This window comes from Arthrobacter sp. AB6, assembly GCF_031844545.1.
Taxonomy (GTDB): domain Bacteria; phylum Actinomycetota; class Actinomycetes; order Actinomycetales; family Micrococcaceae; genus Arthrobacter.
Genome location: NZ_JAUZVL010000003.1, coordinates 115,344 through 170,655 on the forward strand (window position 1 = coordinate 115,344; position 55,312 = coordinate 170,655).

General features: G+C 66.0%; 55 protein-coding genes and 4 pseudogenes (2 of these 59 only partly in view). 32 read left to right on the top strand and 27 right to left on the bottom strand.

Features of this window, described 5'->3' with window-relative positions:
* Positions 1–1,126, bottom strand: the 5' portion of a protein-coding gene (locus tag Q9R30_RS03225) for a sugar ABC transporter substrate-binding protein (protein ID WP_311216768.1). 155 nt of this gene lie to the left of the window's left edge; 1,126 of the gene's 1,281 nt are visible here — the first part of the coding sequence; it begins with the start codon at positions 1,124–1,126; its stop codon lies beyond the left edge, outside the window.
* Positions 1,127–1,528: 402 nt separating this feature from the next.
* On the opposite strand from Q9R30_RS03225, the gene Q9R30_RS03230 reads away from it, so the two are divergent.
* Positions 1,529–1,852: an antibiotic biosynthesis monooxygenase gene (locus tag Q9R30_RS03230; RefSeq protein WP_311216769.1), complete on the top strand. Its 324-nt coding sequence runs from the start codon at positions 1,529–1,531 to the stop codon at positions 1,850–1,852.
* 164 nt (positions 1,853–2,016) lie between these two features.
* On the top strand, positions 2,017–4,311 hold the full coding sequence (gene katG / locus Q9R30_RS03235; protein ID WP_311216770.1) for a catalase/peroxidase HPI: 2,295 nt from the start codon (positions 2,017–2,019) through the stop codon (positions 4,309–4,311).
* A gap of 72 nt (positions 4,312–4,383) precedes the next feature.
* On the opposite strand, the gene Q9R30_RS03240 is transcribed toward katG, so the two are convergent.
* The 3 genes from Q9R30_RS03240 to hisD are packed head-to-tail and all read right to left on the bottom strand — an operon-like array spanning position 4,384 to position 7,497.
* Positions 4,384–5,349, bottom strand: coding sequence for a 3-hydroxyacyl-CoA dehydrogenase family protein (locus Q9R30_RS03240; protein ID WP_311216771.1), 966 nt, complete (start codon positions 5,347–5,349; stop codon positions 4,384–4,386).
* A gap of 45 nt (positions 5,350–5,394) precedes the next feature.
* Positions 5,395–6,141 carry a glucose 1-dehydrogenase gene (locus tag Q9R30_RS03245; RefSeq protein ID WP_311216772.1) on the bottom strand — a complete coding sequence of 249 codons (747 nt, stop codon included), beginning with the start codon at positions 6,139–6,141 and terminating at the stop codon, positions 5,395–5,397.
* A 9-nt stretch (positions 6,142–6,150) separates the two neighbouring features.
* Positions 6,151–7,497 (bottom strand): histidinol dehydrogenase, encoded by a 1,347-nt coding sequence (gene hisD, locus Q9R30_RS03250; RefSeq protein ID WP_234005451.1) that lies wholly within the window; start codon positions 7,495–7,497, stop codon positions 6,151–6,153.
* A gap of 205 nt (positions 7,498–7,702) precedes the next feature.
* Between hisD and Q9R30_RS03255 the strand changes: the two genes are divergently transcribed.
* From Q9R30_RS03255 to Q9R30_RS03265, 3 genes are all read left to right on the top strand, one after another.
* Positions 7,703–9,055, top strand: a complete 1,353-nt coding sequence (locus tag Q9R30_RS03255) for an MFS transporter (protein WP_199775280.1) — start codon at positions 7,703–7,705, stop codon at positions 9,053–9,055.
* Between the two features lie 145 nt (positions 9,056–9,200).
* Positions 9,201–10,190 (top strand): LacI family DNA-binding transcriptional regulator, encoded by a 990-nt coding sequence (locus Q9R30_RS03260; RefSeq protein WP_104999193.1) that lies wholly within the window; start codon positions 9,201–9,203, stop codon positions 10,188–10,190.
* 154 nt (positions 10,191–10,344) lie between these two features.
* Positions 10,345–11,520: a serine hydrolase domain-containing protein gene (locus Q9R30_RS03265; RefSeq protein WP_311216773.1), complete on the top strand. Its 1,176-nt coding sequence runs from the start codon at positions 10,345–10,347 to the stop codon at positions 11,518–11,520.
* 88 nt (positions 11,521–11,608) lie between these two features.
* On the opposite strand, the gene Q9R30_RS03270 is transcribed toward Q9R30_RS03265, so the two are convergent.
* Positions 11,609–12,268, bottom strand: coding sequence for a helix-turn-helix domain-containing protein (locus Q9R30_RS03270; protein ID WP_311216774.1), 660 nt, complete (start codon positions 12,266–12,268; stop codon positions 11,609–11,611).
* An 88-nt stretch (positions 12,269–12,356) separates the two neighbouring features.
* On the opposite strand from Q9R30_RS03270, the gene Q9R30_RS03275 reads away from it, so the two are divergent.
* Both Q9R30_RS03275 and Q9R30_RS03280 read left to right on the top strand, forming a co-directional pair.
* Positions 12,357–12,773: a hypothetical protein gene (locus Q9R30_RS03275; RefSeq protein WP_311216775.1), complete on the top strand. Its 417-nt coding sequence runs from the start codon at positions 12,357–12,359 to the stop codon at positions 12,771–12,773.
* A gap of 80 nt (positions 12,774–12,853) precedes the next feature.
* Positions 12,854–13,078 (top strand): annotated as a pseudogene (locus Q9R30_RS03280) (GNAT family N-acetyltransferase); the annotation flags it as partial.
* A gap of 51 nt (positions 13,079–13,129) precedes the next feature.
* Here Q9R30_RS03280 and Q9R30_RS03285 read toward each other — a convergent pair.
* Entirely contained in the window at positions 13,130–13,894 is a 765-nt protein-coding gene (locus Q9R30_RS03285) for a hypothetical protein (RefSeq protein WP_104999197.1), read from the bottom strand.
* A 191-nt stretch (positions 13,895–14,085) separates the two neighbouring features.
* Between Q9R30_RS03285 and Q9R30_RS03290 the strand changes: the two genes are divergently transcribed.
* Positions 14,086–14,742, top strand: a complete 657-nt coding sequence (locus Q9R30_RS03290; protein ID WP_396136689.1) for a DNA alkylation repair protein — start codon at positions 14,086–14,088, stop codon at positions 14,740–14,742.
* A gap of 2 nt (positions 14,743–14,744) precedes the next feature.
* On the opposite strand, the gene Q9R30_RS03295 is transcribed toward Q9R30_RS03290, so the two are convergent.
* On the bottom strand, positions 14,745–15,095 hold the full coding sequence (locus tag Q9R30_RS03295) for a helix-turn-helix transcriptional regulator (protein ID WP_104999198.1): 351 nt from the start codon (positions 15,093–15,095) through the stop codon (positions 14,745–14,747).
* Positions 15,096–15,163: 68 nt separating this feature from the next.
* Entirely contained in the window at positions 15,164–15,901 is a 738-nt protein-coding gene (locus tag Q9R30_RS03300) for an MIP/aquaporin family protein (protein WP_311216777.1), read from the bottom strand.
* Positions 15,902–15,947: 46 nt separating this feature from the next.
* Between Q9R30_RS03300 and Q9R30_RS03305 the strand changes: the two genes are divergently transcribed.
* The 5 genes from Q9R30_RS03305 to Q9R30_RS03325 all read left to right on the top strand — a co-directional run bounded on the left by Q9R30_RS03305 (position 15,948) and on the right by Q9R30_RS03325 (position 20,649).
* The gene (locus Q9R30_RS03305; RefSeq protein ID WP_311216778.1) at positions 15,948–16,619 is read left to right on the top strand and encodes a helix-turn-helix domain-containing protein; all 672 of its coding nucleotides are present in this window, start codon (positions 15,948–15,950) and stop codon (positions 16,617–16,619) included.
* 155 nt (positions 16,620–16,774) lie between these two features.
* The gene (locus Q9R30_RS03310) at positions 16,775–17,197 is read left to right on the top strand and encodes an arsenate reductase ArsC (protein ID WP_104999201.1); all 423 of its coding nucleotides are present in this window, start codon (positions 16,775–16,777) and stop codon (positions 17,195–17,197) included.
* Between the two features lie 28 nt (positions 17,198–17,225).
* A complete protein-coding gene (gene trxB / locus Q9R30_RS03315; protein WP_311216779.1) occupies positions 17,226–18,233 on the top strand; it encodes a thioredoxin-disulfide reductase in 1,008 nt (335 codons plus the stop codon).
* Between the two features lie 135 nt (positions 18,234–18,368).
* On the top strand, positions 18,369–19,757 hold the full coding sequence (locus Q9R30_RS03320; RefSeq protein ID WP_311216780.1) for an FAD-dependent oxidoreductase: 1,389 nt from the start codon (positions 18,369–18,371) through the stop codon (positions 19,755–19,757).
* 19 nt (positions 19,758–19,776) lie between these two features.
* Positions 19,777–20,649: a class I SAM-dependent methyltransferase gene (locus Q9R30_RS03325; RefSeq protein ID WP_311216781.1), complete on the top strand. Its 873-nt coding sequence runs from the start codon at positions 19,777–19,779 to the stop codon at positions 20,647–20,649.
* 161 nt (positions 20,650–20,810) lie between these two features.
* Here the strand turns inward: Q9R30_RS03325 and Q9R30_RS03330 are convergent, their stop codons facing one another.
* Together Q9R30_RS03330 and Q9R30_RS03335 are read right to left on the bottom strand one after the other, a co-directional pair.
* On the bottom strand, positions 20,811–22,112 hold the full coding sequence (locus Q9R30_RS03330) for an Nramp family divalent metal transporter (protein WP_311216782.1): 1,302 nt from the start codon (positions 22,110–22,112) through the stop codon (positions 20,811–20,813).
* A gap of 121 nt (positions 22,113–22,233) precedes the next feature.
* The gene (locus tag Q9R30_RS03335; protein ID WP_104999206.1) at positions 22,234–23,169 is read right to left on the bottom strand and encodes a dihydrodipicolinate synthase family protein; all 936 of its coding nucleotides are present in this window, start codon (positions 23,167–23,169) and stop codon (positions 22,234–22,236) included.
* A 182-nt stretch (positions 23,170–23,351) separates the two neighbouring features.
* Between Q9R30_RS03335 and Q9R30_RS03340 the strand changes: the two genes are divergently transcribed.
* The gene (locus Q9R30_RS03340) at positions 23,352–24,377 is read left to right on the top strand and encodes a LacI family DNA-binding transcriptional regulator (RefSeq protein WP_311216783.1); all 1,026 of its coding nucleotides are present in this window, start codon (positions 23,352–23,354) and stop codon (positions 24,375–24,377) included.
* Positions 24,378–24,396: 19 nt separating this feature from the next.
* On the opposite strand, the gene Q9R30_RS03345 is transcribed toward Q9R30_RS03340, so the two are convergent.
* The 5 genes from Q9R30_RS03345 to Q9R30_RS03365 form a co-directional block, all read right to left on the bottom strand.
* Positions 24,397–24,585 (bottom strand): hypothetical protein, encoded by a 189-nt coding sequence (locus tag Q9R30_RS03345; protein ID WP_311216784.1) that lies wholly within the window; start codon positions 24,583–24,585, stop codon positions 24,397–24,399.
* 82 nt (positions 24,586–24,667) lie between these two features.
* Positions 24,668–25,126, bottom strand: a complete 459-nt coding sequence (locus Q9R30_RS03350) for a pyridoxamine 5'-phosphate oxidase family protein (protein WP_396136686.1) — start codon at positions 25,124–25,126, stop codon at positions 24,668–24,670.
* A 10-nt stretch (positions 25,127–25,136) separates the two neighbouring features.
* A complete protein-coding gene (locus Q9R30_RS03355) occupies positions 25,137–25,586 on the bottom strand; it encodes an SRPBCC family protein (RefSeq protein ID WP_311216785.1) in 450 nt (149 codons plus the stop codon).
* A gap of 95 nt (positions 25,587–25,681) precedes the next feature.
* Entirely contained in the window at positions 25,682–28,075 is a 2,394-nt protein-coding gene (gene ppsA / locus Q9R30_RS03360) for a phosphoenolpyruvate synthase (protein ID WP_104999211.1), read from the bottom strand.
* A gap of 150 nt (positions 28,076–28,225) precedes the next feature.
* The gene (locus Q9R30_RS03365; RefSeq protein WP_104999212.1) at positions 28,226–29,044 is read right to left on the bottom strand and encodes a pyruvate, water dikinase regulatory protein; all 819 of its coding nucleotides are present in this window, start codon (positions 29,042–29,044) and stop codon (positions 28,226–28,228) included.
* 246 nt (positions 29,045–29,290) lie between these two features.
* Here Q9R30_RS03365 and Q9R30_RS03370 point away from each other — a divergent pair, with 246 nt between their 5' ends.
* The gene (locus Q9R30_RS03370; RefSeq protein ID WP_104999213.1) at positions 29,291–29,767 is read left to right on the top strand and encodes a sensor histidine kinase; all 477 of its coding nucleotides are present in this window, start codon (positions 29,291–29,293) and stop codon (positions 29,765–29,767) included.
* A 73-nt stretch (positions 29,768–29,840) separates the two neighbouring features.
* Here Q9R30_RS03370 and Q9R30_RS03375 read toward each other — a convergent pair whose 3' ends face one another.
* Complete coding sequence (locus Q9R30_RS03375; protein ID WP_104999214.1) at positions 29,841–30,452, bottom strand: NADPH-dependent FMN reductase; 612 nt, start codon at positions 30,450–30,452, stop codon at positions 29,841–29,843.
* A 207-nt stretch (positions 30,453–30,659) separates the two neighbouring features.
* Here Q9R30_RS03375 and Q9R30_RS03380 point away from each other — a divergent pair, with 207 nt between their 5' ends.
* The 4 genes and pseudogenes from Q9R30_RS03380 to Q9R30_RS03395 all read left to right on the top strand — a co-directional run bounded on the left by Q9R30_RS03380 (position 30,660) and on the right by Q9R30_RS03395 (position 35,436).
* A complete protein-coding gene (locus Q9R30_RS03380; RefSeq protein ID WP_199775281.1) occupies positions 30,660–30,809 on the top strand; it encodes a hypothetical protein in 150 nt (49 codons plus the stop codon).
* Between the two features lie 175 nt (positions 30,810–30,984).
* Positions 30,985–33,633 (top strand): annotated as a pseudogene (locus Q9R30_RS03385) (Tat pathway signal sequence domain protein).
* 108 nt (positions 33,634–33,741) lie between these two features.
* Positions 33,742–34,407: an SRPBCC family protein gene (locus Q9R30_RS03390; RefSeq protein ID WP_104999870.1), complete on the top strand. Its 666-nt coding sequence runs from the start codon at positions 33,742–33,744 to the stop codon at positions 34,405–34,407.
* A gap of 123 nt (positions 34,408–34,530) precedes the next feature.
* Complete coding sequence (locus Q9R30_RS03395) at positions 34,531–35,436, top strand: SRPBCC family protein (RefSeq protein WP_104999216.1); 906 nt, start codon at positions 34,531–34,533, stop codon at positions 35,434–35,436.
* Positions 35,437–35,502: 66 nt separating this feature from the next.
* Here the strand turns inward: Q9R30_RS03395 and Q9R30_RS19335 are convergent.
* Positions 35,503–35,625: pseudogene (locus Q9R30_RS19335) on the bottom strand (hypothetical protein); the annotation flags it as partial.
* A gap of 31 nt (positions 35,626–35,656) precedes the next feature.
* The gene (locus tag Q9R30_RS03400) at positions 35,657–36,163 is read right to left on the bottom strand and encodes an Lrp/AsnC family transcriptional regulator (protein ID WP_104999217.1); all 507 of its coding nucleotides are present in this window, start codon (positions 36,161–36,163) and stop codon (positions 35,657–35,659) included.
* Between the two features lie 92 nt (positions 36,164–36,255).
* Here Q9R30_RS03400 and Q9R30_RS03405 point away from each other — a divergent pair, with 92 nt between their 5' ends.
* The 4 genes from Q9R30_RS03405 to Q9R30_RS03420 all read left to right on the top strand — a co-directional run bounded on the left by Q9R30_RS03405 (position 36,256) and on the right by Q9R30_RS03420 (position 39,266).
* A complete protein-coding gene (locus tag Q9R30_RS03405; RefSeq protein WP_104999218.1) occupies positions 36,256–37,350 on the top strand; it encodes a histidinol-phosphate transaminase in 1,095 nt (364 codons plus the stop codon).
* Positions 37,347–38,030 (top strand): YitT family protein, encoded by a 684-nt coding sequence (locus Q9R30_RS03410; protein ID WP_396136687.1) that lies wholly within the window; start codon positions 37,347–37,349, stop codon positions 38,028–38,030. The genes Q9R30_RS03405 and Q9R30_RS03410 overlap by 4 nt, the downstream gene beginning before the upstream one ends.
* Positions 38,031–38,100: 70 nt before the next feature.
* The gene (locus Q9R30_RS03415; RefSeq protein ID WP_311216786.1) at positions 38,101–38,742 is read left to right on the top strand and encodes an NAD(P)-binding domain-containing protein; all 642 of its coding nucleotides are present in this window, start codon (positions 38,101–38,103) and stop codon (positions 38,740–38,742) included.
* Positions 38,743–38,927: 185 nt separating this feature from the next.
* Positions 38,928–39,266, top strand: coding sequence for a hypothetical protein (locus Q9R30_RS03420; protein ID WP_104999220.1), 339 nt, complete (start codon positions 38,928–38,930; stop codon positions 39,264–39,266).
* 53 nt (positions 39,267–39,319) lie between these two features.
* Here Q9R30_RS03420 and Q9R30_RS03425 read toward each other — a convergent pair whose 3' ends face one another.
* Positions 39,320–40,255, bottom strand: coding sequence for a threonine/serine dehydratase (locus tag Q9R30_RS03425; RefSeq protein WP_104999221.1), 936 nt, complete (start codon positions 40,253–40,255; stop codon positions 39,320–39,322).
* A 7-nt stretch (positions 40,256–40,262) separates the two neighbouring features.
* Positions 40,263–40,532, bottom strand: coding sequence for a hypothetical protein (locus Q9R30_RS03430; RefSeq protein ID WP_104999222.1), 270 nt, complete (start codon positions 40,530–40,532; stop codon positions 40,263–40,265).
* Between the two features lie 186 nt (positions 40,533–40,718).
* Here Q9R30_RS03430 and Q9R30_RS03435 point away from each other — a divergent pair, with 186 nt between their 5' ends.
* Positions 40,719–41,327, top strand: coding sequence for an AAA family ATPase (locus tag Q9R30_RS03435; protein WP_104999223.1), 609 nt, complete (start codon positions 40,719–40,721; stop codon positions 41,325–41,327).
* Positions 41,328–41,422: 95 nt separating this feature from the next.
* On the opposite strand, the gene Q9R30_RS03440 is transcribed toward Q9R30_RS03435, so the two are convergent.
* Positions 41,423–42,250, bottom strand: a complete 828-nt coding sequence (locus tag Q9R30_RS03440; protein WP_311216787.1) for a hypothetical protein — start codon at positions 42,248–42,250, stop codon at positions 41,423–41,425.
* 222 nt (positions 42,251–42,472) lie between these two features.
* On the opposite strand from Q9R30_RS03440, the gene Q9R30_RS03445 reads away from it, so the two are divergent.
* Positions 42,473–43,231: a GntR family transcriptional regulator gene (locus tag Q9R30_RS03445; RefSeq protein ID WP_234005454.1), complete on the top strand. Its 759-nt coding sequence runs from the start codon at positions 42,473–42,475 to the stop codon at positions 43,229–43,231.
* 15 nt (positions 43,232–43,246) lie between these two features.
* Here the strand turns inward: Q9R30_RS03445 and Q9R30_RS03450 are convergent, their stop codons facing one another.
* Positions 43,247–43,705 (bottom strand): glucose PTS transporter subunit IIA, encoded by a 459-nt coding sequence (locus Q9R30_RS03450; protein ID WP_104999225.1) that lies wholly within the window; start codon positions 43,703–43,705, stop codon positions 43,247–43,249.
* Positions 43,705–43,935: a glucose PTS transporter subunit EIIB gene (locus tag Q9R30_RS03455; protein WP_079595209.1), complete on the bottom strand. Its 231-nt coding sequence runs from the start codon at positions 43,933–43,935 to the stop codon at positions 43,705–43,707. The genes Q9R30_RS03450 and Q9R30_RS03455 overlap by 1 nt, the downstream gene beginning before the upstream one ends.
* 229 nt (positions 43,936–44,164) lie before the next feature.
* Between Q9R30_RS03455 and Q9R30_RS03460 the strand changes: the two genes are divergently transcribed.
* The 5 genes and pseudogenes from Q9R30_RS03460 to Q9R30_RS03480 all read left to right on the top strand — a co-directional run.
* The gene (locus Q9R30_RS03460) at positions 44,165–45,415 is read left to right on the top strand and encodes a PTS transporter subunit EIIC (RefSeq protein ID WP_104999226.1); all 1,251 of its coding nucleotides are present in this window, start codon (positions 44,165–44,167) and stop codon (positions 45,413–45,415) included.
* A gap of 67 nt (positions 45,416–45,482) precedes the next feature.
* On the top strand, positions 45,483–46,262 hold the full coding sequence (nagB, locus tag Q9R30_RS03465; RefSeq protein ID WP_104999227.1) for a glucosamine-6-phosphate deaminase: 780 nt from the start codon (positions 45,483–45,485) through the stop codon (positions 46,260–46,262).
* A 20-nt stretch (positions 46,263–46,282) separates the two neighbouring features.
* On the top strand, positions 46,283–47,038 hold the full coding sequence (locus tag Q9R30_RS03470; RefSeq protein WP_311216788.1) for a copper homeostasis protein CutC: 756 nt from the start codon (positions 46,283–46,285) through the stop codon (positions 47,036–47,038).
* Positions 47,035–48,252: an N-acetylglucosamine-6-phosphate deacetylase gene (locus Q9R30_RS03475; RefSeq protein WP_104999228.1), complete on the top strand. Its 1,218-nt coding sequence runs from the start codon at positions 47,035–47,037 to the stop codon at positions 48,250–48,252. The genes Q9R30_RS03470 and Q9R30_RS03475 overlap by 4 nt, the downstream gene beginning before the upstream one ends.
* Before the next feature lie 54 nt (positions 48,253–48,306).
* Positions 48,307–49,324, top strand: a pseudogene (locus tag Q9R30_RS03480) (DUF222 domain-containing protein); the annotation flags it as partial.
* A gap of 103 nt (positions 49,325–49,427) precedes the next feature.
* Here Q9R30_RS03480 and Q9R30_RS03485 read toward each other — a convergent pair.
* From Q9R30_RS03485 to Q9R30_RS03495, 3 genes are all read right to left on the bottom strand, one after another.
* Positions 49,428–50,357: a Rieske 2Fe-2S domain-containing protein gene (locus tag Q9R30_RS03485; RefSeq protein WP_104999229.1), complete on the bottom strand. Its 930-nt coding sequence runs from the start codon at positions 50,355–50,357 to the stop codon at positions 49,428–49,430.
* A gap of 90 nt (positions 50,358–50,447) precedes the next feature.
* The gene (locus Q9R30_RS03490) at positions 50,448–50,747 is read right to left on the bottom strand and encodes an antibiotic biosynthesis monooxygenase (protein ID WP_311216789.1); all 300 of its coding nucleotides are present in this window, start codon (positions 50,745–50,747) and stop codon (positions 50,448–50,450) included.
* A 38-nt stretch (positions 50,748–50,785) separates the two neighbouring features.
* Positions 50,786–52,225 (bottom strand): cation:dicarboxylate symporter family transporter, encoded by a 1,440-nt coding sequence (locus tag Q9R30_RS03495; RefSeq protein WP_311216790.1) that lies wholly within the window; start codon positions 52,223–52,225, stop codon positions 50,786–50,788.
* A gap of 248 nt (positions 52,226–52,473) precedes the next feature.
* On the opposite strand from Q9R30_RS03495, the gene Q9R30_RS03500 reads away from it, so the two are divergent.
* Together Q9R30_RS03500 and Q9R30_RS03505 are read left to right on the top strand one after the other, a co-directional pair.
* The gene (locus Q9R30_RS03500; protein ID WP_311216791.1) at positions 52,474–52,779 is read left to right on the top strand and encodes a hypothetical protein; all 306 of its coding nucleotides are present in this window, start codon (positions 52,474–52,476) and stop codon (positions 52,777–52,779) included.
* Entirely contained in the window at positions 52,776–54,473 is a 1,698-nt protein-coding gene (locus tag Q9R30_RS03505; protein ID WP_311216792.1) for an amidase, read from the top strand. Before Q9R30_RS03500 ends, Q9R30_RS03505 begins: the two co-directional genes overlap by 4 nt.
* Before the next feature lie 59 nt (positions 54,474–54,532).
* Here Q9R30_RS03505 and Q9R30_RS03510 read toward each other — a convergent pair whose 3' ends face one another.
* Positions 54,533–55,312: the 3' portion of an Lrp/AsnC family transcriptional regulator gene (locus tag Q9R30_RS03510; protein WP_311216793.1), read on the bottom strand. 252 nt of this gene lie beyond the right edge of the window; the window shows 780 of its 1,032 coding nt (coding positions 253–1,032); its start codon lies off the right edge, out of view; the stop codon is at positions 54,533–54,535.

Below are 55,312 nucleotides of genomic sequence, written 5' to 3' on the forward strand. Positions count from 1 at the left end.
TGAGGGTTTCGATCAGCGGTCCGAAGCTCTCGTAGCCTTCCTTGTCCTGGTACTTCTCGAAGGCGGAGATGCGCGAGGCCAGGCCGAGGCTGGATTCGATGCCCATGCTGTTGTGGTCGTAGGCGCACTTGATAAACTTCTTGGCCGCATCAGCGTTCTTGGTGGCCTTCGGGACAGTGAGGTACCACGGGCCGGGGACGCCACCGATGCCGGCTGATCCGGCGATCATGGGAGCGGCTCCCACCTTGCCTGCCACCGGGGAGTCCTTGGGAATCTGGCGGTAGGCGTGGGCCCAGAAACGGGTCATGGCGGTTTTGCCCTGGTTGAACAGGTTCTGCGCCGCTGCCCAGTCCACCTGTGCTGCGCCGGAGGGGGCGGACTTGGCGAGGCCAACGTAGAAGTCCAGTGCTTCCTTGTGCGCGGCGTTGTCGATGACCACCTTGTTGTTTTCGTCCAGGATCATCGGCCCGCCGGCCTGCAGGACGTGGGCCAGCCATTCGGTTTCGACGCCGCCCTTGACGTCGGTACCGTACATGCCGTCCTTGGTGAAGAACTCGGAGATGTCCTGGTACTGCTTCCAGGTGGTGGGGGCGGTGAGTTCATAGCCGTACTTGGCCTGGAAGTCGGCCTTGTTCTTGGCGTCCTCGAACAGGTCTTTGCGGTAGAGGATGATCTCCGCGTTGGTCCAGGCGGGCAGGCCGATGAAGTGCCCGTCCACGTTGGCTTCCTTGACGAGGGAGGGGAAGATGTCCTTCTTGGCCTCGTCGGTAAAGATCTCGTCGATGGGCTGGACTGCGTCCTTGAAGCTCGGAAGCCAGACGGAGTCCAGCGCCGCCACGTCGAAGGAGACGTTGCCGGAGGAGAATTCGCTGGAGAGCCGGTTGAACATGCCGTCATAGGGCAGTTCGACGAAGTTGACGTCCACGCCGGCATCTTTCTTGCACTGTTCGGCAACGCCGGACAGTTCGGCGTGGCCGCCGGCTTCGACGAGGACGTTGACGGTGTTGGTGCCGGCGCTTCCCGACGTTGCGGACGGGCCCCCTGCGCCGCAGGCCGAGGCGGCCAATGCAGCGGCGGTGCAGATGCCGCCGATGGCGAGCCTGCTGATGAATTTACGAGTGGACATCGCTGTCGACTCACTTTCTCTCGAACGGAAATGGCGAGACAGTACTTGGGGTGAAAAATCGTTTTGCTAAAACGACTTGGCACCAAGGTATTGGCATCGCCGCGAAAGTGTCAAGCATCACTTTTGAGCCATGGCCGCTTATTGACGGTCCGCAATAGGAACCCCTAGGGTGAATTGCACCTACGTGACAAATCGTTTTGTCATTTTGGCAGATCCCACTCATTCATCCAAAGGAGTTTCCGGCGCCATCAATCTCGGCAATGACGCAGGTTCCGCTCACGCACATGTCCTGCTGATCGAACTGGGCGCAGCACATTAGCCGAAAACCGGCCCCACCCCAGAGGCCCGGCTGTCCCGCACGTGGAATTAACTCCGGCTCGTGAAGTTTGCAAGACTTGCCGGGTGATTACTGAACACGCCCTGCTGCCTGTTGTTCCCGGCCAGGAAGAGGCATTCGAGGTGGCGTTCGCCCGCGCCCGGCCCATCATCGCCTCCATGCCCGGGTTCCTTTCCTTGTCCCTCTCGCAGTCGGTCGAGTCCCCCAGCACGTACCTTCTGCTCGTGGAGTGGGACACGCTGGAGGACCACACCGTTGGTTTCCGGGGATCCCCTGACTACCAGCGGTGGCGCGCCCTCCTGCACCGGTTCTATGAGCCGTTTCCTGTGGTTGAGCACTACAGCGTGGTCAGTTCCGTCCCCTGCCAGGGCCGCTCCCCGGCCGTGTGAGCCGATCTCGGTTGTATGGGTTGCTGCCCACCGGGCAAGGCGCATTCCTGCTGCAGGGAGCAGGCCTTTGCCCCTCCTCTTACGGCTGTCCCCGTGGTCAAATGGGAAGGTTGAACCGGCCGCCCGAGTCCGCTCCACGGCCTCGGCCACATGGAAGGAAACAGATGACCGATCGTCCGGAACACCCCCCGATTCCCACTCCCGGAAGCGCCCAAGGCCTGGACCAAAAGGTCGAAGGCGGCTGCCCGGTGGACCATGGCAGCGTGACCTCGCACGGCAGCGAGAGCGAAAACCCGGCGATCGACTCGCCGCAGCCCAAGGGTCACCGGCCGCGCACGGTCGCTGACTGGTGGCCCAACCAGCTGGACCTCTCCGTCCTCCACGCCCACCATCCCAAGGGCAACCCGCTCGGCCCGGACTTCAGCTACCGGGAAGAGTTCCAGAAGCTCGACGTCGAGGCCCTCAAGCAGGACATCACCCAGGTCCTCACCACGTCCCAGGACTGGTGGCCCGCTGACTTCGGCCACTACGGCGGCCTGATGATCCGGTTGAGCTGGCACGCCGCCGGCACCTACCGTGTCCACGACGGCCGCGGCGGCGCGGGCGATGGCAGCCAGCGGTTCGCGCCACTCAACAGCTGGCCGGACAACGCCAACCTGGACAAGGCCCGGCGCCTCCTGTGGCCCGTCAAGCAAAAGTACGGCCGGAAGCTTTCCTGGGCGGACCTGCTGGTCCTCGCCGGCAACGTGGCCCTCGAGTCCATGGGCTTCAAGACTTTCGGCTTCGCCTTCGGCCGTGAAGACGTGTGGGAGCCCGAGGAGATTTTCTGGGGCCCGGAGGACACGTGGCTCGGCGACGAACGCTACATCGGCGAAGGCCAGATGGCGGAGGACGTCGGCTCCACGGAGATGGGCCTGATCTACGTCAACCCGGAGGGGCCCATGGGCAACCCGGATCCCGAACTCGCGGCAGCATTCATCCGCGAGACCTTCAAGCGGATGGCGATGAACGACGAGGAGACGTTCGCGCTGATCGCGGGCGGCCACACGTTCGGCAAGACCCACGGAGCCGGTGACGCCGACGCGCACGTCGGGCCCGAACCGGAGGGCGCCAACCTTGAGGCGCAGGGACTGGGCTGGCTCAGCACCTATGGCAGCGGCAAGGGCGGCGACACGATCACCTCCGGCCTCGAGGTCACCTGGACGGACCGGCCCACCCAGTGGAGCAGCCGTTTCCTCGAGATCCTCTTTGAGTACGAGTGGGAGCTGGTCAAGAGCCCCGCCGGCGCCCACCAGTGGGTGGCCAAGGATGCCCCGGAGATCATCCCCGACGCCCACGATCCCGGGAAAAAGCACCGGCCCACCATGCTGACCACGGACCTGTCGCTGCGCTTTGACCCCGTCTATGGGGAAATCGGGCGCCGCTTCCTGGAGAACCCGGACGAATTCCAGCTCGCGTTCGCCAAGGCCTGGTACAAGCTGCTGCACCGCGACATGGGCCCGGTCGGCCCGCACATGCTGGGCCCCTGGGTCCCGGAAGCCCAGCTCTGGCAGGACCCCGTTCCCGCCGTCGACCACGAGCTGATCGGCCAGGAGGACATCGCCTCCCTGAAGGCCCGGCTCCTGGACTCGGGCTTGTCCGTCTCGCAGCTGGCCACCACGGCCTGGGCCGCGGCCTCCACCTTCCGCAAGACGGACAAGCGCGGTGGCGCCAACGGGGCCCGGATCCGCCTGGAGCCCCAGCGCGGCTGGGAGGTCAACGAACCTGAGCAGCTTTCGACGGCGGTGCAGGCCATTGAGCGCGTGCAGCAGCAGTTCAATTCCGCCCAGTCCAACGGCAAGAAGGTTTCGCTGGCGGACCTGATCGTCCTCGGCGGCTGCGCGGCGGTGGAGAAGGCGGCAAATGACGCCGGTTTCGGCGTCACCGTGCCGTTCCGGCCCGGACGCACCGATGCCGCCCAGGAACAGACCGACGTCGAGTCCTTCCAGTACCTGCAGCCGCGGGCTGACGGGTTCCGCAACTACGTGCGCCCCGGCGAGAAGCTCCAGCCGGAGACGCTCCTGCTGGACAAGGCGTACCTGCTGGATCTTTCAGCGCCGGAAATGACGGCGCTGGTCGGCGGTATGCGTGCCCTGGGCACCAACGTGGGCGGTTCCGCCCACGGCGTCCTGACGGACAGTCCCGGGGTACTGACGAACGATTTCTTCGTCAACCTGCTCTCCCCCGGCACCAAGTGGAAGGCCTCGGAGACGGAGGAGAATGTCTATGAGATCACCGACGTCGCCACCGGCGAGCTGAAGTGGACCGCCACACCGGTGGACCTGGTGTTCGGCTCCAACTCCCAGCTCAGGGCGATGGCCGAGGTTTACGCGAGCGACGACGCCAGGGAGAAGTTCGTCGACGACTTCGTGGCGGCGTGGGTGAAGGTCATGGAGCTGGACCGCTTCGACCTGACGTAACCGCTGTGTAGTGACGTGTCAGGCCCGGCTCCAGTTGCAGCCGGGCCTGACGATCCGCCGCAGCGGATTCGCCTACAGTCCCGGCGCCTGGCCAAGCTCCGCACGCAGCTGCGAAAGCCGGGCATAGGCGTTGTCCCGGTAGGCGAGGAGGGCAGCCTGGTTGGCAGGGTCGATGTCGAGGAAACCGCGCCCGCTCTTTAGACCGATGTTTCCTTCATTGACCGTGGTGACGAGGGCCTCCGGGACGGTGAACCGCTCGCCGTAGGCCTTTTCAAGGGTGCGATACGCGGATTCATACACGTCCAGCCCTGCCATGTCGCCGATGGCGAAGGGGCCGAACAAGGCCAGGCGGAATCCGAACGTGCTGCTCACTACCGCGTCGATTTGTTCCGGCGTTGCGACGCCTTCCTCAACGATCCGGGCTGCTTCCTTGTACAGGGCGAATTGAAGCCTGTTCGCCACGAACCCCGGCGTGTCTGCCACCCGGGCCGGCGTCTTGCCCAGGCTGCGGATGAGCTCCTCGGAGCGGTCGAGGACGGCCGGGTCAGTCTCTTCCCCGGGGATGAGTTCGACGCCGGGGATGAACGGGGCCGGATTCATCCAATGGACGCCCAGGAACCGCTCCGGGCCGGTCAGTGACGCGGCCAGTTCACTGATGGGGATGGCCGAGGTGTTCGTTCCGATGATCGCGTGGGGCGGCGCAGCGGCCGAGACCCTGCGGAGGATCGCGGCTTTCAGGTCGGGTTTTTCCGGGACTGCTTCGGCGATGTAGTCCGCAGCCGCTACTGCATCCTCGATGCTCGCGGCCGCGACGAGGTTCCCCTCAATTGTCTTTGAGGCCCCCTCAGGCACGAGGCCGCGGGCCTCAAAGTCCCGGGCCTGCTGCACAAGCCGGACTCGGGCGCGTTCCGCTGTTTCGCCGTCGACATCACCCAGCATGACTTTGTAGCCGTGCATTGCCAGCACCTGGGCTATCCCCCCGCCCATGTAACCGGACCCGACGACGGCGGTGGTTGAGATGGTGTCTTTGATGGTCATGAAAGTGCTCCTCAAGGATGGTGGCGGAACTCAGAACCGCGGCGGTCAGCGGATGGTGTAGCCGCCGTCGATGGCCAGGGTGTGCCCGGTGATCAGCGAAGCGGCGTCGCTCAGCAGAAACGCCACTGCTCCGGCGATGTCCTCCGGCTCCCCGAAGCGGCCGATGGGGATCCGGGACAACAGCTCGGCGGCCCAGTCGGGGCGGCTGAGGGTTGATGCGGTCAGTTCCGTGCGCACGAAGGTGGGTGCGACGGCGTTGACGCGGATTCCGGCCTGGGCCCATTCCAGGGCCAGGATCTTGGTGAGGTGGATCAGGCCGGCCTTGCTTGTGCCGTAGGCGGCGCGTTCCTCGATTCCTACGATTCCCGCCTGCGAGGCCACGTTGACGATTGCCCCGCGCGTTCCGTCTTCAATCCAGTGCCGTGCCAGTGCCGTGGTCAGGAAGAAGCTGCCCTTGAGATTGGTGTCAAAGACGGTGTCCCAGTCTTCCGTCGTCAGTTCGAGCGCGGGTTTGGGTACGTTGACGCCGGCATTGTTAACGAGCAGGTCGATGCCGCCGCTTTCCTGCACCAGGTCGTCGGCGAATTGGCGTATTTGGGTGGATTCCGTGATGTCAACGGGAAAGGCGGGCGTCCCGTAGCGTTCACTGATGAGGCGTGCGCTTTCGGCGTCACGGCTGGTTCCGTAGACAGTCGCGCCGGACTCGGCAAGGCCATCGGCGATGGCCTTGCCGAGTCCGCGGGCTGCTCCGGTGACCAGTGCTTTCTTGCCGTCTAGGCGGAAGTCGGGCACCGGCTCTTCCTAGTTGTCGAAGTTGTGGTCCGACCAGGGCAGGGTGGTGCCGCGGTACTTCGCCGCACGGACATCGCCGGACCGTGCATGCCCTTCGAACCGTTCCACGCGGGAGGCGCGTCCGCAGAGTTCGCCGAAGAAGGCGCTTGATTCGGTGTTGGTGACTTCCTGGTAGGTGACGGTCCGCAGGTATTTGCCCACCCAAAGGCCGCCCGTGTAGCGTGCGGCGCCGCGGGTTGGCAGCACATGGTTGGTGCCGATGACCTTGTCCCCGTAGGAGACGCAGGTTCCTTCGCCCAGGAACAGCGCACCATAGTCGTGCATCTTCTCCAGTGCTTCGCGGGGGTTCTCGGTGAGGATCTGCACGTGCTCGTAGGCGTACTCGTCCGCCAGGACGTAGGCGTCGTCGAGGGTTTCAACAACGTGGACCGCACCCCAGTCGCGCCACGCCGCACCTGCGTAGTCCCGGGTCGGCATGTCCACGAGGATCGTATCGATGTGCTCGATGACCTTCCGGCCCAGCTCTTCGCTGGTGGTGATCAGGACTGCGGGTGAATCAGGACCGTGTTCAGCCTGGGAGAGAAGGTCGACGGCGACGATGAACGGATCTGCGTGCTCGTCGGCAACAATCAGGACTTCGGTGGGCCCGGCGAAGAGGTCGATGCCGACTTCACCGAAGAGCTGGCGCTTGGCTTCCGCGACGAAGGCGTTGCCGGGTCCGGCCAGCATGTTGACCGGCTTGATGGTTTCGGTGCCGATGGCCAGCGCCGCTACGGCCTGGATGCCGCCGAGGAGGTAGATCTCGTCGGCGCCGGCCAGGTACATGGCGGCGACCGTGGCGTCGGGGACCTCCCCCTGGATCAGCGGGGTGCAGGCGGCCACGCGTTCGACGCCGGCAACCTTGGCAGTAACGATGGTCATGTGCGCGCTGGCCAGAAGCGGGTACTTTCCGCCGGGAATGTAGGCGCCGGCAGCCTGGACGGGAACGTTCTTCTGGCCGAGGAATACACCCGGAAGGGTTTCAATCTCGAAATCGCTCAGTGACTCAAGCTGTTTCTGCGCCATGACCCGGACCTGCTCCTGGACAAACTTGATGTCCTCAATGGTCTGCTCGGGAACGCGGGCGAGGATCTCCTCCAACTGCTCCTTGGTGAGCAGGAATGACTCGGGGGCGTATTTATCGAACTTCTCGGAATACTCCCGCACTGCCGCGTCGCCGCGTTCACGGATGTCCGCGATGACGCCTTCCACGGTGGCGCGCACCTCCGGCGTGCTGCCCCGGTTCACGCTGTTCCGGGCCGGCTCCTTCAACATCACGGAATTCACGGCCGAGCTGGTTGCTGTTGTAACGGTCATGAGCAATACCTTCCATCTTCATCGATGGGCGACCTATGGAGCGCCCCGGACCAGGCCAGCGGGCCTGCTTGTGGATCGAGTGTATACGTATACATTTTTCCCTGCAAGACGTTGATTCTCACAAATGTTTACGTATACACTCCTTGTCACGAGGTAGCTGATGTGGCTGCCGTCACTGTCCGGTCGAAGACAAAGGAGTCTCATAGTGAGCACCCCCACGACAACCGCAGCGCCACCCGCCATTGATCCGAAGATGCGCCGCAAGGCACTGGTTTCATCAGTCCTCGGCAGTTGTATCGAGTGGTACGACTTTTACGTTTACGGCGTCGCGGCTGCCATCATCCTGAACAGCCAGTTCTTCCCGAACGCGAGCCCCTTTGTGGGCATCCTGCTCTCCTTCAGCACCTACGCCATCGGCTTCGCAGCCCGCCCCATCGGCGGCTTCGTCTTCGCCCACTACGGCGACCGCCTGGGCCGGAAAAAGATGCTCATGATGACGCTTGGCCTCATGGGCGGCGGCACCTTCCTCATCGGCTGCCTGCCCAACTTCGCCACCATCGGCATCGCGGCACCGATCCTTCTGGTGCTGCTGCGCATTGTCCAAGGCATCGGCGTCGGAGGCGAATGGGGCGGAGCGGCGCTCATGGCCACCGAGTTCGCCCCGGCGAAGCGTCGAGGCTTCTTTGGCTCCTGGCCGCAGATCGGCGTGCCGGCAGGGACCCTGCTGGCCAACGGAGCCTTCTACGTGATGGGCTACCTGATCTCACCGGAGGCCTTTGCGTCCTGGGGATGGCGCATCCCGTTCCTCGTATCAATCCTGTTGGTGGTGCTTTCCTTCTACATCCGCAGCAAGGTGGACGAATCCCCCGCCTTCGAGGAAATCAAGCGCAAGGGTGAAATCGAGAAGATGCCGGTGGTCAAGGTCATCAAGACCCGGCCCGTGACCATCCTCAAGGTCATCATGATGCGATTTGCCGAAAACGCGAACTACTACATCTACACCACCTTCCTGCTCGCCTACGGTCCTGCTGTACTGCTGGAAAAGAACACCATCCTGCTGGCAACCATGATCATGGCCGGCCTGGGCGTCTTTTCCATCCCGTTCTGGGGCTGGGTGTCAGACCGCTGGGGCCGCCGCTACACGGTCATCGCCGGCGCCGCAACGATGCTCGTGATGGCATTCCCCTTCTTCTGGGCAGTCCAGACCGGTGACTTCTTCATGGTCCTGCTCGTCCTGATCCTGACCTGCAACGTGGGACGCGACCTCTGCTACTCCGTGGAACCGGCCTATTTCACCGAGCTCTTCGAACCCAAGCTCCGCTACTCCGGTGCATCAGTCGGCCCGCAGGTGGCTGCCGTCTTCGCCGGAGGGTTCGCTCCCCTGATTGCCACGGCACTCATCGGCCCCGAGTTCGACCGCTACTGGCTGGTCGCCCTCTACATGGTGGTCACATCGATCATCACTATCGTTGGCGCCCTCTGGTCACCTGAAACCGCGCCCCAGGTGCGGCTCCGGAAGGGGCTCAGCGCAGAGCACGATCCCACAACAACCCGCTAGCCCAACCGGTTCCGCCGGCACCCTCCGGCAGACGGCATAGAGCCGGATGCCGGAGGGTGGCGGCAGCCGTGATTGGCTAGTCTGAAAGCCGGCACAACACTGGTACCCGCACAAGGGCCGCCAAGAAGGAAAGGGGACGCAGCCGATGGTGACGAGCCGCGACGTCGCAGAACTGGCCGGGGTCTCGCAGGCGACCGTATCCCGGGTCATGTCCTCGTCCCCGAAGCTGTCGGCTGCGACCAAAGCCCGGGTGCAGGCAGCCATGGAAACCCTGGGCTACGTTCCCCATGCCGGGGCCCAGGCCATGAAAACCAGGCGCACCAATGCGATCGGTGTCGTTGTTGCAGACCTGAACAACCCCTTCTACTCGGAGGCTCTCGACGAACTCACCCGCGAACTCGATACTTCCGGTTTCAGGGTGGTCATCTGGAACGCCGGCGGCGGCAGCCACCAGGATGCACTGAAGGCCATCAGGGAACATGCTGTGGACGGCGTCATCTTCACAACCGCCACTGAAGACTCAATCGAACTGCAGGCAGCCATTGAAAAAAACAGCCCCATCGTCCTGATCAACCGGGTGGTGGAAGGGCTTGACTGCGACCAGGTCACGAGCAGCAATGCCGACGGCGGCGCAGCAGTCGCCGACTATCTTCTGACCCACGACAAAACGCGCGTGGCCTTCATCAGCGGCCCCGAGGACGCAAGCACCACCCGTGACCGCGGCCGGGGCTTCCTGAGCAGGATGGCTGACCAGGGACACCCGGTGCCCGAACACCTCCGCTTCAACGGGCAGTTTTCCCACGACATCGCGGCGCAAATCATGAACAGGCTGCTCTCACGGTCAGACCGTCCACAGGCCGTATTCTGCGCCAACGACCTCATGGCTTTCGGTGCCCTGGACGCCCTCCACGCCCAGCAGATTACGCCGGAAAGCTGCTGGGTCATCGGATACGACGACGTGGACATGGCAGCCTGGGATTCCTTCAGCCTCACCACCGTCCGCCAGCCAAGCCGTGAAATGGCCCGCATAGGAGCCCGAATGCTGGTGGAACGGATCATCACCCCCGGCCAGCCAACTCGCCAGGTTATTTTCCCGTGCGAGCTGATAGTCCGCGGAAGCGCTCGACAGCGCTGACCCGTCGACCTAAAGTCCCCACCCTCGGCCTCGACCGCGCGGGGCACGGTACCTAGACTTAAAGCGCTGGGACTTCTGCGCCGGGGAGCCCTTGACCGGGGGCGGCGCGGTTGCGGTCCGTCTCTCCACCTTTGGCATCTCACCAGGCGGCGTCATGCGAGCGTCCTCGAGGTCGTTTCTCGGTGCACTGTCCGCCGTGGTGCTCACGCTCGCGGCATGCACCTACTCAGAACCGGATCCAGCCCCTGCCTCCTTTGGCACCGCTCCCCCGCCCACCAGGTCCATTGACAACGCCATGCGCGCCTTTGTGGACCAGGGCTCCGTGGCCGTGGTGGCGGAAGTCCGCTGGCCGGGAGGGACTTGGTCCCGTGCCTACGGTGTCCGGAACCTGGAGTCCAAAGTGGCCGCGACGCCGGCGGACCAGGTTTTCGTCGCAAGTATCACCAAGTCCATGACCGCCGTCTCCGTCATGAAGCTGGTGGAAGACGGCCTGATCGGCCTGGACGATCCCGTCAACGGAATACTGGACAGCTTCACCACGGTCCTGAAACCGCCTGGCCCCATCACTGTCCGCCAACTGCTGGGCCACACCTCGGGCATGCGCTCCTTTGAAGAGGTCACCGAGAGAACGGCCGACGACGTCCGGCGGGTTATCGAGGAGGACATCAGTCCCCAGCGGGGACTTGAGCTGACAGGGCAGCTGCCGTGGGACGCCCGGGACGTAGGCTTTTTCCGCTATTCCAACTCCAACTACCTGGCGCTTGGGCAGCTCGTGGAGAAGCTGCGGGGACGGCCGTTCGCGGAGGTGCTGGGCCAGGACGTCATTGACCGGCTGAAACTGGAGCGGACCACCCTTGACCCGGCGGCCGCGGCCGGCCCCGACGTGATCCGCGGCTACATCACCTACCGCGGCGAACGCCTGGACGTGACGGAAGCGCCCGGAGCACTTGGCTCACCTGCCTCCGGAGCCATATCCACGATGTCCGATATCAATGACTTCTACGGCGCCCTGTTCCGCGGAGAGCTCCTGGCCAAGGAATCCGTGCAGGAGATGACCCGCGCCGAGGCCATCCCGCTGTACGGCCTGGGGCTGCGGAGGTGGAGCCAGGACTGCGACGGCACCCACCGCTTCGGCGGAACGGGCGGGTACTGGACCTACCGCACGGCCTCCGTTGCCAGCACCGACGGCAAGTACCAGGCCACCATGACCCTGGTCCCGCCGCCGATGCCCACTGCCCTCGAAGATCCCAAAACTGACGACAAGTTGAACCTCTGGGATGACCAGATGGTGTCCGCCCTGCAGGAGACCCTCGACCGGCTCTGCCCTTAGAGCGGCTGCTGCCGTTGCACCCCGGCGGCACCCAAGGAACGCCTGCGGCACGGACCGGCCTCCCGCCGTCGGACGTTCTCCAGGCTCCTCATGGAGTGATCCTGGCGCAGCACTGCCCTGGGCTGTTGTTGGCCGCCACCCGTTCTTCCGGCTCCCCGCTGCCGGCGGCCGCGCCGCTGAGGAAGGCCCCGTTCATGGCGCAGACGACGGCGGGGTGTCCCTCCGAGAGCCGGTGGAAGGGGCAGTTGGGCAGCGTGAACCCGCCACTGCCATCGGCGCGGGGACGGTAGCCGTAAGCGACGAGGAAGTCCTCCAGGCTCCGGCTGTCCGCGGCCAGCGCCTTCCCCCTGGCATAGGAGGTGGCGAGGAGAACGTCACGCACCGGTTGGTTGCTTGCCGCAGCCTCGTCGATAGCGGCTGCCATCAGCTCTCCGGCGAGGTCGTAGTTCCTGTCCGGCACCGAAACGCCCACTTCGCGGGCAGCGGCCCGGTACACCTTCGAGGGGCGCCCGGACCCCGGACCGGACTTTCCCGCCGGCTTGTGGAACTCCACGGCAAGCAGCCCGTCGGCCACGAGCCTGTCCAGGTGGAATGACACGGTACTTCGGGGAAGATCCGCGGCTTCAGCAGCCTCGTCCCGGCTCATCGCCGCAGGAGCAGCGAGCACCAGCTCGTACAACTGCCGCCGCTTTTCGTCCCCGAGGGAGGACAGCGCCACCACTCTGCGTGCCCACGAAAGCCTGGTCATGCCCGCACCTCTTTCTAAAAAGATTCCCCTTGTTTAAATCTACGGCACTTTCTAAAATCAAGATACCTACTTTTAGAAGGAGTCCATCATGACAACAAGAGCAGCCCACACGCCGGCGCAGGCTCGGGACCGCCATTCGGAACACCAGGCCTTCCTGTTGCTCCGCACCGTCTTCACGGTTGCACCTATCGTTTTTGGGCTGGACAAGTTCACCAACCTGCTGGTCGACTGGACGATCTACCTCGCCCCCGTGGCCACGTCCATCGTCCCCCTGCCCGCCCAGACCATCATGTATATGGTGGGCGTCATCGAGGTGATCGCCGGCATTGCCGTGGCTGTGCGGCCCCGGTTCGGTTCACTGCTCGTGGCCGCCTGGCTTCTCGGCATCATCGTCAACCTCCTGGTCCTCGGCGGCTTTTACGATGTGGCGTTGCGGGACTTCGGGCTCCTCGTCGGCGCCCTGGCCCTGAACCGGCTCTCCCCGGGGACAGGCATCTTCAGGTGAGCTGAAATGGACTGGCGGGGTGGGCGCTGGGCCCACTGGTGCATGCCCGGCGTCCTGCCTGCCCTTTCGAATAAGACCTTGTGGGATCGTTGAGAGCGACCACGTTCCCTGGCTCACTGGCCATCAGGCACGAGCTGAACGACTTCCTCTTCAACGAGGGCGGGCACATTGGCTACAGCGTCAGGCCCTCCGCGCGGCGCCGCGGCCATGCAGCAAGGGCGCTGGCCGACGCCCTGCCGCGAGCCCGGGAACCTGGAATCCAGCGGGTCCTCCTCAGCTGCGATGAGGACAACGCAGGCTCAAGGGCCGTAGCAAGCACTCAAGAGTCGAGCAAACCCGGGTTCAGTCGACCCTGCCTACCCCGCCGGCCGCAGCGACGTGATCATCCGCTTGATGTCCCGGTACTCCTGGGTCCCCGCGTACAGCTTCGCCTTCTCCAGGTACGGCAGCGACGCGTCGCCGGGCGTCCGGTTGAGCTCCGGATTGTAGAACGCCCCGAACGTGGCGGCATTGGGCGGCCAGGTGAAGAAGTGGAACATGTAGCAGGCTGAATCACCTTCGGGGTGCGGTGCGGACGTGATGCCGTAGGCCGCTGCCGGGGTATCCGGCGGGCCTGCAGCGGTGTCGTTGCCGCGGGTTTCGAAGGTATACCGCGGAACGGTGCCGTACTGCCCCAGCTGCGGCATCTCCTGCGATTCCAGGACCGAGTAGGGGTACTTTTCGGTGCACGTGGAGCCGGTGGCCATGTTGGTGCGCAGCGTCGCCAGCAGCCGGCCGTCCTCGCTTGTCACCTCAGCGAATGCCCCGCCACCCTCGGCCAGTTCCCCCGCCGGATCCTTGATGTGCCATGTGGAGGGCAGGTCGAAGGCCAGGTCGCCGGCCGCAGTGGTGTACGTGGTCCAGGAAGCCGACGGCGGCGGGGTAGCGGAGGGGCTGGCGGACGCACTCGCCGAGGCTGCCGCCGTCGTCATTTCCGTGGACGTTGGCGTGGCGCTTGCGGTGGCGGAGGCGGCCGACGACGTCCCCTGCGGCGGTCCGGCCGGCCCGCCGCAGGCGGTGAGCAGGGAGAGTGAAAGAAGTACTGCGGGTGATACCGCGCCGGGCCACGCTGACCGCCGCATCTCTGCCTCCTTGGAAGCGTTTTGGGGTCCTCCCATTGTGCCGCCGTACCGCAGCGCAGGACCTTTTAGTCAACCGATTGGAGCCAAACCGTTTCCCTCATAACAAAACGGTTAGGCTGGATTTCGCACGCGAGGGACAGGAGGCTGCGGTGGCTGAGGCAACGTCGACCGGGGCGGGTGTGGCTGAGCTGATGGCCGAGCTGGCGGAGCTTGAGGATCCAAGGGCACGCGAAGTGAACGAGAGGCACGGCGATGACCACGGCGTAAACCTCGGCAAATTGCGTGCCATCGCCAAGCGGCTGAAAACCCAGCAGGAACTTGCCCATGAGCTCTGGGACACCGGCGACACCGCAGGCAGGCTGCTGGCCCTCCTGGTCTGCCGGCCCAAGGCGTTCGCGCGGGACGAGCTGGACGCGATGCTGCGGGAGGCCAGCGCACCAAAGGTGCAGGACTGGCTGGTGAACTACGTGGTGAAGAAGAGTCCGCACGCCGAAGAGCTGCGCGTGGCCTGGCTGGAAGATCCGGATCCGGTGGTGGCAAGTGCCGGCTGGGCCTTGACGAGCGAACGCGTGGTGAAGGTACCCCGGGGCCTCGACCTTGCAGGACTGCTGGACGTCATCGAAGCGGAAATGAAAGACGCCCCGGACCGGCTGCAGTGGGCCATGAACACATGCCTGGCCCAGATCGGAATTGAGCACCCCGGGCACAGGGCCCGGGCACTGGAGACCGGCGAGCGCCTGCAGGTGCTCAAGGACTACCCCACCTCCCCCGGCTGCACCTCACCGTTCGCGCCCGCGTGGATCAACGAGATGGTCCGGCGGAAGGACGGCAAGGACGGTCAGGGCTGAGGCTACAGGTTTGCCAGGATGTTGGCGGCGTCGTCCAGGGCGCCGGGGGCCAGGGAGAAGTAGGCCCAAGTGCCGCGCTTTTCGCGGTGCAGCAGCCCGGCTTCGACCAGCACTTTCAGGTGGTGGGACACCGTGGGCTGGCCAAGGTCCAGAGGCTCCGTCAGGTCACACACGCAGGTCGATCCGGAGGGTGAGGCCTTGATGATGGAGAGCAGCCGGAGACGGTTTGGATCAGACAGGGCCTTGAAGACCAGCGCCTGCTGCTTCGCTTCCTTGGCGCCCAGCGTGGAGCCTCCTGCAGGCGGGCAGCAGGCTTCATCAGTGGCCGGCTGAAGGACGGGCAGCACATTCACCTACCTATTATGCGCCAAAATTGACATGCATCAATATAGTGGCGCCCTTTGTTGGGCCGGGAAGCCGCCTAGGAGCTGGCTTTGGCCTCGTGCGGAAGTACGACGTCATCGGCGGCGCTGGCCGCGGAGGGGAAGAGGACGAGCAGGAGCCCCAGGCCCACTACAGCGCCGACGATCTGGGCGATGACAAACGCGGGCACGGAGGCCGGTGCGATGCCGGCGAACGTGTCGCTGAAGATACGGCCAACCGTGACAGCGGGATTCGCGAACGACGTCGATGACGTGAACCAGTACGCGGCCCCGATGTAGGCGCCCACCGCCGGCGCGGCAAGGACGCCCCGCTTTGTAGCCGCAAGGGCGAAAATGAGCAGGATCAGGCCCGCCGTTGCGACCACTTCGCCGAGCAGGTGGCCGCCCGAGGCGCGGTCCTTGCCCGAGATGGAGGTGCCCACCTCAAACATGGCGTTCGCCACGGCGCTGCCACCTATCGCACCGATCGCCTGCGAGGCCACATAGACGCCGACGTCGGGCAGGGTCAGTCCGGCGCCGCTGCGCCGCCCCAGAATCCAGTCAACGAGCGAGACTACGGGATTGAAATGCGCCCCGCTGACAGGCCCGAACACGAGGATCAGGACGGTCAAGCCAAGAACAGTGGCGGTGCTGTTCTGCAGCAGCTGCAGGCCCACGTCGTTGGGCGAGAGCTGCTGCGCCATGATGCCCGAGCCCACGACGATCATCACGAGCAGGCTGGTGCCAAGGAATTCGGCGACGGCGCGACGCCACAACGGCGGCTGGTTCGTAGTCATGTCACCAAGCTTGACTCAAGAAAGTTACTCAGTCAAAGTTGACTCAATGAGAACTGACCCAGCGTCCGCTTTCCAGGCGCGCGTAGCCAAGCACGCAGCCCTGGCCGACCCTGCGCGGCTGCGCATCGTCGACCTGCTGACCCTCGGCGACTTCTCCCCCACGGAACTCCAGGCTGAACTGGGCATGCCATCCAACCTGCTGTCGCACCACGTGCGGGCCCTGGAAAGCGCCGGCCTGGTAACCCGGCACCGCTCCGAAGCGGACAAACGTCGCAGCTATATCCGCCTCACCGCAGGGGCGCTGGAAGGCCTCGCGCCCGGCGTCGAACATGACGCCACTCGGCTCCTGTTTGTCTGCACGCGGAACAGCGCCCGCTCCCAGATGGCCGCCGCCCTCTGGCGCCAGGTCAGTGATATCCCGCCCACCTCGGCCGGGACGCATCCGGCGGACCGCATCGCCCAGGGCGCTATTGATGTCGCCCGCCGCCATGGGGTGGAGCTGCCCGAGGTTCCGCCGCGGAAACTGGAAGGGATCTCCGGCGGCGATTTCGTGATCACCGTCTGCGACAACGCCCACGAGGAACTCGCCAACCTCGGCGGGATCCACTGGTCCGTCCCGGATCCGCTCCGACTCAACACCCCGGAAGCCTTTGAGGTTGCCTTCAATGACATTTCGCACCGCATCCACGGCCTCGCTCCCCGGCTTTATGCCGCCTGACACGGCCCATTCCAAGACCGCGCCACACTAAATATTGACAACCATCAATCAATCGTCGGATACTCCATACATCGATCAGCATCAATATGTTCAGGATGTAGGGCGTGACGACTTCAACCAGACCGAAACACCCAACTGATTCCAGGAGAACACCAGTGAGCACCGAAACCGCCAAGAAGCCGTCCGTCCTGTTCGTCTGCGTCCACAACGCCGGCCGCTCCCAGATGGCCGCAGCCTTCCTCACCAGCCTTTCCAAGGGCGCCATCGAGGTCCGCTCCGCCGGGTCCCAGCCCGCAGACAAAATCAACCCGTCCGCCGTGGAGGCCATGGCTGAGGTGGGCATCGACATGTCCGCCGAGGTCCCCAAGGTCCTCACCACGGAGGCCGTAAAGGAATCCGACGTCGTCATCACCATGGGCTGCGGCGACGAATGCCCCTACTTCCCCGGCAAGCGTTACGAGGACTGGGTCCTCGAGGACCCCGCCGGCAAGGGCGTCGAATCCGTCCGCCCCATCCGCGACCAGATCAAAACCCGCATCGAGGGCCTGATCGAATCCCTCATCCCGGCCGCCAAATAACCCGTCCCGGACACCAGGAGAGACACCCGTGAGCAGCACCAACGAAACCCCGGCAGCCGCCAAGGCTGAACAGCTGATCATCGTCGGTTCCGGCCCCGCCGGCTACACCGCCGCGATCTACGCCGCCCGCGCCGGGCTCAAGCCCCTGGTCCTCGCCGGCTCGGTCACCGCTGGAGGTGCCCTGATGAACACCACCGAGGTCGAAAACTTCCCCGGCTTCCCCGGCGGCATCCAGGGCCCGGAACTCATGGACGGGCTGCAGGAACAGGCGGAAAAGTTCGGCGCCCGGGTGGTGTTCGACGACGTCACGGAGGTTACGCTGACGGGCCATCTCAAGCGCGTGGTCACCGGCGGCGGCGACGTGCATGAGGCGCCCGCCGTCATCCTCGCCACCGGCTCCGCCTACAAGGAACTCGGCCTGCCCGAAGAGAAGAAGCTCAGCGGCCACGGCGTGTCCTGGTGCGCCACCTGCGACGGGTTCTTCTTCCGCGACCAGGACATCATTGTGGTGGGCGGCGGCGACTCGGCCATGGAAGAGGCCATGTTCCTGACCCGTTTCGGCAAGTCCGTCACCGTCGTCGTCCGCAAAGACGAACTGCGCGCCTCCCGCATCATGGCCCAACGGGCCAAGGACAACCCCAAGATCAGCTTCGCCTGGAACTCCGCCGTCACCGCCATCCACGGCGCTACCAAGGTCACCGGCGTCACCCTGACGGACACCCGCACCGGCGAAACCCGCCACCAGGCCGCCACCGGAATCTTCGTCGCCATCGGCCACGTCCCCCGCACCGAACTGGTGGCCGGACAGGTGGACCTGGACGAGGAGGGGTACATCAAGGTCGACGCCCCCACCACCGTCACCAACCTCACCGGCGTCTTCGCCTGCGGCGACGCCGTGGACCACCGCTACCGCCAGGCCATCACAGCCGCCGGCACCGGCTGCGCCGCAGCCCTCGACGCCGAACGCTACCTCGCAGCACTCGAAGACGCAGACAGCATCGCCACCGCCCTCGTCGAAGAACCAACCCACGCCTGACACGCCCCGCCCACCGCCGCCCCCACCCCAAACCCCATCCATCCCAACTAGGTAGCGCTAAGTGTCGTTTTGACGGCCCATAACGACACTTAGCGCTACCTAGTTGGGGAGGCCACTGAGAACAAAAGAGGACACATGGATTCGACGACGAACCTGCCGGTTGCCGTGATCGGCGCAGGACCCGTCGGGCTGGCCGCCGCCGCCCACCTGCTTGAGCGCGGACTGGAACCGCTGGTCTTCGAAGCAGAAACGACGGCGGGCGCTGCCATCGAGCAGTGGCGCCACATCCGGCTGTTCTCACCCTGGCGGTTCAACCTCGACGCCGCCGCCCTCCGCCTGCTCGAATCGGCAGGATGGGAAGCGCCCCGCCCCACCGCACTCCCCTACGGCGGCGAACTCGTCGACAACTACCTCGCACCCCTGGCCGCACTGCCGCAGATCGCCTCACGGCTGCAAACCGGCGCGCGAGTCATCGCCGTCACCCGGCAGGGGCTGGACAAAACCCACAGCCGAAACCGGGACACAACGCCCTTCACCGTCCGCGTCGAACGCAGCAGCGGCGAGACCCGCGACCACACCGTGTCCGGCGTCATCGACGCATCCGGCACATGGTCCCGCCGCAACCCGCTGGGCACCTCAGGCCTTCCCGCCGTCGGTGAAGACGCGGCAGCGGACCGGATCTCCGCGCCGCTGCCGGACGTCACCGGCCGGGACCGCGCTTCGTTCGCCCGCCGCCGCGTCCTCGTCGTCGGTGCTGGCCACTCAGCCGCCAACACCCTCATCAGCCTCGCTGACCTGGCCAGGGAAGAGCCGGATACCCGGATCCTCTGGGCCGTTCGCGGCGCTTCGGCGGACAAGGCCTACGGCGGCGGCGACGCAGACGGCCTGCCGGCACGGGGCCAGCTCGGAGCCCGCGTCCGACGCCTCGTGGAGGCAGGAAAAATCGAACTCCACACCAGCTTCGGCATCAGCTCATTGAAGAATCTCGACTCGCACGTGTTGGTCGAGGCCGTCGACGGCCGCACCCTCGATGCCGACGTCGTCGTGCCCTGCACCGGTTTCCGCCCTGACCTGGACATCCTGCGCGAACTGCGCCTCGACCTGGACCCCGCAGTCGAAGCGCCCGTCGGGCTCGGTCCACTTATCGACCCCGAGTTCCACTCCTGCGGCACAGTCCCGCCCCACGGCGCGAAGCTCCTGGCCCACCCGGACAAGGACTTCTACATCGTCGGCATGAAGTCCTACGGCCGGGCACCCACCTTCCTCCTCGCCACGGGCTACGAACAGGTCCGCTCCGTCGTCGCCGCGCTTGCCGGCGACCAGGAGGCCGCCGACACCGTCCAGCTCGAACTCCCGGAAACCGGCGTCTGCTCCACCGACGCCGGCACCAGCTGTGACGTCCCCGCGCAGGCCGGACCAGCGGCGGCCGCAGCCGAGGAGACCGGCGGCTGCTGCACCACACCCGAACCGATACTGGTCGGCTTCCCCACAGGCCTGGCACACGGCCGCTCGGGCATCAACTGACCCGCTGTAATGTGATGGCGTGATCGTCCCCGATATTTCCCAGAGCGCCGCGGCGGTCGCGGACCACTACGACGAGCTCGATCCCATTTACCGCCGGGTGTGGGGCGATCACGTCCATCACGGGCTATGGGTGACTGGTCGGGAGACGCCTGCCGAGGCCGTCGAGGCGCTGGTCGGCACCGTCGGCGATCGGCTGGGCCTCATGCCCGGCGAGGCGTGCGTCGACATTGGCTGCGGCTATGGCTCCACCGCACGGCAGTTTGCGGTGACACGCGGGGTCCGCGTTACCGGCTTCACGCTGTCAACTGAACAGGCCCGCTATGCCGATGCGCATCCCGTACCGGCTGTGGACATCCAAGTCCGCGACTGGCTCGTCAACGGGATGGCCGATGCCTCCGCCGATGCCGCCTGGGCGATCGAATCGAGCGAGCACATGGTCGATAAGGCCCGGTTCTTCGCGGAGGCGCACCGCGTGCTGGCGCCCGGCAGCCGCTTCGTCATCTGCGCTTGGCTCGCCGAGACTGATGCCAGCGGCTGGAAGGTTCGCCACCTGCTTGAGCCGATCTGCCGCGAAGGGCGCCTGCCTTCAATGGGTACGCGCGAGGAGTATGAGGCGATGGCAACGGCGGCGGGCTTTGCGATCACTGGCTATGAGGATGCCAGCCGCCGCGTGGCGCGCACCTGGACGATCTGCACCCTACGACTTGTGAAGGCCTTGCTCGTAGATCGCGAGACCCGCCGCCTCGCCCTCCGCGCACGCAACCGCAGCTCGTTTCTGGGCTTGCCCCGCCTGATCCTGGCGTACCGCACCGGTGCGATGCGCTACGGGATCTTCACGCTGTCGAAGGCGAGGGAGAACGGGCCGCCACGCGAACCCGGCACGGTCAGCTAGGAGATGCGTCGGAGCCGCCATGACTAAATGGTTCGGCTGCACGGTCGGAGCCCCCGCGCGAGTCTCGCTCACCGCGAATCTTGATCGAACCTTCACAACCCGTGAGTGCCCCGGCCGAATGTCGACCGGGGCACTCATTCACTGCGTTCTGTGCGGAAGTCCTACGAACCCAGAAGAAGTGTGATGAGCCGGATGGAGGACGCGATGATGGTGATCAGGCCGATGGCGCCGAAAAGGTTCTGCCACCAGCGGTTGCGGAGTTCCCCCATAACGGCGGCCTTGTTGCTCATGATGAACAGCAGGACCCCCAGCAGGGGCGCAATCAGAACGGTCAAGGACTGGGCGATGACGATGAGCCCCACCGGGGAGGACTGGAACGAGAGTGTAATGATCAGCCCAAAGGCGAGGATCATGCCGGTGACGATGCGCGCGGCAGGTGATCCTGCGTGGGCTCCCCTGCCCATGGCGTCGGAGAGCATGGTGCCGCCTGCAGTGGCGTTGGCGATCATGGAGGAGAAAGCAGCGCCGGATAGACCCAGGGCGAAGAGCATGGAGCCGACAGGGCCTGCGAGCGGCTCAAAGATGGAGGCGAGGGCGGTGATGGAGCCTGCTTCCCCGCCGGTCTTGCCAAGGACGGCGGCTGCCACCAGGATGACCAGGGCGGTCATGATGCCCGGGGCGACGATGCCGGGAATGGTATCCGCAAGGGTGATGTCCCGGTAGTCGGCGCGGGTGCGCCGGTGTTCTTTGATGCCGTACGAGGTGTAGAACGCGGCATTGATGGAGAAGTTGGTTCCCACCAGGGCAACTACCAGGATTTCACTGCCTACGGGCAGCGAGGGCACCATCCCTTCGAGGGAGCGGTACCAGTCCGGCTGCGCGACGACGGCGCTCGCCACGAAGGCGACGGCCATCAGGGCAACAATCACCAGGAGTGCCTTTTCGATGATGCCGTACACATTGCGGAAAGCGAGGACGAACGCGACGGCAGCCGTGCAGACGACCGTCCAGATCACCGGAGAACCGCCGAAGACCATCGACAGGCCCAGTCCTGACCCTACTGCGTTTCCTACGGAAAACATGAGGGTGATGCCAAAGACACCAAAGCCCGCGAGGACGCCCACCGGCTTGCCAAGGTGGTCCTTGATGGAAGTGATCAGCGACGTCGGCGTAACGATTCCCAGCCGGACGCTCATGTCCGTAAAGAAGATCATGAGAATGGTGGAGACTGCGATGACCCAGACAAGGCTGTAGTCGAAACGGCTGCCGGCCTGGACGGCGGTGGTGAGGTTACCGGGGCCGAACTGCCAGGCGCCCACCACAAAGGCCGGGCCCATCAGGGCGAGGTAGCCAAGGAAGGTACGGCGCTTTCCCGTTCCTGCGGGCGCGGGGTTTACGTGCGGGGTGGCCATCTGCTGTTCCATCTGTCCGGGATGGGTGATGGTCCTATTCTGCTCGCGCATCTGCGAGTCCTCCTTCTACAGCTGCAATGCTGTGGGTCGTCATTGACCGGGTGGAGAGTAAAAAAGTGGGGACCGGGTGGCGGGCCATGGCCCGCCACCCGAAGGGATCCAGGAAAATGGATCAGACAGTGGCCGTGACGCTGCCGAGGTTTGCGGACTTCAGGGCCAGGGCGATTTCGTCGCCGGCGCCCTCAGCAAGCGGAAGCAGCGGAGGCCGGACCGTCGCGTGCTCCAGGATTCCGCGGGCAACGAGGCCCTCCTTGAGCGCCACCGTGCCTTCCATATGCGAACCGCGGTGGTACACGTTCTTGGTGACGGGCAGCAGGCGGTCGTGGATGGCACGGGCCGCCTGGTAGTCCTTGGCCTTGCCGGCCGCGATGAGCTCCACCAGCGGTTCGGGTGCGAGTCCGCCGTAACCCACCAGGGCGCCGTCCACGTCAAACATGGTGTGCAGCAGGTACTCGTCATGGCAGGTGAGGATCTGCAGGTCCGGGTAGGTTGCGCGGAGCACGGGGATTTCCGTGTCCCAGCGTTTCATGTTGCGGACGCCGTTCTTGGTGGCGAACACACCTTCCTGGCCGGCGATCTCCAGCTGGGTTTCAAGGTCGTAGGTGGCCTTGGTGGCATCCGGGTACTGGAAGAGGATCAGCGGCAGGCCGGAGGTCTCGTAGATTTCCTTGTAACGGGTCTGCGGCGCACCCTTCTGGTAGCCGAACCGGAGCCAGCCGTGCGAGGGGTAAACGAGGCCCGCGGACGCGCCGGCCTCGACGGCCCGCTTTGCCTCCAGGGCAGCAACAGTGTTTCCCTCGCCGGTGATGCCCGCGATGATAGGAATCTCGCCATTGACCGCGTTCTTGAATTCGCGGATCACCAGGGCCTGCTCATCCTGGGTCAGGAAGGTGCCTTCACCGGCGTGGCCCAGGACCACCAGGCCCTTGACGCCCTCGACGCTAGCCAGCCAGCCGCCCAGCCGGTGGATGGCGTCGACGTCGACGCTGCCGTCGCGGTTGAAGGGGGTGACGGGAGCGGGGACCAGCCCGCGGAGATCGATGGTCATTTCACTACCTCTGTCTTCTTTGATGGTCGGCAGTCCCGCCGGGGTTTCAGTTTTCTTGATCTGAAAACGTTTGCGGGAACGTTTTCATTGTGACCCGCATCGCAGGGCGCTGTCAAGAGAACGTTTGCAGAAAGGGGGAATAGAGTGTCTTTACACGCTTGCCGTAGAAGAGGAGGACCGCCATGGAGCCCGTGGCATCCAGCACGATCGTCACGCTCAGGGACGTCGCTGCAGCCAGCGGCGTCAGTATTTCCACCGCCAGCCGCGCCCTGGACGAACGTACGGCTTCCCGCTCCGCCGCAGCGGCGCATGTGAGGAAAGTGGCGGAAGAGCTCGGGTACCGCCGGAACTCCTTTGCGTCCGGCCTCCGCCGCGGCGAAACCAGGACCCTCGGCGTACTCGTCCCCCGCCTGAGCGACACCGTCATGGCGCTCATGTTTGAGGAAATCGAACGGGCGGCGTCGTCCCGCGGTTATTTCGCGATGGTGGCCACCAGCGGCGACGACCCCAACGACGAACGCCGCGCGGCCGAAACACTTCTGGACCGGAATGTGGACGGCCTGATCCTGGCCACGGCACGGCTCGACGACGAACTTCCGCGCAGCCTACGGGAGCGGAAGGTAGCGCACGCCCTGGTGCTCCGGACGGACGGCGTCAGCCCCTCCGCCCTCGGGGATGACGAGGTGGGAGGCTACCTCGCGGTCAGGCACCTCATCGACCTTGGACACAGCGACATTGCGGTGGTCACCGGACCGTCGTTCACTTCATCGGGAATCGCCCGCCTGGCCGGAGCCCGTAAGGCCCTGACCGAAGCGCACCTGACGGCCCGCGAGGACTGGATCATCACCGGCGGCTACGGCATCGAAAACGGCTTCAGCGCGGGTGAAGCGCTCCTGGGGCATGAACCCCGCCCCACCGCGATTTTCGCGGCAAACGACAACCTTGCCATGGGCGTCATGGCCGCCGCCCACAGGCATGACCTGAAGATCGGGGCGGACCTGGCACTGGTGGGCTACAACGACACTCCCCTGGCCGCAAGGCTCCCGACGCCCCTGACGTCCGTCCACGTTCCCTTGGACCAAATCGCCAGGACCGCGATTGACCTCATTGTTGAGCCGGGCACGGAACCGCCGCTTCGGAAATCCATGCCCACGCTCATCCCGCGTGAATCAAGCGGCGCACGGCGTGTCAGCGACGGCAGGAAATGAACGAGCTGCCTGCCACACGTTAGTCGCTTTCCGGCCCCTGCGTTGAGTCAGTGTCTTCCTCGGGCTCAAAGGTGTTGGGCTCGGCGTCCGATCCGATCCCCACGCCATCGCTGCTGCCGGGAACACCGCCGTCGCCCTTTTCCCGGGCCGCGGCCGCGCCCTCCTGCGGTTCGTCTTCAGGCAGTGAATCGGGTGAATTGATAGTCATCGCTCCTCCTTCATTGGCCGGTCCTTCACGCTAACAGCACCCGGCAGGAAAGGCTCCGATGCCGGCAAACAATTTGATGCCGCTACGTCCAGTCCGCCGAGAAATCCAGCGGCGGCCACCACCGCGTCCGCGTGTGGACAGCGAACCTGCGTCCCGTGACCTCGGTGGGGTTGAGCCGCACCAGATGCTCCTTGAGGCCTGGCTCCCAGGGTTCACGGTCCGGGTCCGCAAGCTCCAGGGGCAAGGCGCCGTCTTCCACGGGCTCGGGACTGCCCTTGACTACCACGCTCCACACCTCGGTGCTGTATGCGTTCAGCCCGTCCGTCTCCAGCGCCACAGCGGCCCCTGCGAGCAAGGAGCGCAGCTTGGTGCCAGGGGCAGTCCGAAAGTAGAGTGCCCGCTCTGCTGTCACGATGTTCACGGGAAAGATTTCGGGGGTGCTCCCGTTGATGACCGCCAGCCTGCCAATGTAGGAGGAGCGCAGGTACTCCCAGCACTCTGCTTCCGTGAGGACCTCGGTGTTCGGTCCCGGCTGTGTCATGCCCATGATCCTAGGCTTTCCCGGCAGGCTGGCGCAGCTCGAGGTATTTCTTCAGCGCCAGCCAGTTGGCTTGTTCCCGGCGGTTGCCGACGGCCCGGACCAGGGGCCCCAGGAGCCGCAGCGGACCGTGCGGCTCCAGCCTCCAGACCCAGCGAAGCCTGCACTGGTTTCCCTGCGGGGCGAAAGTCAGTTCGCCGGCGATGTCCATGCCGGCGGTCCGGCTGTGCGACTTCAGCGAACGGGGACGGCTGAACCCCGTGCATTCGATGGTCACGCGGGTGCGGCGCCGCCCCTTCATGACGGCGGCGTACCGGGTCCGGAGCCCAATGGGCCCGGGCGTGAGCTTCTCCACCTGCACCATGTTTGGGTTGTAGAGGGGCTCGTTGCGTTCGTCCGCCACGAAATCGAAGACCGCCTCGATCGGAGCGGCGATCACGATTTCTCCGATGATCAGTTTCATCCTTCCCTCCAAGGCCGCCGTTCGCAGGACCCGCGGCACGGGCCCTGCGAACAGCTTTGACTCAACCTGGCAGGAGCGGAAGTGCCGAAGGTCCCTCAGCCCTGGGTGGCCAGTTGCCTGCTTTCAGCAAGCCTGATCCAGGTGTCCACCACGGTGTCCGGGTTGAGGGAGACAGATTCGATGCCCTGGTCAACCAGCCACTCAGCCAGGTCAGGGTGGTCGCTGGGGCCCTGGCCACAGATACCGACATACTTGCCGCGCTCCCTGCAGGCCCGGATTGCCATTGCCAACAGCTTCTTCACAGCAGGATCGCGCTCATCGAAGCCCTCGGCCACCACCGCGGAATCCCGGTCAAGCCCCAGGGTCAGCTGGGTCATGTCATTGGAACCGATGGAGAAACCGTCGAAGTAGTCCAGGAACTCGTCCGCCAGAAGCGCGTTGGACGGCAGTTCGCACATCATGATGACCTCAAGGCCATTTTCGCCGCGCCGCAGCCCGTTCTCGGCGAGGAGGTCGATAACGCCCCGGGCCTCGTCCAAGGTCCGCACGAAGGGGATCATGAGCTTGACGTTGGTCAGGCCCATCTCGTTGCGGACGAAGGACAGGGCCTCGCACTCGAGGTCGAAGCAGTCCCGGAACGAGGGCTCTAGGTAGCGTGAAGCGCCGCGGAAACCGAGCATCGGGTTTTCTTCATGCGGTTCGTAGGCGGGCCCGCCGATGAGGTTGGCGTACTCGTTGGATTTGAAGTCGGACATGCGGACGATGACAGGCTCAGGCGCAAAGGCAGCTGCAATGGTGGCCACGCCCTCGGCCAGGCGCTTGATGTAGTAGTCGCGCGGGTTTTCATAGGCGGCGATCCGTTCCCGGATTACATCGGCTACGTCCGGCGCCTGGTCCTCGAGGTTCAACAAGGCCTTGGGGTGGATGCCGATCTGGCGGTTGATGATGAATTCGAGGCGGGCAAGGCCCACGCCGTGGTTGGGCAGCTGGGCAAAGGTAAACGCCTGCTCCGGCGTTCCCACATTCATCATCACCTTCACCGGCGCCTCGGGCAGCTGGGTGATTCCCGTTTCCTCAACGCTGAAGTCCAGCAGCCCTTGGTAGATGACCCCAGTCTCGCCGTCGGCACAGGACACGGTGACCTCGACGCCGTCTGCCAGCGCATCGGTGGCGTGCCCGGTTCCCACAACCGCGGGGATCCCGAGCTCGCGGGCGATGATGGCCGCGTGGCAGGTCCGTCCGCCGCGGTTTGTGACGATGGCGGAGGCACGCTTCATGATCGGTTCCCAGTCGGGATCGGTCATGTCCGCGACGAGGACGTCACCCGTCTGGAACGCGGCCATTTGGTCGATGGCGGTGAGGATGCGGACGCTGCCGGCGCCGATGCGCTGGCCGATGGCGCGGCCTTCGGCGAGCACCGGACCGGTCTCGTTGAGGCGGAACCGGGTCTGGCTGCCGGGCGCACGGCGGGACTGCACGGTCTCCGGGCGTGCCTGCAGGATGTACAGGCCGCCGTCAATGCCGTCCTTGCCCCACTCAATGTCCATGGGCCGGCCGTAATGCTTCTCAATGGCGACGGCGTGCCGGGCGAGCTGCTCGACGTCGTCGTCCGTGAGGCTGAAACGGTTCCGCAGCGCAGCCTCAACCGGGACGAAGTCAATGGTGCGGCCGACTTCCTGGCTGTTCGTGTACGTCATCTGGAGGGCTTTCTCGCCCAGGCCGCGCTTGAGGATTGCGGGGCGGCCCGCTGCCAGGGCGGGCTTGTACACGTAGAACTCGTCCGGGTTCACGGCGCCCTGGACGACGGCTTCGCCCAGGCCGTAGGAGGAGGTGACAAAAACGGCGTCCTGGAAGCCCGATTCGGTGTCCATGGTGAACATGACGCCGGAGGATCCGACGTCTGAGCGCACCATCCGCTGGATGCCGGCCGAAAGTGCCACGTCGGCGTGCTCGAACTTGTGGTGCACGCGGTAGGCAATGGCCCGGTCGTTGTACAGGGAGGCGAAGACGTCCTTGATGGCCTGCAGGATGTTCTCGATGCCGCGGACGTTCAGGAAGGTTTCCTGCTGCCCGGCGAAGGAGGCGTCCGGGAGATCTTCAGCGGTGGCACTGGACCGCACCGCCCAGGAGAGGTCGGCGGAGCCGCCGTGCTTCTCGACCAGCTGCTGGTAGGAGTTCCGGATCTGTTCTTCGAAGTCCGGGAGGAAAGGCGTCCCGCGCACCAGGGACCGGATCTCCTGGCCGGCTGCGGCCAAGGCCGTCACATCGTCAGTGTCCAGGCCTACCAGCCTGTCCGCGATCTTCTGGTCCAGGCCTGAGTCGGCCAGGAAGCGGCGGTAGGCATCAGCGGTGGTGGCAAAACCGTCCGGTACCTGTACGCCGGCAGAGGTCAGGTTCTGCACCATTTCGCCCAGGGAGGCGTTTTTCCCGCCCACCCGGTCCAGGTCCTTGAGCCCGAGTTCGGAGAACCACAGGATGTCTGTTGTCATAGTTGCTGCTCCTTTGCAGAGGGTCGCGCGTGGCACCCGCATCCGCGCATGGCGGAAGCGGGCAGATGCGCACAGTTCCTGTCAACAGTGGCAGGTCTCTAAAAGTCCTGCCACATGACGTGCGCCACACTCGGATTGTGAAACTTTTCCCTAATGTTTGAGGTTCATTTTCTGGAGGATGGTCGCCGCCATTTCCTCAACGGACACGCTGGCCGAGTTCAGGTACGGAATCCCGTAGGACTCATACAAGCGCTCCGCGCTGCGCAGCTCGAACCCGCATTGCCGCAGGGAAGCATAGGGGGAGCCGCGCCGCCGTTCGGTGCGGACCTGGCTGAGCCGCAGCGGATTGGTGGTCAGGCCGAAACACTTCGAAACAAAAGGCCTGAGCGGTCTCGGCAGTCCTTCCCGTTCAAAGTCCTCGTCCACCAAGGGAAAGTTGGCGGCGAAGATCCCGTGCTGCAGTGCCAGGTACATGGTGGTGGGCGTCTTGCCGCACCGGGAGGGGGCCACCAGGATGACCTGTGCCTTCTCCAATGCGCGCAGGCTCTGGCCGTCGTCGTGCTCCATGGCGTACTCGACCGCGGCCATCCTTGACTGGTAACGGGCAGCGTTCCCCAGCCCGTGCGCCCTGCCCGGTTCCCCGCTGGCCAGCGTGCCGAGCCCCTTTTCCAGGACGCCAATATGGGTCCCGATGAGGTCCACGACGATTCCCTGGCACGTGCCAAGGATCTGCCGTATTTCGCTGTTGACGGCCGTGGAAAAGACAATGGGCTGGAGGCCCTTGGCAGCGAAGCCGTCGATAGTCTCGACGACGGAACGCGCCTGCCCCGCACTGGTGATGAACGGGATTGTTATGCGGTCGAAATTGTTCACGGGGAACTGCGTCAGCAGTGTATTGCCGAGCGTTTCCGCAGTGATGCCGGTACTGTCCGAGAGAAAGTAGACGGGACGGAGATCGCCGCTGGTCATGTTGCTTTTCGGACTTCCACGGGGGTGCCGGGAAGGTTGAGCCGCGGGTCATGGCGGTAGGACGTCATGGGATGCCTTTCGTTCAGCGACGGTGGGGAACGGGTCCGGGCGGTATGACATCGAGTTTACGGAACAGGAAAGACCCGCCCAGAATTGATGGGATCTTGAGTTAAACCTTGCTGGCCGTTGAAGTTTCAGGTCCACGCTGGAGCCATAGCATCAAACAGTCTGTGGGGAGAAGGAGCTATGAGTGACCAGACAGCTTTTTACGGCGACGTCATCGCCGTAGGAGGTGTCCTGACGGATCAGCATCCGGTCGACTTCCACACGTTGGGGCTTGCCGGTTGCATTGACCGGCTCACCGGGCCCCTCCGCCAGCACGGGACCGCAGTCCACTGGGATACTCCGCACTGGGGCATCGAGATCCCGGCGGACTGCGCGTCCCTCCTCTACCAGTCGGCACGCGAGGCTCTAAGCAATGCCTACAAGTACGCCGATGCCTCCCGCCTGACCGTCCAGCTCGCCGCCGTGGACCATGGAATCCGCCTGGTAGTGGCCGACGACGGCGCGGGCTTTGACAGGGAGCACGCCTCCTTCGGGCGGCACCACGGCTACGGCCTGCGGCTCATGGCTGTGGCCGTGCGGGGAGCAGGCGGCACGCTGGACATCAGCTCCAGCCCGGGGCACGGTACCAGCGTCACGGTGACGCTGCCGCTCGACTAAAGACTCGGATGCCCGCCGTACTGGGACAGCGGGCATCCGTAATCACTAGCGCATCAATATCGCGGGAGCCCGCCTACCTGGTGAGCTTCCCTTCGTCCAGTTCAAGGTCGCCGATGTGGCCGGGCGCGTTCGCGGCCAGGACCCGGGCAACGAACGCGCTGTACTCGTCCATGTAGTGGCGCAGGAACTTGGCGGTCCCCTCGTCCTTGACCTCGCCGCCCTCACCGAACACGGCAGCGCTGTAGTGGATATAGGCTTCCGGGGCGTTCAACTGCGGGGCGTCCAGGAAGCTAAGGACGCTGCGGAAAGAGGACTGCATCACCGCCGTCCCGATGCTGCCCACGGACGCTCCAATAATGCCGGTGGGCTTGCGGGCGAATGAGTTGCTCCCCCAAGGCCGGGAGCCCCAGTCGATGGCGTTCTTGAGGGCGCCGGGAATGGAACGGTTGTATTCGGGGGATACAAACAGGATTCCGTCCGAAGCCTCGATGGACTCTTTGAGGGCGCGGCCTTCCGGCGGAAAGTCGGCGTCGTAGTCGTAGCTGTACAGGGGTAGGTCCTTGATGGGAATCTCAGTGAATTCCAGGTCCTCCGGAGCCAGTTTGATCAAAGCCTGGGAGAGGACCCGGTTGATTGAGCCGGTGGCCAGGCTCCCCACGAAGTACCCGATCTTGAACGGTGCCATGAGTGTTCCTTCCAAGGGCCGGCGGCGCCGGCCGTCCATGTTTGTTTGGAAAAGGTGCCGCCGCGAATGGACGGCGCTTGATGCCCGCTGCCCCACCAGTCCAGCACAGAAGTCCGGGTGCTGCCAGAGCGAGGAAGTACGTCCTTGACACGCCGCACGGGGGAGCGCTGAATGATCTGTAGCGAAGTCCCCCGGTCAGGAGCAGCCATGAGCGAGAATCCATTGCAGGACGAGCGGGTCCACGCGGAGGCACCCGCCGAGGGCGATCCGGACGCGGATATCACTGAAATCCGGGCCCACTCACAGGAGCCTGCCGAGGGACCGGACACAGACGAAGCCGCCCGGAAGGGCAAGTAGCAGCGCGCTTAATGAAGGGCATTCCGCCACCCGCGTCGCCATTCCACCATTCCGTCGTTCCCGGCTGCGCTCCGGATGATGGGTACCCCTTGCGGTCCCGCCGGTTTCGGGTCTACTTTTGAAACGAATCAGAAAACGGTTTCCCAACGCACCATGAGTCGACGAAGTGGATAACATGACGGACAGCACCCTCCTCAGATGGCTCGACGGCGAGGCGCCTGCGCAGATCAGCGGCGGAACCACCTGGGGAATGCCCTTTGCCCGCGGCTCCGTCCCTTCAGCCCGGGCCCTTTCGGTCTCGGACGCCAGCGGATCCCCGGTTGCCGCCCAGGCCTGGCCCCTGGCCACGTGGCCCGACGGTTCCCTCAAATGGGCGGGCATCGCGCTTCCCGCCACGGACTCGCCGTCGGAGGGTTACCTCGTAAGGTCCGACGGCGGCGCGTCACCCCGCGAAGGCAATCTCCCGCCGTCGGGCGCCACCGACGTCACCGTCACGGAAACCGCTGACACCCTCACAGTGGACACCGGCGCCCTCCAGATGGTGCTCAACCGCGGCGGCTCTACCCTGTTCAGCAGCCTCACCCGCAACGGCACGGAAGTGGCACGGGACGCCCGCCTCGCCAGCCTCCTGCAGGACGGAATATCCGAGGGCCCCGGCACCTTTAGCCGCGAGGCCTTCACCGGCGAGGTCACCGCCGTCACGCTTGAACAAAGCGGACCCGTTCGCGCCGTGGTGCGGCTGGAGGGGCGGCACCGGCCGGACGCTCCCGGAAGCAGCCGCCGGGACTGGCTCCCGTTCGTGGTCCGGTTCTACTTCTACGCCAACGCCCGCAGTGTCCGGATGGTCCACTCCTTTATCTGGGACGGCGACGCGGAGCTGGATTTCCTCGCCGGTCTTGGCGTCCGGTTCAGCGTGCCGCTGGCGTCCGAACTCCATGACCGCCACGTCCGCATTGCAGGGGCCGACGGCGGCTTCCTCACCGAAGGGGTCCGCGGCCTGACCGGCCTGCGGCGGGACCCCGGCACGGACGTCCGCCGGGCGCAGGTGGAGGGCAGGCCCACCCCGCCGCCCGCGGCATGGAACCCGGAGGTGTCGGAGCGGCTGCATTTGATCCCGGCGTGGAACGACTTTACGCTCAGCCAGCTCAGCGCCGACGGCTTCGAGCTGCGCAAGCGCACCGCGCCCGGCCACGCCTGGGTGGGGATCTCCGGCGGGACAAGGTCGGCCGGCTTCTGCTCGCTAAGCGATGCCCGGGGCGGTTTTGGTGTTGGCATCAAGGACTTCTGGCAGTCGCACCCCGGCCAACTGGACATCCGGAACGCTGCGACTGATGAAGCGGCCCTGACCGCGTGGCTGTACTCCCCCGAGGCCCAGCCGATGGACCTGCGCTTCTACCACGACGGCTTGGGCCAGGACACCTTCGAGGAACAGCTCGAGGGGCTCGAAATCACGTACGAGGATTACGAACCGGGATTCGGCAATCCCACCGGAATTGCCCGCACGCATGAGTTAACCCTGTTCGCGTACGAGGGCACGCCGTCAACGGAAAGCCTGGCGGCCGATGCCCTGGCCGTTTCCACCCCCGCCCTGCTCCAGGCCGCCCCGGAGTACCTGCACTCCGTGGGCGTCTTCGGCGACTGGGCTCCCGTGGACCGCAGCACGCCTGCCCGCGCGGAGCTTGAGGACCACCTGGACTTCCTCTTCGATTTCTACGCCGGCCAGGTGGAGCAGCGCCGCTGGTACGGGTTCTGGAACTACGGCGACGTGATGCACACCTACGACCTTGACCGGCACGTATGGCGGTATGACGTGGGCGGCTACGCATGGGACAACTCCGAGCTCTCCCCCGACCTGTGGCTCTGGTACTCGTACCTGCGCTCCGGCCGGGCGGACATCTTCCGGTTCGCCGAGGCAATGACCCGGCACACCGGGGAAGTGGACGTCTACCACCTGGGAGCCTGGCGCGGCCTCGGCTCCCGGCACAACGTCCAGCACTGGGGCTGCAGCGCCAAGCAGCTCCGCATCAGCACGCCCGCCTACCGCCGCTTCTACTACTACCTCACAGCGGACGAACGGACCGGGGACCTGCTCACCGAACTGGTGGACAGCGACCAGAACTTCCTGGGCCTGGATCCCGTGCGCAAGGTCCGGCCCGACGCCGACACATACCGGCCGGACCGCGGCGCCCTGGGGGTGGGTCTCGGCACGGACTGGGGTTCGCTCGCAGCCACCTGGCTTACGGACTGGGAACGCACGGGCAACCCCCGGTCCCGGGACCGCCTCCTGGGCACCATGGCAGACATTGGCGCCCTCAAGTACGGCTTCCTCACCGGCGAGGCGCTGTACGACCTGGACAAGGGCCGGTTCGACACCGGCCGCGAGCTGCTCTAGGTCTCCCACCTCAGTGCAGTGTTCGGGCTGGTGGAGATCTGCAGCGAACTGGTGGACCTGGTCCCCGATCCGGACTTTGAGCGGGCGTGGCTGCAATACTGCCGGCTCTTCCTGGCCACGAAGGAGGAACAGATGGACGCCGTGGGCCAGCCGCTTGAGGGCATCCACCTCACGCAGGCGCACAGCCGGCTGACCGCCTATGCTGCGGCCCGGCTGGATGACCCCGAACTCGCTGCCCGGGCCTGGGCGGGCTTTGCCGAAGGAGGCGAACACCTCAATCACGGGTCGGCGTTCACGCTCCGGGAGATCGAGCCGCCGCACGTGCTGCTGCGCGTGCACGAGGCACCCACCGTCTCCACCAACGACACCTCCCAGTTCGGCCTGGCGGTGATCCAGAACCTGGCGCTGATCGGCAAGCACCTCCCCGGCTGACCGTCCCCTGCGTTACTGAAGGGGTGGTGGGGAGTGTCCGGACGGAGCAAACTTAAGCTACTGATGACCAGCTTTCTCATCGGTTTCGGTTCAGTCAAAGGAGACGTCATGAGCACGAAAGTGGAGAAACGGATTGTGGTCGATGTACCGGTCAGCACCGCCTACACCCAGTGGACCCAGTTCGAGGAGTTTCCGCGCTTCATGGGCGGCGTGGAGAGCGTGACCCGCCTCAGCGATGACCGCCTCAAGTGGATGGCCCATATTGGCGGGGTGCGGCGGCAGTGGGAAGCCAAGATTCTTGAGCAGCTTCCCGGCCGGCGGGTGGCCTGGGCCGCGGTTGAAGGCGTCACCAACTCCGGCGCGGTCGATTTCAGGGACGCCGGCAATAACCGGACCGAGCTCACCCTGACCCTGGAGTACAAGCCCGCCGGGGTAGTGGAAAGGGTGGGCAGCCTGCTGCATGTGGTGGGCCGCCAGGCGGAACACGACCTCAAGAAGTTCAAGGATTTCATCGAACACCGGGGCCCTGCCGCCCAGGCCGAAGCCACCGCGCCCGCCGGAGCGACCGCGCCGGCCGGAGCGACGGTGGCGGCGGCCGAGCAGCCGACCTACAACCGCTTCGCGCACCCGTTCGACCAGACCGGCGGCATGGTGGATTTCGAGGGCGAGTCGGACGAGACGGCCGAGGGCGAAAGCTACAGTTCCGCCGAACGCCGGACCCGCCGCAGCGGGGGTAACCTCCCACCGATCGACGGCAGCCTGGGCCAGCACTGAACGCGTTCCTTCCCGGCTGCGGGTGTTGCTCTGGAAACCAGCCCGCCCAAAAGGTATGTTGGTAAGCATGCTGATGATTTTTACCGACTTGTCAGCTTCCGGTAACACAGCGAAGGAGACGTTATGAGCACGAAGGTGGAAAAACGCATTCTGGTGAACGTACCGGTAAGCACCGCTTACAACCAGTGGACGCAGTTCGAGGAATTCCCGCACTTCATGGGCGGCGTCAAGAGCGTGACGCAGCTCAGTGACGACCGGCTCGAGTGGGTGGCCGAGATCGGCGGCATCCGCCGGCAGTGGGAAGCCAGGATCCTGGAGCAGGTCCCGGACCGCAAGGTCGCCTGGGCAGCTACCGAAGGTGCCACGAACGCCGGGGCAGTCGAGTTCGAGGACGTCGGCGGCGGCCAGACCTCCCTGCAGCTGACGCTCGAATACGAGCCCGAAGGAATCATCGAAAAAGTGGGCGACAAGCTCAACGTTGTGGACCGCCAGGCCGAGGCAGACCTCAAGCGGTTCAAGGAATTCATCGAGGATGAGGGCTACGCCAGCGGTGCCTGGCGCGGCAGCGTAAGCTCCGGGGCGCCAGTCGGCACTCCGGGCGTGGAAGACGCCGCGGGATCGCGTGGCGATTCCGGCAAGGCCGGCGTGTCCGGCAAGGTGGCCGCCGGCGTGGGCGTAGCAGCGGCAGCAGGCGCAGCAGCCGCAATGGCCGGTTCAAAGCAGGACACGGCCGAGGCCGCGGATGTAACGGTCACTCCAGCGAACCCCTCGGAACCCGTCACCGTCACGCCGATTCCGGCGGACACTACGGGCACGACGGCGGCAGCCGGCTCCACCGGTTCGGTCGCCGACCTGGGCGATGACAGGATCGGCCACGCCTTCGACCAGACCAACGGCCTCGTGGACACCACCGGGGAGTCGGACGAGACGGTTGAGGGCGAGAACCTGAGCGCGGGCGAACGGCGCGAAGATGAGCGCCGGCCCGATGGCGGCCTGCCGCCCGTTGGCGGCAACCTCGGCCAGCACTAACAGGATGTAGCCGCAGCGCAACAGAAAGCGCCGTCCACCTCCTTTCCGGAGGCGGACGGCGCTTTTTCGGTTGCCGTAGCCGTCGCCCCACGCGGCTACGCTGCCACGCGGCGGATCGTAGGGAACCGTGTCCATGATTGTGCCGCTGGCGCCGTTGAACGCGGTGAGGAATTCCGGCCTGGACTGAACGCTACGGAACAATATCTCCCGTTTGGTCCCGTCAAAGCCTCGCGGCTGCGTCGCCGCGCGGCCGGCCCGCTGCCGCCTGCAGGAGCGGCAGCGTCCTCGCGGGCATGACCTCCACCAGGGACATGGCCGTGCTGGTTCGTACGACGCCGGCGATCGCCAGCATGCTGCGGGTGACCCTATGGAGATCGGCGGGGTCCTTCGCGGCGACTTTCGCGAGCAGGTCCGCGTCGCCGGTGGTGGCGTGCATCTCGATGATTTCCGGAATGGTGCGCAGTGCCGCCATGGCCTCATCGCTGGCGGACTGGCTGATGGAGATCGAGATGAAGGCGATCAGCGGCAGGCCGAGGGCGTCTGTGCGGACGCGCTGGCTGAACGGGGCCAGGCTGCCGTCGTTGACCAGGCGCCGGAGCCGCGCGTGCACCGTGTTGCGGGCCACGCCCAACGTCCGCGACAGGGACAGGACCGTGGCCTGCGGATCCGCGTCCATGGCCAAGAGGATTTCGGCGTCCAAGGCATCGATGAGGTGCATAGTGAGCATTTTGTCATGTTGCCGGGCCTTCTCCACCCTGATCTGTCCTGCCTGATTTGCTCGTGTTGCGCAGATGCTCCGCGCTGCCCCACGATGCCTTCATGGCCACCATCCTTCCCCAGGCACCGGCACCCGAGGTGCGTTCCGCCGTCGCAAACCTCCCCGCTTACATTGCCGGGAGGAGCGCGGAAACGGCCCTGACTGCCGCCCTCGCCTCGAACGAGAGCCACTTCGATCCCCTGCCCTCGGTCATCGACGTGATCTCTGCCGAGACGCGCAGGATCCACCGGTACCCAAGCATGGGCGCCGTGGACGTCCGGGACGCGATCGCACGCCACCTCTCGGTGTCCGCGGATGAGGTTGCTGCCGGGCCGGGAAGTTCCGGGGTGCTGCAGCAGATCATTTCCGCGGTATGTAACCACGGCGACGAGGTGGTTTTCGCGTGGCGTTCCTTTGAGGCCTACCCCATCCTGGTGACGGTGGCCGGCGCCGTGCCTGTCCCCGTCCCGCTCCGCGACGACGAGCACCACGACCTTCCTGCCATGGCCGCTGCCGTCACCGGGCGGACGCGGCTGGTAATCCTCTGCTCTCCCAACAACCCCACCGGCGTGTCCATCCCGGCGGACGCGCTGGAGGAATTCCTCGGAGCCGTGCCGCCGCAGGTCCTGGTGGTGCTGGACGAGGCCTACATCGAATTCCAGCGGGGCCCGGGTTTGGATTCCCTGGAACTCTACCGCCGGCACCAGAACCTGTGTGTCCTGCGGACCTTCTCGAAGGCCTACGGGCTGGCCGGGCTGCGGATCGGCTACGCCATCGCCCGCCCGGCCGTGGCTGAGGGGCTGCGGCGCACCGCCATTCCATTCGGCGTCAACCGCATGGCGCAGGCGGCCGCGGCGGCGTCACTGGACGCGCAGGTTGAGATCCGGGAACGGACCGATGCGGTGGCGGAGGAGCGCACCCGCGTTGTTTCCTCCTTGCGCCAGTCCGGCTGGACTGTCCCGGACAGCCAGGCCAATTTCTACTGGCTGCGGGCATCTGACGGGCTGCGGGAACAGATCCTTGCAGCGCTTTCCGACGCCGACATCCTTGCACGGGGATACGCGGGCGACGGCGTCCGGGTCACCTTGGCGGACAGGGAAACGAACAACCGGGTGCTCGCCGTGCTCGCGGACCGCGGGCGGTTTGCCGCCCAGTGAGCACGCCAACCGCGTCACCCGAAACCACCGCCGCCCCAACCACGCCGGACCTGGGACCGGCGGCACCAGGCCGCGTGCCGCCGTCGGCCGTCCGCCATTCCGCCATCGAAGATGTCCTAGGGATCCTCACGGGCGCCTTCACCGCCTCACTGGGCCTGTTCCTGCTCAAGTCCAGCCAGGCTGTCACGGGCGGAACGGCGGGCCTGGCGCTGCTGCTCAGCTACTCCCTCCCGGTTTCTTTCGGCGTTATCTTCATGGCGGTGAACGCGCCTTTCTTTGCCCTGGCGGTCTGGAAGAAGGGCTGGAACTTTGCCCTCCGGACGGGGGCCGCCATCGGTCTGGTTTCGGCCATGTCCGGCCTGCACCCCTGGGCACTTGGCGCCCTGCACATCGACCCGGTGTACGGCGTGCTGGGCGGCAACCTGCTCGCCGGCGTCGGCTTGCTGATCCTATTCCGGCACCAGTCCAGCCTGGGCGGCTTCAGCATCCTTGCCCTACTGCTGCAGGAGAAGTTGAAGTGGCGCGCCGGGTACGTCCAGATGGTGCTGGACGTGGCGATCGTCCTGGCGGCGCTGGCCGTGGTGGCTCCCCTGATGGTGCTGCTCGCCGCCGCCGGAGCCGTCCTCCTGAACTTCATCCTGGCCCTGAACCATCGCCCGGGACGCTACCTGGGAAAGTGACCGCCGGCGCGCGGATTTATTCCCCGGCCCGCCCTGAAATATCTTTGCCCGGGTCGCTGTTGCCGGGGACATGACAACAATCGGAATCATTGGTGCAGGACATATTGGAAGCCAGATTGCCCGGAAGGCAGTGGAGTTGGGCTACGACGTAGCCATCAGCAACTCCCGCGGCCCTGAAACGCTGGCCGGGCTGGTGGCGGAACTCGGCCCGAACGCCCGGGCCGCAACTCCTGCGGAGGCAGCGGCGGCCGGTGATTTCGCCGTCGTCGCCGTTCCGCTGAAGAACTACAGGGACGTCCCGGTTGAGCCGCTGGCCGGCAAGGTGGTGATTGACGCCAACAACTACTACTGGGAACGGGACGGCCGCATCCCTGCCCTGAACAATGGCGAGGCCACCACGTCCGGGCTGCTTCAGGAACACCTGCGCGACTCGAAGGTGGCCAAGGGCTTCAACCACATTATGGCCGCCGAGATCACCACGGACGGGAAGCCTTCCGTAGCCGGGGACCGGCGGGCCCTGGCAACGGCCAGCGACTATCCGGAGGCCGCCGAACTGGTCACCCGCCTTTATGACGAATTCGGCTTCGATACCGTGAACATCGGCCTGCTGGAGGACAGCTGGCGCGTGGAGCGGGACCGCCCGGCGTACGTTGTCCGGCAGGACGCCGCCGAGCTCAAGGAAAACCTGGGCAAGGCGACCCGGACCCCCTGACGGCACGCCAACTGGCTGGCAGCAAACGTCGCGAAATCGTATTTTGGAGACGTTAACTGCCGGCCCGGTCTGCGGCAGCTCCGCACGATGGTGTTGCCGGCACAGGCACCTGCAGGGTGCGCGCCAAGACATCGGGGGCCCCGTTCTGCTTACAATCGAAACCTCAAACAACTACTGAGGGACCCATGAAGAAATTCGCCACAGCCCTGATCGCCGCCGGACTCGTTGTCTCCGCAACTGCCTGCACTGCCTCGAACCAGCTCACCACCGCGGAAACCTGCGAGCGGATCCAGTCCGTCGTGTCCAACCCGGCCAACAACGCCGGCAAGACCGGCATGAACCGCCTGGCCAACCAGATCCGTCCCATTCACGCCGTCGCCTCAGACGACCTCAAGGGTGCCCTTGCATCGATCCTTGAGTACACGGACGAGCAGGCCAAGGAAACGCCGGACGAGGCCAAGCTCGGCGAGCTCCAGTCCGGCTATGAGAAAGCCGGCGCCACGTACAGCCAGTTCTGCAGCTGATTTCCGGCTGACTCCGGCTGCAGGCGGCGCGCTGCGCTGCCGTGGGGATCCGGTCACCCAAGGGTGGCCGGATCCGTGTTTGCTCCGCACAGGACTACCGCCACTCGCTCACCGACGCCCGGGACGAAGGCGCCGGAAGTAAGCGCGGCATAAGCGGCAGCGGCGCCGTGTTCCACGATGATCTTGTAGTCATCCCACAGCTTCCGGCGGGCTTCGATGATGTCGCCATCGGACACCAGGACGCTTGCGACACCGGCGCGGACCGCCACAGAGAAGCCGATGTCACCGATGCGGCGGGCACCGAGGGAGTCCGCCGCTATGCCCGATACGGGGACGTCAACCGGCGCTCCGGCGGCCAGCGCTGCGTGCAGCGTCGGTGCCGTTTCCGGCTCTACCGCCACCACTTTGGCCCGGCCCTCGACGGCCGCCGCGATTCCTGCCATCAGCCCTCCCCCGCCCACGGCAACCAGGATGGTGTCCACACCGCCCAGCTGGTCGAGCAGCTCGAGCCCTACCGTTCCGGCACCAGCGGCAATTTCGGGCTGGTCGTAGGCGTGGCAATAGACCGCCCCGGTTTCGCCGGCATGCCTGACGGCCGCCTGGTAGGCCTCCGCGTACTCGGCCCCGCCCTGCACCACTGCTGCTCCGATGGCCTTCAGCTTTCCTACCTTGACGGCGGGCGCGGCGGCGGGGACGAACACGGTTGCGGGGACGCCCAGCTGTGCGGCTGCGTAGGCGTTGGCCAGTCCGGCGTTGCCGCCGGAGGCCACCACGACGCCGACATCCGGCTTCAGCTCCCCGCGTTCCTTGGCAGCAAGAACCCGGTTGAGGGCTCCGCGGGCCTTGAACGTTCCGGTGTGCTGCATGAATTCGCATTTGAACCACACCGGGCCGGGGAAGGCTTCCGGGTCGCCTTCGAGGACAGGCGTTACACGGGTGAGGCCAGCGGTCCTTCGCGCTGCCAGTTCCACGTCGGCGCGGGTGATCATTGCTGCGCTAGACCTCGTCGTCCCAGGTTCCCGGCTCCTGCAGCGTTTCCTCGGGCTTGTGTTCCCGGGGCGGTTCGCCGCTGCCCGTGTAGGATGCCGGAACGGTTCCTGCAGCATGCGCCTGCTGCTCTTCCCGGATGTTGCCGGCACCGGGCAGTTCCGGGTGCTGGCCGCTCTGCGGGGCCTGCTTGGCTTCGTTGGATTCCCCGGCTTCGTCCGGATCTCCGGGGCCGCGAAGGTCTGCGGTGTTCTTGGGCTCGTCATTGCCAGCGGTCATGGTCCTGCCTTTCGCTTGGGAACTGCGGTGTCCGGCGGGGTTTGCACGGTACCGTTCTCCACCCTACGGGCTGACCTCGTCCGGCAGCCGGAACCTGGCAAATGCGGCCCGGCACCTGTGAATTGCGACTCAGCCGGGACTTCCGGAGCGTACGCTGCGTTAAACCCAATGGCGAAAGGAGGCCACATGATCATTGTCCTGACCGGGATTGACGGTTCGGGAAAGTCCTCGGCCGCCCGCGCCCTGGTATCTGCCGTTGAAGCCGAAGGCGGCCATGCACTGCTGCTGAACAACCATGCCGGCCGGCGAAGCATGTCCGTCCTATGCGCGAAGCTGGGGATTCGCCTGCCTGGCAGCGCTGCGGACGCCTTGGAGACCACGTTCCGGATGTGGAACGTGCTGGTAAACCACCTCCGTGCCAGCCGTTTCGACGGCCTGACAGTGATGGACCGGCACCTGTACTGCCAGCTGGCGCTCCGGAAAACAAGAGGCTTGGGGCGCGGCCGCCTGCTCCCGTGGCTGCTGAACGTGCTTCCGGCCCCTGACGCCGTCGTGCACCTCGAGGTGGACCCTGAGGTGGCCCACCACCGCATTGTCGAGCGCGGCACGGACGCCGAGACCTTGGAGGACCTGGTTGCCTTCGCGGACGCGTACCGTGCCCTGCCGGAATTCAGCGGCTTTCTGAAGGTTGACGCCTCGGTGCCTGTCCCGGAGATGGCGCAGCGCCTGGCGTGCGTCATCCGCCAACTGGCGCCTCCGACGACGGCACCACAGCCCGCGCCGCACGGTGACTAAGCGCCGCACGGACACAGGACGGGCGGACAAGGGCGGGCGGACCCACAGTCAGCCCGCCCTCCCCAAGAGGCGTGAAGCCCCAGCGCGATGAAACCCTAGCGCGATGCCGTTGGCGAAGCCGAGGACGTCGCGGTGCCCGTCGACGCGCTCTCCGTTGCCGTAGGTGAAGCTGAACCGCCCGGCGAGGACGTGCCGGTGGAGCGGGACGTGCTGGTGGACGTCGGGCTGGAAGTCCCGCTGCCGCCGTCGGCCTTCTTCAGCACCTCGTTGATGAGGTCCTCAAGCTCCTTCTGGTCCGGGTCCCCGAGGTTGGCGCCGCTCTTGGTGGCAACCACCAGCAGCCGCCCCTGGGCAGCGGAAACCTGCATCAGCTTTTGCTGGTTTTCACCGCTGCGCGTGCTCAGGGTGGCGAAGGTCTTCTCGGCGTCAGTCTCCGCGTTCACCTCCTCGCTGGCGACCTCGTACTTTTGCCCCAGGGCCTCAACGGAGAACTTGGCACACTGGTCCATCTTGCCGCTGATGTCAGCCAGCACCTTCACTGCGTCCGGCCCCTCGCTGCCTGACTGGGCGGACAGGCTGCGGGGCTGGTCCCCCTCAGAAAGCGCCACGGCTACGTCGCCGCCTTCCACTTTGTCCAGCAGCCCGGCCGTGGCGATGTCCTTGCAGTCTGCAGGATCCACGGTTGCGGCGCTCAGGAGCAGGTTGGCGATGTTTCCGCCCTGGTCCACCTGCTCCTTGGAATACAGCTTCAATTCATTGCCGTCGTCATCAGACATGCCGGAGATCAGCTCGCGCAGCTCATCCTCGCTGTAAACCTTCGCCTCAGCTGTAGCGGAAGCCGACGCTGTCGCCGAAGCCGAAGGGCTGGCAGTTCCACCACCGCCGCCCGTACAGCCGGCCAGCGCAATCATCGCTGCTGCCAATACTCCAAGCGCAGGTACTCTTCGCATCAGGTACAACCCCTTACAAGAAATAGGAAGCATGCTTAGTGTTCCTAGCCTAAGGGATGCAACCCTCCGCTGGAAATATGGTGCACAGCTCCGGGATGACGGCGGGCCGCAGGGATCCGCCAGCCCGGCGTCCATATGGAATAATCCGTTGCAGTGGTCCTTACCGGACCGCTCCACGGACCGGAGGGGGCACACGTGCCAGCCACAGCACCACCAGCGAGCAGCGCTCCGCCGTCCGGCCCCACCATCCACAACTCCCAGATCCCCAAGCATGAGCAGTTGCGGACCATCATCCTCAAGCTGGCCAGGGAAGAACTGGAGCCCGGCGCCAGGCTTCCCAGCGAGCGCACCCTCATGGATTCCTACGGCGTCAGCCGGATCACGGTCCGCGCCGCGATTGGACGCCTGGTCAACGAGGGCCACCTGGTCCGGGTTCCCGCCAAGGGCACCTTCGTGGCGGATTCCCCCGTGCAGTCCACGCTGCACCTCGCCTCCTTCACCCAGGAAATGGAGGCGATGGGACACGTTCCCAGCACCGTAGTACTGGTGGCGGAAACCGCCGCCGTCCCCGCGGACACTGCCGAAGCGCTGAGCCTTGCCCCTGGATCTGAAGCGATTCATCTCAAGCGGCTCCGGCTGGCGGACGGCCGCCCGGTCAGCGTCGACGACGCCTGGTACAGCCCCGAGCACGCCCCGGGCCTGCTGGATATCGACCTGACCGGATCCGTGTACAAAGCACTGGCGGCGCAGTTTGGCCACCAGATTGACCGGGCGCGGCAAAGCGTCCGGTCCGAGGGCGCCCCCGCGGATGTGGGGGCACTCCTCGGAACCGGAACCGGGGCGCCGGTTTTGGCCTTCGACCGGGTGTCCTATTCAGGCCCCCTGGCCATCGAGCATTCGCGCTCCTGGTACCGCTCGGACCGCTACTCGCTCACCATGGAAGTCCGGCTCTAGCCCCCTGCCAGCGTCTTAGTCCAGCGAAAACAGGCCTGCGCCGGCAGTCACCGCACCCGTTGCCATGAGCGTTGCCGTGTCCGGCTTGGTATCGAGGACGACGACGGGACTCACCATTGAGTAACCGGCCGCCAGGGCGGCGGCGGGGTCCACGTGCATCACGGATTCACCGGCGCCAACGGTGTCGCCCTGGGCAATCAGCAGCTTGAAGCCTTCGCCTTTGAGCTTGACCGTGTCGATGCCCACATGGGTGAGCACTCCCCGCCCGGCTGACTCCACCACCACAAAGGCGTGCGGCAGGAGCTTGACCACTTTTCCGGCGACGGGGGACACGACGTCGAACGACTCTCCTGCCGGCGGCTCAACGGCCGCGCCGGAACCCACCATCTGGCCTGCGAAGACGGGATCCGGAACGTCCGACAAAGGAACCACGCTGCCGCTGATGGGCGCGAGGACAACAAGCGTTTCCGGCATCAGAGCAGGTCCTCGATGTCTTCGGCCAGGTTGTCCGCCTCCGGGCCAACAATGACCTGGACTGCGGTGCCTGCTGCGAGGACGCCGTGGGCTCCGGCCGCTTTCAAAGTGGCTTCGTTGACTAGCGACCCGTCCTTCACCTCGGTGCGCAGGCGGGTGATGCAGGCCTCGACTTCCACGATGTTGGCGGCTCCGCCAAGGCCCTCAATGATCTTTTCTGCTTTGGACATGGCTGCCCTTTCTGACGGTGCCCCGGGGAGCACTGCTTCAGCACCAGGACCGGCGGCCCAAGTGCGACCAATTATGTTCCCGTTCATCGGAACTGTCAGCGCCTGCCCCGTAGAAGTTCTACCTTGACATGCGCTCGTGGGATGAATCACACTGAACTGGTCATAACCAGACAGTACCGGCTGGAACCGTTTCTTCACAAGCCCCCACCGATCCCGCAGAGGTGTAACCATGTCAACGTCCGAGACCACCGCCCTGGCTCCAGAGAAGAAGCCGAACAGGGCCTTCGCAACCCTCCAGCGGCTGGGCCGCTGCCTGATGCTGCCCATCGCCGTCCTCCCCGCCGCCGGCATCCTGCTTCGCATCGGGCAGGCAGACCTGTTGGGCGCGATCCCCGGCTTCGAAGGCGGCGCAGCCGTCATCTCCGCCGCGGGCAACGCCGTCTTCACCTGGCTGCCGCTCATCTTCGCCGTCGGCATCGCCATCGGCTGGGCCAAGAAGGCCGACGGTTCCACCGCATTGGCAGCAGTGGTGGGATACATGGTGATTGACGGCGTCTTCAAGGCCATGTCCCCCCTGGTCCTGGCCGGCCAGGTTGACCCCGCCGGCAAGCCCGCCATGATCAACTACGGCGTCCTGGCCGGCATTGTGGTGGGCCTGCTGTCCGCCATGCTTTGGCAGCGGTTCTACCGCACCAAACTGCCGGACTTCCTGGGCTTCTTCAGCGGCCGCCGCCTGGTGCCCATCCTGACGTCCGTCACCAGCCTGGCAGCCGGCGTCGTCCTTGCCCTGTTCTACCCGCTCTTCAACGCCGGGCTCTCGGCAGTGGGCGAAGCCGTAGCCGGCAACGCCGTGGCCGGTGGCGGCGTCTATGGTTTCGCCAACCGCATGCTCATCCCGGCCGGCCTGCACCACATCCTCAACTCCGCCGTGTGGTTCCTCATTGGCGACTACACCGACGCCTCGGGACAGCTTGTCCGCGGCGACCTCAACCGCTTCTTCGCCGGCGACCCCAGCGCAGGCATCTTCATGACCGGATTCTTCCCCATCATGATGTTCGGCCTGCCGGCAGCAGCCCTTGCCATCTGGCGCCACGCCAAGCCCTCGCAAAAGAAGATCGTGGGCGGCATCATGCTTTCCACCGCCCTCACCGCCTTCTTCACCGGCATCACCGAACCGCTTGAGTACTCCTTCATGTTCGTCGCCTTCCCGCTCTACATCGTCCATGCAGTCCTCACCGGGACGTCCATGGCCCTGGTCAATGCCCTGGACATCCACCATGGCTTCACGTTCTCTGCCGGGCTGATCGACTTCGTCCTCAACTTCGGTAAGTCGGAGAACGGCTGGCTGCTCATCCCCATCGGACTGGGCTACGCGGTGGTCTACTACTTCCTCTTCTCCATCGTCATCAAGCGCTGGAACCTGCGGACGCCCGGCCGCGAAGACGACGAAGTCACTGTGGAGACAGACGCCGCCAAGTAGCGGCATCCCCCTCCCCCGCCCACCCCGCCGCCAAGCAACGGCGCCAGCAACCGAAAGTATCTTCACCGTGGAAATCATCATCCTTCCCGCCCCTGCCGACGTAGCACGCACGGCCGCGGACGCCATCGAGGAACAGGTCCGCCGCGGCCCGTCCGTCCTGGGCCTCGCCACCGGGTCCACCCCGCTGGGCACCTACCAGGAGCTCATCGAACGGCACCGGACCGGCGGCCTGAGCTTTGCCGGGGCGCAAGCCTTCCTCCTCGATGAGTATGTTGGCCTGCCCAGCACGCACCCGCAGTCCTACCACTCGGTGATCCGGGACGAGTTCACGGCCAGCGTGGATTTCGATGCGGACGCGGTACATGGGCTGGACGGGATGGCGGAGGACCTGCGGGCCGAGGCGGAGCAGTACGAGGCGCGGATTGCAGCTGCGGGAGGGGTGGATATCCAGATCCTGGGCATCGGCACGGACGGCCACGTGGGGTTCAACGAACCGATGTCGTCACTGGCCTCCCGGACCAGGATCAAGACCCTCACCCGGCAGACGCGGCAGGACAACGCCCGCTTCTTCGACCACGCGGACGACGTGCCGGACCATGTCCTGACGCAGGGGCTGGGCACCATCCGCGAGGCCCGGCACCTGCTGCTGCTCGCCATGGGCGAGGCCAAGGCGGAGGCCATCGCGGCCGCCGTCGAGGGCCCGGTCGCCGCCAACTGCCCCGCGTCCGCGCTCCAGCTGCATCCGCATGTCACGGTCCTGGTTGACGAGGCCGCGGCCTCGCTGCTGGCCCACCGGGCCTACTACCAGGACACGTTCGGACGGAAGCCGGCGTGGCAGGGGCTCTGAGCACGGGCCAGGGTACGCCGGTGGCTGTCGTCAGCCGGCCGCAGCTGGAGCTTGCCGTGGAAAATGCCGACGGCGTGCGGCTGGCTGCCGCCGTCGGCGCGGCCCGCGTGGAGCTCTGCGCAGCCCTCGCCGAAACCGAGGGCATCACACCCAGCATCGGGATGACGGAACAGGCCTGCCGCGTCGGGCTGCCCGTCCACGTCCTGGTGCGGCCGCGCCCGGGCAACTTCGCCTACTCCGATGACGAACTCGACGTCATCGAGCGCGACGTGGCCGCCTCGCTGGCCGCCGGGGCCGCCGGTGTCGTGGTGGGGCTGCTCGGGGCCGACGGCGGGCCGGACGTTCCTGCCCTCCGCCGGATCGTTGAAGCGGCACGCCGGTCCAATCCGTCTGCGGAAATCACGTTCCACCGGGCGTTCGATGCTGCCCTCGCGGCCGGCGCCGACCCTGCGGACGCGCTGGCCCGGCTCCAGCAGGCAGGCGTGGACCGCGTCCTGACGAGCGGCGGCAGTCCGGACTGCGGCTCAGGCCTCGCCATGCTGGGCGGCCTGGTCGGGCTGGGACGCACGCACGCTCCGACGGTCCAGATCATGGCCGGCGGAGGAGTGACGCTTGACCTGGTACCGTCACTGCTCGGCATCGGCGTCCACGCCGTGCACACCTCCGCCCGGCCACGCCTGAACGGCCGTTCCGGCACGGACCGCGCAGATGCCGCCGATCCTGACCTGGCAGCCCGGTTGGCGGCAGCACTGACGACGCGAGGACTGGAACCATGAGCCCCGAACTGATTCTTCGTGGCCGCATTGTCACCGGAAGCATGGACGTCCCCGATGGTGTCGTGGCGGTCGACGGCGGCGTGATCACCTACGCGGGCCCGGCGTCGGGATTTTCCGTGCCGGACTCAGGCGGGGCCGAAGGTGCCGGGCCGGACGTTGCCGGACGTGTCCTTTTGCCCGGGCTGGTGGACCTGCATTGCCATGGGGCACTGGGCTCGGATTTCTCCGAAGGATCCGTCGAGGGTGCCCGGTCCGCGGCACAATACCTGCACAGCCGCGGAACCACCACGCTGCTGGGGAGCCTGGTGACGGGATCGCCGGAGCACCTGGTCCGGAACCTCAAAGCCCTGCGGGGCCTGGCGGATGAGGGGCTGATCGCCGGTTCCCATCTTGAGGGCCCCTTCCTCGCTTCGGCACAGTGCGGCGCACACGACCCCGCGCTGCTGCGCGAACCCGACGCCGGACTGGTGGCCGAGCTGCTTGAAGCGGCCGGCCCGTCCCTGGCCTCAATGACATTAGCAGCGGAACTTCCGGGCGCTGGAGCCCTTGCGGCCATGCTCACTGCGCGGGGGATCATTCCCTCCCTGGGCCACACTGCCGCAGACCCCAGCACCGCGGCAGCCTTCCTGGAACAGGCGGCCGCAGGACTCGCGGCCCCGGGCAGCCCCTCCGCCAGGACGCGCCCAACCGTCACGCACCTGTTCAATGCCATGCCCGGCCTGCACCACCGCTCCCCCGGACCGGTGTCATCCAGCCTCCGGGCTGCGCACGCAGGCAACGCCGTGGTGGAGCTGATCGCCGACGGCGTCCACCTTGCCCCGGAAACCGTCAAGATGGTGTTCGAGCTGGTGGGGGCAGAAAACATCGCACTGGTCACCGACTCGATGGCCGCCACCGGCCTTCACGACGGCCAGTACCGGCTGGGGACACTGGCTGTCACGGTGGACAGGGGCGTGGCCAGGGTGGACAACACCGGTGCCATCGCGGGTGGAACCGCTACCTTGCTGGACGTTGTGCGGACCACGGTTGCGGCAGGCGTCACCCTTCAGGCTGCGGTCCTCGCGGCAACGGCCGTACCTGCCTCCGTCCTGGGACTGTCCTTGCAGGTGGGAGACCTGCGCGCCGGCATGCGTGCCGACGTCGTCCTTGTTGACCGGGACCTGCGTCTTGGGGGAGTGCTGCGCCGGGGCGAGTGGGTCACGCCGCCGGGGTAGCGGTGTTCCGTTGTCCGGACGTTGAATGTCAGACCCCACCGCCAAGATGGATTCATGGACAGCAACCCGGTGGCGGAGGCGGATGCGGCAGTAGACGCACCTGTGGCTGCTTGTGAGGCGGTGCTCAGTGGCAGCGGTACCGCTCCTTCCCGTGCGCCTGGTTCCGGTCCTGCTGGCGGGCTTGTTGGCGGGGCTGATGACGATCCGTTGCAGCAGGTCGCTGATGGGGCTTCGGATGTTCTAGGCGGGCTGGCCCGGTCCGAGGCGAAGCTGGCGGCGTTGAGGGCGCACGCGGTTCAAGTGTTCGCTGCCGCCACGAGCGTGCTGAACGCTCCGGCGTCCTCGCCGCATGAGGCAACGGCCCAGAACCGGAGCCTGGCGGCCGAAGTGGGGTGTGCGCTGGTGATCGGTGACCGGGCCGCCGGCGCCCTGCCGGCCGAGTCCTGCGCCCTGACCACGTCCCTGCCCGGACCCTTGCCGCGTTGGAGTCCGGGACGATTTCCTGGGCGCACGCTGGGGCAGCCGCCCTGGAGGCCCATTCCCTGGATCCGGATACACCAAAACCGGCCGGAGCGGCCACCATCGGGGAGATGCCGGCTTACCGGTTCAAGGCCAAGGCCAGAACTTGGCGGGAACGCCGCCACCCCGAATCGCTGGAGAAGCGCCACGCCAAGGGTGTGGCGGACCGGCGGGTGGAGTGCTGGCCGGACAGCGACGGGATGGCTTGGGTCGCCGCGCGCCTGCCCGCGGACCAGGCACTGGCGATCTGGAACCGGCTCAACGCACTCGCCCGGGGAACCGCCCTGCTCGGCCTGACTGATGAGCCGGCGATGCTGGACGGGCACGGCCCGATCCCGGCGTCCATGGCCCGGGGCCTTGTGGCTAACGGGGCGGAGTCGTTCCACCGGGTCCTGGTCGATCCGAGGGGCGGGGCACCGCTGGAGATCGGCCGGCCAGCTACCGGGTCACCAAGGCGATGAGGAACTGGCTCAGGCTGCGGGACGGCAGCGGCTGGAAACCCACACCAGCCACCAAGGACGAACCACCCGGCTGGATCTCACCCACTGGCCGCCCGGACTCACCCCTGCTAAAATGCCGGGGCTCCTGCCCGCGGGAAGGAGCACCCTAGAAGATGCGCTCCAGGACTTGATGTCAGGCTGAGGTAACCAAAAAGCTCAGCCGGCCCCCGGCAGGCAGACTTCCACGAGGCCGTCGCTCACACGGGTTTCGAACAGTGGCTGCCGTGCCGTTGCGGGGCCAGCCTGGACTTCCCCCGTACGGAGCGAGAAGGTGCTTCCGTGCCAGGGGCAGACGACGCACGGGTCGCCGCTGCCATCACCACCGCCAGAAGCCCCGCCAGCCCGAACCGCCCCGGCCTGAAGCCTTCCGCCCCTCAGCTTGCCTTCGTGCAGCGGCCCGGAGAGGTGGCTGCAGACATCGGACAGAACGCGCACGTCTTCTGCCTCCCGGTAGACAAGCAACGGGATTTCGGCAACAACAAGTTTGTGGAGCTTGCCGTCCGGCAGTTCCGCGAGCGGTGCCAGGGGCTGCCAGCCGCTCGGGAAGCGGTGCGGGATCTCCTCGCTGTGGTTCACGCCGGCCGCCTGCCGGTAGGTGAGGTGGCCGCCCAGGAAACCGCCAGCGCCCACTGCGGCAAGGCCAAGGTACGCAAGCGCCTTGCCGGCTGCCCGGCTTCCCTGGGCACGTGCAACCAGGGAAGCGGCGTAAAGGCTCGTGGCGGTGATGTTGGCAGCAGCGTGGACAAGTCCAACCCGCTGCTGCTGCGGGTGCAACTGGGTCCAGTCGGTAAAGCCGGCCACCGCGGTAGGCACAGCGGCGCCGGTTCCCACTCCTATCAGCAGTGCGGCGGCCCGGTCGTTGCCGGGCAAGGCGTCAAGCACGGCGGCGGATATCCATGCACCCAACGGCACCTGGACCGCCAGCGGGTGCACAGGGTGCCCGATCGGGACCCCGTGCAGGACGTCGCGCGCCCACTTGGGCCGGATGACGCGCTTCACCACTTTTCGGACCTTCTTGGAAAGGGGATCCAGCCACTCGGCATCCTCCAGGCGGGTAACAAGTTCCAGTGCAGGCAGCGGTTTCATGCGTCTTCCTTACCCCTTTGCTCCGTGTAAGTCCGTCGCGTGAAGCTTACTTACCGGCAGGGTCAAAGCACAGGGCAACGGCGGTGAAACCTAACGCAGCGGAGAGCCCAGGACCGTGAACTGATGGCCGCCCATTTCACCGGACAGCCGGGGCATGGCCTCGGTTATGGCCTCCTGCACGCTGTCCAGTTCCAACGAAGCCCGGTGTGCCTCCGGTGATTCCCACAGTTCACACACGAACACCGTATCCGGCGCGGCATCGTTGATGCCCACCTCGTAGAGCAGGCAGCCTGCCTCCTTCAGCCCGGCCATGGGCCGGACCAGGATGGAAACTACGGCGTCGCGCTGGCCGGGCTTGGTCTCAAGGGTTCCCACATTCGCAAACGTCATAGGGACAGTGTGCAGGACGGGGACGGCAGGACGCGGCGCTACCGCGCCGTCGCAGGGGAAGTCTCCACGGCTGGGGCTTCCGCCGGGTGGGACCGTTCGATTTCGGTCACCACTGCGGGGCCGCCCGGCACCTCGGTGCCGGGCGGGCCGGATGCCGCCTCCGCCGTCGTAATGTCACCGGCAAAGGCACGCAACATGGCGGCACGGTCGAACTGGCCCTCCCACTTGGCCACCACAAAAGTGGCAACGCAGTTCCCCAGCAGGTTCACCACTACGCGCATGGAGTCCATCAGCCGGTCCGCGCCAAGGAGCAGCGCGACGCCGGCCACTGGGAAGATCCCCAGCGCACCCGCGGTGGCGGAGAGCGCCAGGAACGCCGAACCGGGTACGCCGGCCATTCCCTTGGAGGTGAGCATGAGGACCCCGAGGGCGGCAAGCTGCTGGCCCAGGTCCAGGTTGTAGCCAAAGGCCTGCGCCAGGAACAGCAGCGAGATGGAAAGGTACAGCGCGGCGCCGTCCAGGTTGAAGGAGTATCCGGTGGGGATCACCAGGCCGGTGGTGGCACGGGAACAGCCGGCGTTGGTCAGCTTGGTCATGATGCGTGGCAGCACAGACTCGGTGGACGCGGTGCCCAGTGCCAGGAGGAATTCCTCGCGGGTGTACTTCATGAACTGCCACAGCGGCACCCGCGGATATGCCCATGCCACAACGAACAGCAGACCGATGAACACTATTGCCGCGCCATAGCAGGCCGCGATCAGCAGCGCATAGGTGCCCAGCGAGCCCAGGCCGTACTGGCCGATGATGAAGGCCATGGCGCCAAAGGCTCCCACCGGAGCCACCCGCATGACCCAGCCCATGATCTTGAAGAACAGTTCGAGCACCGTTTCCATCAGGGTGATCACCGGCAGGCAGCGTTCACGGCCGACGACGACGATCGCCGCACCGAAGAACACCGCGAAGCACAGGACCTGCAGCAGGCTGTTGCCGGCAAAGGCGCCCACCACGCTCGTGGGAATGATTCCCAGGATGAAGGCGCCGGCATCCTTGGGCGGGGCGGTGGCGGTTTTCGCATTGAGCGCGTCCTGGGAGAGCGACGCCGGATCGATGTTCAGTCCCGCGCCGGGCTGGACAAGGTTCCCCACAACGAGGCCGAAGACCAGGGCAAACAGGGTGGCCGCCGTGAAGTAGGTCAGCGCCTTGACGCCGGTGCGGCCCACGGCCTTGACGTCGCTCACCGCCGCGATGCCGGTGACGATCACCAGGAAGATCAGCGGTGCGATGATCATCTTGATCAGCTGGATGAAGCCGTCACCCAAGGGGCGAAGCGCTGCGCCGATGTTTGGCCAGAAGTGGCCGATCAGGATGCCTGCGACGACGGCAACCAGGATCTGGAAAAAGAGGGACTTGTAGAGCGGTTTCCTGGCTGCCCCGGTTGGTGATTGCGGGGAGGGTGCTGCGTCGGCGGTGAAGTTCATTCCAGTACCTGTTCGTAAAGGACGGACGGCACACGGGATGCCGCAGGGTCACGAGCCACGCTAGGGAACCCATGTTTCCGGAAAGATAAATCCGTAATGCGGAATTATTAAACCGAAACGGCCGGCTGCGCCCCGGCGGCGGGAAATGAGCCGGCAACTTATGTGACATGACAGCGCCACAGGGGAGTGAAAGTATCCCCTTGTCTCAGCTGCACGGGCTGCACCCAGCCCCGAAGAAACGGAGCATCATGCCCCTCACTCCCCCCACCGACGCCGAACTGGACACCATGATCCGGGCCCGCCTCGCCTCGCTCGGCATCGACCTCAACCAGCTTCCCGCCGGAACCGCCAGCGACCCGGAGACCGGAAGCCCGGGCCAGGCGTCGGTCCTGGCCAGCCTGCGCTCCTTCATGCGCACCACAGTCGCTGAACTCAGCGCCTACCAACTGCCTTTCGCCGGCCCGGCAGGCAGTGCGGACCCTGCGCTCTTGTCACAGCAGGCAGTTCCTCCCGCCCTGTACCCCTCGATTGACACTGCACGGAGGACGGCATGAACCCGGCGGAAAGCTCGAACAGCCAGCCCATGGACCGCAGCATCGACCGCCGGTCGTTCGTCAACAGGTTCACTGTGCTGGCTGCGGCCGCCTCGTTGGGGGCGGTGGCGCTTCCAGCAGTTGCCCACGCGGCGCCCTCGGCAGCAGTGCCCGCCGGCATCAACCCGGACGCCTATGGCGACGTCCGGCCCGAGGCCCTGGCCGACATCACCGAACTGACCATCGCGGAAGCAGCAAGCCTCATCCGGCAGGGCCGGCTCAGCGCAGAACTCCTGGTGGAGGCCTACCTTGACCGGATCGGCGCCTTTGATGCGGGCTACCAGGCTTTCAACCTCGTCGCCGCCGACGACGCCCTTGCCAGCGCCCGGGCCCTGGCCGGCGCGGCGTACAAGGGTCCCCTGCATGGCATTCCCCTGGCCATCAAGGACAACTATTACACCCGCGCGTATCCCACGACGGCCAATTCCTACATCTTCAAGGACTTCGTTCCGCCGTTTGACGCGACGGCGGTCTCCAGGCTGGCGGGTGCCGGCGGCATCATCCTTGGCAAGACCCAGATGGGGCCGCTCGCCACCACCCGTGCCACCACGCCTGACGGCCGCATCACCACCGTCAACGCATGGACGCCGGGGAATCCGCAGACCAACCCCGGCGGATCCTCGTCCGGCTCAGCCACGGCCGTGGCTGCCCGGATGGCAACCTCCAGCGTGGGAACCCAGACCGGCGGTTCCATCACCGCGCCCTCCAATGCCCAGAACCTCACCGGGCTCAAGCCCACCATGGGCCGGGTTTCGCTGTACGGCATCATCCCCTTGAGCTATACCCGCGACCACCCCGGCCCCCTCGCCAGGGATGCCAAGGACGCGGCAATCATGTTGAGCGCCATGGCCGGCGAGGATCCCAACGATCCGCGGACACTGGGGCTTCCGCCGGTTCCGGACCTGATCCAGGCCGCCACCCCGGTGAAGCGCGGCAACAAGGTGGCCATGCGCTGGGGTACCCGCGTGGGCGTCATCCCGGACTTCACCGCGGGCTCATCGGAAACGGCGGCGGCACGGAAGGCGTTCCTGGACAAGCTCGCCGGGACTGAAGGCATCCAGGTGGTCAACGTTCGGTTGCCGGAGGACTGGGACACCCTCACCAGCACTGCATTCAACAACGTCCGGCTGCCGGAACGCAGCGAGCCCTTCCTGCCGGTGTTGCGCAAGGACCTGCGCAGCTTCGGGGTATCCGTGACCGGCTGGCTGCAGGGCTCCATGCTCGGCGCCAACGAGTATGTGCTGGGCCAGCGTGCCAAGGTCCTGCTGCTGGAACGCGTTCTGGACGACCTGTTCGAGCAGTGCGACGTGGTGCTGCAGACCAGCCCCAACCCGTTCGATGCCATCGGCCTGCCGGAACTCGCCCTGCCCATCGGCTTCGACTCCGCAGGCGTTCCCATCGGCACCATCCTCGGCGGCCAGCCCTTCGCCGAGGACCGGCTCCTTGCCGTGGCCGCGGCGTACCAGGCCGTGACGGACTGGCACCTGCGGCGACCCGCGAACCCTGCCGGCGAATCCCCCGAGCCAATCTCTGTTGATCCGTCCAAGTCCCGGAAGCCCTTCAGCAAGAGAGCACGCGGCAAGGTTGCGGCCGCACCGGTTCCACCGGGCCGGGGCCGCCTTGAGGCGCATGAGGTGGCCGAGCTGTCCCAGTAGCAGCCCCAAAATCCCCCGGCCCGCCCCCTTCCCGGGAGGCGGGCCGGGACGTCCACGGCTCACTCCGCAGCCGGCAGCCCTCCGGCCTCCACCACCACCGCGCCGCTCGACGTCGTATCCTCCTTCAGCATCCAGCCGACCCGCTTGACGGTCCGCAGCATCACCACGCTCTCCACCAGTTCGATGTCCGGCACCTTCTGCTGTAGCGCCAGCTCGGCGTTCATCACGTCTGCCAGGGACTGCAGCCACATGATGATCACGAAATTGGTGGGGCCCGTGGTGGATGCGCTGAGCCGGACGTTGCTGATGGTGCGGATCTCGGCAGCGGCAGCTTCATGGCGGCCGGCCGGAACGTTCGCGAACCACTGGCAGGTCACCGGGAAGGAAGAGTAGGCCTGCGCAATCTCGCACCGGAACAGCAGGATGCCGCTGGCCAGCACACGGTTCAGCTGCCGCTGCACCGTCGCCGGATGGCGCCCCAGCCCCCGCGCGATGTCCGCCGCGGTGGCGCGTCCGTCCCGTGCGAGGTAAGGCAACAGGTCCAGGTGGCTTGCCGGCAGTTCGCCCTGCGGGTCCGGCCCCCGCGTCCGCGCACCGGCCGAAGCACCCAGCGTCCTCAGGGTCGCCAGCTGGGTCCGGTCCAGGACGTTCAGGCGCCACTCGTCCGCGCTGGTGTGAAGCCGCGTGCACAGCGCCGTCTGGTACTTGGTGAGCCCCTCGATGGCCTTCAGCCGGGAAACAACCCGGCTGCTGAACTCGTCCAGTGATTTCGTGATGACGGTCAGCATCAGGTCCCGGTTGCTGGCCGCCTCCTCGACGGTGACGATCTCCGGCACGGC

Bases quoted from the DNA above. Each gene is read 5' to 3' on its own strand.
- Q9R30_RS03350 (WP_396136686.1), bottom strand. From the start codon at position 25,126: ATGACACAGCCGGGACCGAACACCGAGGTCCTCACGGAAGCAGAGTGC.
- Q9R30_RS03455 (WP_079595209.1), bottom strand. From the start codon at position 43,935: ATGTCCAAAGCAGAAAAGATCATTGAGGGCCTTGGCGGAGCCGCCAAC.
- Q9R30_RS03490 (WP_311216789.1), bottom strand. From the start codon at position 50,747: ATGACGTTTGCGAATGTGGGAACCCTTGAGACCAAGCCCGGCCAGCGC.
- Q9R30_RS03260 (WP_104999193.1), top strand. From the start codon at position 9,201: ATGGTGACGAGCCGCGACGTCGCAGAACTGGCCGGGGTCTCGCAGGCG.
- Q9R30_RS03300 (WP_311216777.1), bottom strand. From the start codon at position 15,901: ATGACTACGAACCAGCCGCCGTTGTGGCGTCGCGCCGTCGCCGAATTC.
- Q9R30_RS03290 (WP_396136689.1), top strand. From the start codon at position 14,086: ATGGCCGAGCTGGCGGAGCTTGAGGATCCAAGGGCACGCGAAGTGAAC.
- Q9R30_RS03495 (WP_311216790.1), bottom strand. From the start codon at position 52,225: ATGAACTTCACCGCCGACGCAGCACCCTCCCCGCAATCACCAACCGGG.
- Q9R30_RS03320 (WP_311216780.1), top strand. From the start codon at position 18,369: ATGGATTCGACGACGAACCTGCCGGTTGCCGTGATCGGCGCAGGACCC.
- Q9R30_RS03430 (WP_104999222.1), bottom strand. From the start codon at position 40,532: ATGACCGCTGGCAATGACGAGCCCAAGAACACCGCAGACCTTCGCGGC.
- Q9R30_RS03415 (WP_311216786.1), top strand. From the start codon at position 38,101: ATGACAACAATCGGAATCATTGGTGCAGGACATATTGGAAGCCAGATT.
- Q9R30_RS03485 (WP_104999229.1), bottom strand. From the start codon at position 50,357: ATGAAACCGCTGCCTGCACTGGAACTTGTTACCCGCCTGGAGGATGCC.
- Q9R30_RS03340 (WP_311216783.1), top strand. From the start codon at position 23,352: ATGGAGCCCGTGGCATCCAGCACGATCGTCACGCTCAGGGACGTCGCT.
- Q9R30_RS03425 (WP_104999221.1), bottom strand. From the start codon at position 40,255: ATGATCACCCGCGCCGACGTGGAACTGGCAGCGCGAAGGACCGCTGGC.
- Q9R30_RS03475 (WP_104999228.1), top strand. From the start codon at position 47,035: ATGAGCCCCGAACTGATTCTTCGTGGCCGCATTGTCACCGGAAGCATG.
- Q9R30_RS03330 (WP_311216782.1), bottom strand. From the start codon at position 22,112: ATGCGCGAGCAGAATAGGACCATCACCCATCCCGGACAGATGGAACAG.
- Q9R30_RS03370 (WP_104999213.1), top strand. From the start codon at position 29,291: ATGAGTGACCAGACAGCTTTTTACGGCGACGTCATCGCCGTAGGAGGT.
- Q9R30_RS03240 (WP_311216771.1), bottom strand. From the start codon at position 5,349: ATGACCATCAAAGACACCATCTCAACCACCGCCGTCGTCGGGTCCGGT.
- Q9R30_RS03390 (WP_104999870.1), top strand. From the start codon at position 33,742: ATGAGCACGAAAGTGGAGAAACGGATTGTGGTCGATGTACCGGTCAGC.
- Q9R30_RS03460 (WP_104999226.1), top strand. From the start codon at position 44,165: ATGTCAACGTCCGAGACCACCGCCCTGGCTCCAGAGAAGAAGCCGAAC.
- Q9R30_RS03435 (WP_104999223.1), top strand. From the start codon at position 40,719: ATGATCATTGTCCTGACCGGGATTGACGGTTCGGGAAAGTCCTCGGCC.
- Q9R30_RS03305 (WP_311216778.1), top strand. From the start codon at position 15,948: ATGAGAACTGACCCAGCGTCCGCTTTCCAGGCGCGCGTAGCCAAGCAC.
- Q9R30_RS03505 (WP_311216792.1), top strand. From the start codon at position 52,776: ATGAACCCGGCGGAAAGCTCGAACAGCCAGCCCATGGACCGCAGCATC.
- Q9R30_RS03270 (WP_311216774.1), bottom strand. From the start codon at position 12,268: ATGACCAGGCTTTCGTGGGCACGCAGAGTGGTGGCGCTGTCCTCCCTC.
- Q9R30_RS03345 (WP_311216784.1), bottom strand. From the start codon at position 24,585: ATGACTATCAATTCACCCGATTCACTGCCTGAAGACGAACCGCAGGAG.
- Q9R30_RS03365 (WP_104999212.1), bottom strand. From the start codon at position 29,044: ATGACCAGCGGCGATCTCCGTCCCGTCTACTTTCTCTCGGACAGTACC.
- Q9R30_RS03335 (WP_104999206.1), bottom strand. From the start codon at position 23,169: ATGACCATCGATCTCCGCGGGCTGGTCCCCGCTCCCGTCACCCCCTTC.
- Q9R30_RS03380 (WP_199775281.1), top strand. From the start codon at position 30,660: ATGAGCGAGAATCCATTGCAGGACGAGCGGGTCCACGCGGAGGCACCC.
- Q9R30_RS03355 (WP_311216785.1), bottom strand. From the start codon at position 25,586: ATGAAACTGATCATCGGAGAAATCGTGATCGCCGCTCCGATCGAGGCG.
- Q9R30_RS03400 (WP_104999217.1), bottom strand. From the start codon at position 36,163: ATGCTCACTATGCACCTCATCGATGCCTTGGACGCCGAAATCCTCTTG.
- katG (WP_311216770.1), top strand. From the start codon at position 2,017: ATGACCGATCGTCCGGAACACCCCCCGATTCCCACTCCCGGAAGCGCC.
- Q9R30_RS03420 (WP_104999220.1), top strand. From the start codon at position 38,928: ATGAAGAAATTCGCCACAGCCCTGATCGCCGCCGGACTCGTTGTCTCC.
- Q9R30_RS03375 (WP_104999214.1), bottom strand. From the start codon at position 30,452: ATGGCACCGTTCAAGATCGGGTACTTCGTGGGGAGCCTGGCCACCGGC.
- Q9R30_RS03395 (WP_104999216.1), top strand. From the start codon at position 34,531: ATGAGCACGAAGGTGGAAAAACGCATTCTGGTGAACGTACCGGTAAGC.
- Q9R30_RS03285 (WP_104999197.1), bottom strand. From the start codon at position 13,894: ATGCGGCGGTCAGCGTGGCCCGGCGCGGTATCACCCGCAGTACTTCTT.
- Q9R30_RS03500 (WP_311216791.1), top strand. From the start codon at position 52,474: ATGCCCCTCACTCCCCCCACCGACGCCGAACTGGACACCATGATCCGG.
- Q9R30_RS03265 (WP_311216773.1), top strand. From the start codon at position 10,345: ATGCGAGCGTCCTCGAGGTCGTTTCTCGGTGCACTGTCCGCCGTGGTG.
- Q9R30_RS03450 (WP_104999225.1), bottom strand. From the start codon at position 43,705: ATGCCGGAAACGCTTGTTGTCCTCGCGCCCATCAGCGGCAGCGTGGTT.
- Q9R30_RS03405 (WP_104999218.1), top strand. From the start codon at position 36,256: ATGGCCACCATCCTTCCCCAGGCACCGGCACCCGAGGTGCGTTCCGCC.
- ppsA (WP_104999211.1), bottom strand. From the start codon at position 28,075: ATGACAACAGACATCCTGTGGTTCTCCGAACTCGGGCTCAAGGACCTG.
- Q9R30_RS03275 (WP_311216775.1), top strand. From the start codon at position 12,357: ATGACAACAAGAGCAGCCCACACGCCGGCGCAGGCTCGGGACCGCCAT.
- hisD (WP_234005451.1), bottom strand. From the start codon at position 7,497: ATGACCGTTACAACAGCAACCAGCTCGGCCGTGAATTCCGTGATGTTG.